The sequence below is a fragment of the Photobacterium sp. SP02 genome (genome assembly GCF_038519165.1).
Lineage (GTDB): Bacteria > Pseudomonadota > Gammaproteobacteria > Enterobacterales > Vibrionaceae > Photobacterium > Photobacterium halotolerans.
In genome coordinates, this window is sequence record NZ_JASJOJ010000015.1 from 1 (window position 1) to 57,671 (window position 57,671).

35 protein-coding genes and 3 pseudogenes (1 of these 38 running past the window's edge) are annotated in these 57,671 nt (G+C 48.7%); 10 read left to right on the forward strand and 28 right to left on the reverse strand.

Going from position 1 to position 57,671, the window contains the following annotated elements; genetic code table 11:
• Positions 1 to 81 precede the first annotated feature (81 nt).
• The 7 genes from P0Y67_RS08785 to ftnA all read right to left on the reverse strand — a co-directional run bounded on the left by P0Y67_RS08785 (position 82) and on the right by ftnA (position 10,183).
• On the reverse strand, positions 82 to 378 hold the full coding sequence (locus P0Y67_RS08785) for a contact-dependent growth inhibition system immunity protein (RefSeq protein ID WP_342391578.1): 297 nt from the start codon (positions 376 to 378) through the stop codon (positions 82 to 84).
• Positions 379 to 387: 9 nt separating this feature from the next.
• Positions 388 to 5,094, reverse strand: coding sequence for a hemagglutinin repeat-containing protein (locus tag P0Y67_RS08790; RefSeq protein WP_342391579.1), 4,707 nt, complete (start codon positions 5,092 to 5,094; stop codon positions 388 to 390).
• Complete coding sequence (locus P0Y67_RS08795; protein ID WP_342391580.1) at positions 5,021 to 5,947, reverse strand: hypothetical protein; 927 nt, start codon at positions 5,945 to 5,947, stop codon at positions 5,021 to 5,023. Before P0Y67_RS08795 ends, P0Y67_RS08790 begins: the two co-directional genes overlap by 74 nt.
• A 548-nt stretch (positions 5,948 to 6,495) precedes the next feature.
• On the reverse strand, positions 6,496 to 7,620 hold the full coding sequence (locus P0Y67_RS08800) for an ISAs1 family transposase (RefSeq protein ID WP_342391581.1): 1,125 nt from the start codon (positions 7,618 to 7,620) through the stop codon (positions 6,496 to 6,498).
• A gap of 262 nt (positions 7,621 to 7,882) precedes the next feature.
• Positions 7,883 to 9,070 (reverse strand): NAD(P)/FAD-dependent oxidoreductase, encoded by a 1,188-nt coding sequence (locus P0Y67_RS08805; RefSeq protein WP_342391582.1) that lies wholly within the window; start codon positions 9,068 to 9,070, stop codon positions 7,883 to 7,885.
• 134 nt (positions 9,071 to 9,204) lie between these two features.
• Positions 9,205 to 9,543 carry a universal stress protein UspB gene (uspB, locus tag P0Y67_RS08810; protein WP_046220460.1) on the reverse strand — a complete coding sequence of 113 codons (339 nt, stop codon included), beginning with the start codon at positions 9,541 to 9,543 and terminating at the stop codon, positions 9,205 to 9,207.
• 112 nt (positions 9,544 to 9,655) lie between these two features.
• A complete protein-coding gene (gene ftnA / locus P0Y67_RS08815) occupies positions 9,656 to 10,183 on the reverse strand; it encodes a non-heme ferritin (RefSeq protein WP_027250494.1) in 528 nt (175 codons plus the stop codon).
• 241 nt (positions 10,184 to 10,424) lie between these two features.
• Between ftnA and P0Y67_RS08820 the strand changes: the two genes are divergently transcribed.
• Together P0Y67_RS08820 and P0Y67_RS08825 are read left to right on the forward strand one after the other, a co-directional pair.
• Positions 10,425 to 10,847 (forward strand): universal stress protein, encoded by a 423-nt coding sequence (locus tag P0Y67_RS08820; protein ID WP_027250492.1) that lies wholly within the window; start codon positions 10,425 to 10,427, stop codon positions 10,845 to 10,847.
• A gap of 138 nt (positions 10,848 to 10,985) precedes the next feature.
• On the forward strand, positions 10,986 to 11,858 hold the full coding sequence (locus P0Y67_RS08825) for a carboxylate/amino acid/amine transporter (RefSeq protein WP_342391583.1): 873 nt from the start codon (positions 10,986 to 10,988) through the stop codon (positions 11,856 to 11,858).
• 73 nt (positions 11,859 to 11,931) lie between these two features.
• Here P0Y67_RS08825 and fre read toward each other — a convergent pair whose 3' ends face one another.
• From fre to trxA, 6 genes and pseudogenes are all read right to left on the reverse strand, one after another.
• Positions 11,932 to 12,642: an NAD(P)H-flavin reductase gene (gene fre / locus P0Y67_RS08830; RefSeq protein ID WP_303455132.1), complete on the reverse strand. Its 711-nt coding sequence runs from the start codon at positions 12,640 to 12,642 to the stop codon at positions 11,932 to 11,934.
• A gap of 9 nt (positions 12,643 to 12,651) precedes the next feature.
• On the reverse strand, positions 12,652 to 12,915 hold the full coding sequence (locus P0Y67_RS08835) for a 2Fe-2S iron-sulfur cluster-binding protein (protein ID WP_342391584.1): 264 nt from the start codon (positions 12,913 to 12,915) through the stop codon (positions 12,652 to 12,654).
• A 53-nt stretch (positions 12,916 to 12,968) separates the two neighbouring features.
• Positions 12,969 to 14,420: pseudogene (gene ubiD, locus P0Y67_RS08840) on the reverse strand (4-hydroxy-3-polyprenylbenzoate decarboxylase); the annotation flags it as partial.
• Between the two features lie 169 nt (positions 14,421 to 14,589).
• Complete coding sequence (locus P0Y67_RS08845; RefSeq protein WP_342391586.1) at positions 14,590 to 15,585, reverse strand: hypothetical protein; 996 nt, start codon at positions 15,583 to 15,585, stop codon at positions 14,590 to 14,592.
• Positions 15,586 to 15,809: 224 nt separating this feature from the next.
• On the reverse strand, positions 15,810 to 17,075 hold the full coding sequence (gene rho / locus P0Y67_RS08850; RefSeq protein ID WP_027250486.1) for a transcription termination factor Rho: 1,266 nt from the start codon (positions 17,073 to 17,075) through the stop codon (positions 15,810 to 15,812).
• 203 nt (positions 17,076 to 17,278) lie between these two features.
• Positions 17,279 to 17,605, reverse strand: coding sequence for a thioredoxin TrxA (gene trxA / locus P0Y67_RS08855; protein ID WP_046220469.1), 327 nt, complete (start codon positions 17,603 to 17,605; stop codon positions 17,279 to 17,281).
• A 113-nt stretch (positions 17,606 to 17,718) separates the two neighbouring features.
• Here trxA and rhlB point away from each other — a divergent pair, with 113 nt between their 5' ends.
• Both rhlB and gppA read left to right on the forward strand, forming a co-directional pair.
• Entirely contained in the window at positions 17,719 to 19,029 is a 1,311-nt protein-coding gene (rhlB, locus tag P0Y67_RS08860) for an ATP-dependent RNA helicase RhlB (protein ID WP_342391587.1), read from the forward strand.
• A 14-nt stretch (positions 19,030 to 19,043) separates the two neighbouring features.
• On the forward strand, positions 19,044 to 20,537 hold the full coding sequence (gene gppA / locus P0Y67_RS08865) for a guanosine-5'-triphosphate,3'-diphosphate diphosphatase (protein WP_342391588.1): 1,494 nt from the start codon (positions 19,044 to 19,046) through the stop codon (positions 20,535 to 20,537).
• A gap of 78 nt (positions 20,538 to 20,615) precedes the next feature.
• On the opposite strand, the gene prlC is transcribed toward gppA, so the two are convergent.
• Entirely contained in the window at positions 20,616 to 22,658 is a 2,043-nt protein-coding gene (gene prlC, locus P0Y67_RS08870) for an oligopeptidase A (RefSeq protein ID WP_342391589.1), read from the reverse strand.
• A gap of 191 nt (positions 22,659 to 22,849) precedes the next feature.
• Here prlC and P0Y67_RS08875 point away from each other — a divergent pair, with 191 nt between their 5' ends.
• The 6 genes from P0Y67_RS08875 (at position 22,850) to P0Y67_RS08900 (ending at position 34,411) form a co-directional block, all read left to right on the forward strand.
• Positions 22,850 to 23,689 (forward strand): 23S rRNA (adenine(2030)-N(6))-methyltransferase RlmJ, encoded by an 840-nt coding sequence (locus P0Y67_RS08875; RefSeq protein ID WP_342391590.1) that lies wholly within the window; start codon positions 22,850 to 22,852, stop codon positions 23,687 to 23,689.
• A 198-nt stretch (positions 23,690 to 23,887) separates the two neighbouring features.
• Entirely contained in the window at positions 23,888 to 25,246 is a 1,359-nt protein-coding gene (gorA, locus tag P0Y67_RS08880) for a glutathione-disulfide reductase (RefSeq protein ID WP_342391591.1), read from the forward strand.
• A gap of 261 nt (positions 25,247 to 25,507) precedes the next feature.
• Entirely contained in the window at positions 25,508 to 29,332 is a 3,825-nt protein-coding gene (locus P0Y67_RS08885; protein WP_342391592.1) for a hypothetical protein, read from the forward strand.
• 409 nt (positions 29,333 to 29,741) lie between these two features.
• Positions 29,742 to 31,109, forward strand: a complete 1,368-nt coding sequence (locus tag P0Y67_RS08890; RefSeq protein ID WP_342391593.1) for a site-specific integrase — start codon at positions 29,742 to 29,744, stop codon at positions 31,107 to 31,109.
• Positions 31,072 to 32,814: a hypothetical protein gene (locus P0Y67_RS08895; protein WP_342391594.1), complete on the forward strand. Its 1,743-nt coding sequence runs from the start codon at positions 31,072 to 31,074 to the stop codon at positions 32,812 to 32,814. The genes P0Y67_RS08890 and P0Y67_RS08895 overlap by 38 nt, the downstream gene beginning before the upstream one ends.
• Positions 32,815 to 32,821: 7 nt before the next feature.
• Positions 32,822 to 34,411 carry a hypothetical protein gene (locus tag P0Y67_RS08900; RefSeq protein WP_342391595.1) on the forward strand — a complete coding sequence of 530 codons (1,590 nt, stop codon included), beginning with the start codon at positions 32,822 to 32,824 and terminating at the stop codon, positions 34,409 to 34,411.
• 29 nt (positions 34,412 to 34,440) lie between these two features.
• Here P0Y67_RS08900 and istB read toward each other — a convergent pair whose 3' ends face one another.
• The 14 genes and pseudogenes from istB to P0Y67_RS08970 all read right to left on the reverse strand — a co-directional run.
• Positions 34,441 to 35,196, reverse strand: coding sequence for an IS21-like element helper ATPase IstB (gene istB, locus P0Y67_RS08905; RefSeq protein WP_342391596.1), 756 nt, complete (start codon positions 35,194 to 35,196; stop codon positions 34,441 to 34,443).
• 9 nt (positions 35,197 to 35,205) lie between these two features.
• Positions 35,206 to 36,747: an IS21 family transposase gene (istA, locus tag P0Y67_RS08910; protein ID WP_342391597.1), complete on the reverse strand. Its 1,542-nt coding sequence runs from the start codon at positions 36,745 to 36,747 to the stop codon at positions 35,206 to 35,208.
• Between the two features lie 272 nt (positions 36,748 to 37,019).
• On the reverse strand, positions 37,020 to 37,292 hold the full coding sequence (locus P0Y67_RS08915; protein WP_342391598.1) for a hypothetical protein: 273 nt from the start codon (positions 37,290 to 37,292) through the stop codon (positions 37,020 to 37,022).
• A gap of 145 nt (positions 37,293 to 37,437) precedes the next feature.
• Positions 37,438 to 43,713: a DEAD/DEAH box helicase gene (locus tag P0Y67_RS08920; RefSeq protein WP_342391599.1), complete on the reverse strand. Its 6,276-nt coding sequence runs from the start codon at positions 43,711 to 43,713 to the stop codon at positions 37,438 to 37,440.
• Position 43,714: 1 nt separating this feature from the next.
• Entirely contained in the window at positions 43,715 to 47,050 is a 3,336-nt protein-coding gene (locus P0Y67_RS08925; RefSeq protein ID WP_342391600.1) for an STY4851/ECs_5259 family protein, read from the reverse strand.
• 265 nt (positions 47,051 to 47,315) lie between these two features.
• Positions 47,316 to 48,680 carry an McrC family protein gene (locus P0Y67_RS08930; RefSeq protein ID WP_342391601.1) on the reverse strand — a complete coding sequence of 455 codons (1,365 nt, stop codon included), beginning with the start codon at positions 48,678 to 48,680 and terminating at the stop codon, positions 47,316 to 47,318.
• Positions 48,681 to 48,683: 3 nt separating this feature from the next.
• Positions 48,684 to 51,002, reverse strand: a complete 2,319-nt coding sequence (locus P0Y67_RS08935; RefSeq protein ID WP_342391602.1) for an AAA family ATPase — start codon at positions 51,000 to 51,002, stop codon at positions 48,684 to 48,686.
• A pseudogene (locus P0Y67_RS08940) lies at positions 50,992 to 51,207 on the reverse strand (hypothetical protein); the annotation flags it as partial. The gene P0Y67_RS08935 and the pseudogene P0Y67_RS08940, both read right to left, overlap by 11 nt.
• Positions 51,208 to 51,591 (reverse strand): annotated as a pseudogene (locus P0Y67_RS08945) (DEAD/DEAH box helicase family protein); the annotation flags it as partial.
• A gap of 156 nt (positions 51,592 to 51,747) precedes the next feature.
• The gene (locus tag P0Y67_RS08950) at positions 51,748 to 53,502 is read right to left on the reverse strand and encodes an EH signature domain-containing protein (RefSeq protein ID WP_342391603.1); all 1,755 of its coding nucleotides are present in this window, start codon (positions 53,500 to 53,502) and stop codon (positions 51,748 to 51,750) included.
• Positions 53,492 to 54,151: an OmpA family protein gene (locus P0Y67_RS08955; RefSeq protein ID WP_342391604.1), complete on the reverse strand. Its 660-nt coding sequence runs from the start codon at positions 54,149 to 54,151 to the stop codon at positions 53,492 to 53,494. Before P0Y67_RS08955 ends, P0Y67_RS08950 begins: the two co-directional genes overlap by 11 nt.
• Positions 54,151 to 56,391, reverse strand: coding sequence for a hypothetical protein (locus P0Y67_RS08960; RefSeq protein ID WP_342391605.1), 2,241 nt, complete (start codon positions 56,389 to 56,391; stop codon positions 54,151 to 54,153). Before P0Y67_RS08960 ends, P0Y67_RS08955 begins: the two co-directional genes overlap by 1 nt.
• Before the next feature lie 12 nt (positions 56,392 to 56,403).
• Positions 56,404 to 56,742: a hypothetical protein gene (locus P0Y67_RS08965; protein WP_342391606.1), complete on the reverse strand. Its 339-nt coding sequence runs from the start codon at positions 56,740 to 56,742 to the stop codon at positions 56,404 to 56,406.
• Between the two features lie 4 nt (positions 56,743 to 56,746).
• A protein-coding gene (locus P0Y67_RS08970; protein ID WP_342391608.1) for an HNH endonuclease crosses the window boundary here: on the reverse strand, positions 56,747 to 57,671 show its 3' portion. The gene runs 221 nt beyond the window's last position; only the last 925 of its 1,146 coding nucleotides appear in the window; its start codon lies beyond the right edge, outside the window — the gene reads right to left on this strand; the stop codon is at positions 56,747 to 56,749.

Sequence of the window (57,671 nt, forward strand, 5' to 3'; positions counted from 1 at the left end):
GAGCGTACCACTTTCAGCAGTTGGCTTCCTCTTCTACACCTTCCCATGAATGTCGCACTTATTATCTGAAATCGGGGGTGATTATCCGGAAATATCACTCCTTGTATTTCTTTGTAAAATAGTTAACGCCATACTTATCCACTCTATGGCAGACATCTCTTCACTCTCAGGATTAAAATTACCATCACATTCATTTACTCTATCCTGTAAAACATCGGGGCATTCCATTAACTCCTTAAATGCACCAGCAAGGTCATGAACTGTACTCTCAGATTCCATCCTAATAAAGTCCTCAAGTAACTCTCTGGATGAACTATACTCATATCGCCAATCTTGATGAAAATACGCTTCAAAAAAGTACTTGATAATATCGTTCATACGAACATCCTAATTATTTGGTTTTGGGAAAGAGGTATGTACTCGGTATCCATTCGGCGCTAGAGGGTCTCTAACAAGCAAAACGAAAGCCCTTTTTGAAGGCATCGAATCCGTTGAACCTTGTAAGACGACACGACCAATCTCATAATCAAAACTTTCATTTAAGGTCAACCTTTCTTTAGAACCATTTGATAACCAATCACGAATCTTGTCTCTATTATTATTTAGCACTTCGCCTACGACCTTTTGCGCTGTATCAATATTTGGATATGTAGACGAACCCAAAATATCTGGTTCATTATCTAATCTTGAGACCAATTCAGAATCAGATTTACCAACATGCCTTCTTATTGTATGACCATCTAAATTTTCATGAAAAATTAATGTACCACCGCTCTCTGATTTTATTTGAGGAATAGTACTTACGATATCCTCACCCACCACTCTACCATCATCCAGCGCCCCGGCACTACCCTGAACATGAGTCTCTGTCTGTGGTTTTGTCCCCGGCTTGCCGGGCCACTTCAACTTGCCTACGTTGATTTTTCCTGATGCCAGCCCCGCTGCAACGCCCAGTGAGGCGACCAGTGTTGCGGCCTGTGCTTCAGACAGATTCAGGTTTTCCGCCATCGACGCAATCAAATTGTTCATCGCCAGCGTTTCTGAATCGCTCAGTCGATCAATTGCCCCATAACCAAACTGGTCTTTGATGACAACAGTCTCTGCAACCGGGTAACTGTTTCCCTGCTGCACATAGCTCTCGTGGTAGTTTTTCAGAACCGTTTGGGCATCGGTGTTCTGGGCTCCCTCCGCTTCCAGTGCCTGATAGTAAGCCCGCTCATCACTCCCAAAAGCAAACTCTGCCGAACACTTGATCATCGCGCAGGCGGCGCTCAGCAGTTCCCTTTGTTTCGCCGGATCATCCCCGGCCAGTTTGTTCAGGGCATGCTGCTCTTTTTCATTCGGCAAGCGGAAATCCATCTGCCCGCTTTGCCTGTCGTGGTCAAAACGGCTTTGGTTTTGCGAAATCAGCTCGCTGCTCTGAGTGCCGTTCTGGGTATTCCAGCTGCCAAACTCGCCATGACCGGCATTGCTGTAGTTGAAGCTCAGGTAATCTTCTGTGGCTTCTCCCATCACTTCGGCATACTGCTCGCGGTTCTGTTCGTAAGTCTCACCGTCACCCTGATGCCCGCGCTGCGCGTCTATATAGTGCTGGGTTTCATGGCCGACTGTGTTGACCGCATCTTCAAGGCGATAGTGTTCACTGTCGTTGATGTACAGGGTGCCGTTCGCGTAAGCCCCTCTGGTAGCTTGGTCGCCATAGGTTTCAACCACGGCCAGTAGGGCTTCTGCCGGAGTAATGCCCAGTTCATCTGAGATGTATCCCGACAACGCACCGTAGGCTGCCTGTTTTTGCGCCGGGGTGGTGTGGCTGTCGTTCAGCACAGCGACCAGTGCCGCATTCTCTGGCCCGGTGACGAAGTTTTTGGTGGCGGTGAAGAATTTCTGCTTGTTGTCCTGATGGGCAAAGAAATTCTCTACGCCGTTTTCGGCATCACCCAGCAGGCCGATGCTTTCTTTCTGTGCCACATCCATGACGGCATCGACAAAGATGCCATTCCGCTTCACATCCTCGGCAATGTTATTGCGGCCTTCTTCCGTCAGCAGGCGGTGGTCGAGGGTGACATCCACGTTGCCCTGCTGGCGGTCGACTTCGAACAGGTCGCGGCTGGTAGTGCTGGTATCGCGGTTCAGCGCCGTGATGTCGCTGTCGTCGGCAAGGGTGATCTCGCCCTGCCCCAAGGTTGCGAGCGTTTTGTCTTTGCTGTAGGACGAAGTGCTGGTGTATTGCAGGTTGGTGCTGTTGTAGGTGGAATCGATACCCCCTTGCTGCACACCGACACTGGTGGTGATGCCTGCCGACTGGTGCTGACGGTAGTTGGTGTTGTTGAGATCGCTGTAGCTCAGGCTGCCGGTATTGAGCGTCAGGTTACCGAGATCCTTGCCGTCTTCATCGACGGTGGCAATGAGCGCGCCGGTAATGTCGGTGTTGCCCGCGACCTTGATATCCGCCGTGCCGCCCGAGGTGAGGGTGGTGAGCTGGGTTTCCGAGCTGATAACACGGCCGCTGCTGGCGTTCAGGCCGCCATTACTGCCGGTGGTTTCTCCCTTGCCGCTCAGACTGACACCACCGCTGATCCCGGCCCCCTGATTACTTGAGCTGTGGCGATCCTGCACTGAGGCGACATTGAGATCGCCGCCGATATCCAGGTTCAGCGACTCAGCGGCATCGACATTGGCACCTTGAATATGGGTATCACCACGGGAGTTGATGGTGATGTTATTACCCGACACCCCGCTGTTGACATAAGTGGTCGACTGGCTGCGCTGCTCCGACTGATTCAGGCTGGCATTGAGACTGCCGCCGGTGCTGCTGCCGTGCACCGTCATCGACGCGCTGATGGTCCCGCTTTCCGTCTGAGACTGGCTCTGCTGTGTTTGTTCAGCGGCCAGTACACTGACCGTACCGCCATCCAGCGTCACACCCTCTTTGGCGGTGAGCGAGCTGCCCTGCACCAGAATCTGCTGATCGGTCTGGGTACCTGACTTCACAACGATATTCTGGCCCGCGAGTGACGAGCCTCGTGCGGTTGAGCTGGTGCTCTTGCTGTCGGTCTGGGTAACTGACATATCAAGATGGAGACCCGCATCGACCCCAAGTGTACTGGTGCTTTGCGCTGCGGCGGCTCCCTGCTTCATCAACAAGGTGGTTTTCGACGCCACATCCACTGTCGCCAATGTAATGCTGGCAAGATAGAACGCTTCATCACTTTTGACATCACTGATGATGCCTTTCAGCTCAGCAATATCCGCCGCGTTCACACCCGGTTCATTATGCGCCAATGCCTGTTCCAGCTCAGACAGCGTATTCTCAAGGCTGTCGAGTTGTTTCTGGTACTGTCGGTAATCCTTTTCCGCCTGTTTGAGCTTTTCAGCAGACTCTTTCAGTGCGATCGCCGCTTTGCCCGTTTCCACGGCCTGATGCTGCACCACCAGGCTCAGCTCGGCTTCACCCTGCATGCTGGAAGAGGTGGTCGATTCCGTGTCGAGTACTTCGCGGATCAGGACACTGTTCGCCGCGGTCAGTTCAATGTTACCGTTGCCATCATCATCGGCGTCGGCCAGTACATCAGATCCTTGGATCACAATATCTTCGGCGGCGTCCATCAGCACCGTGCCTTTGCCAATGATGGACGCACCGCGATGGGTGGTGGCATCGGTCTTGTTGTCAGCTTTACTGTACTCGGCTTTTGCCAGTGTCAGCTTGGCCTGACCGCCGTCAAAATTTACCGATTCATACGGGTTCACCACTGATTTCAGAGCATCTTCCACGTTAACCGACAGGGATTCCGTGGACGACCAGGTGCTATGGTTTTCTTCCGCCGCCAGCACGGTGACACTGCCAGTATCTGCCGTGAAATTGGCGTCGGCTTCTGCGCTGACATCAGAGCCGATCACAGTCACACTGCCACCGTTGATATTCATAGTGCCGCCGGACGACAGAGCGCTGCCTTTAGCAGTGTTGTGGATTTCGCCCTGGCGTTCAGAATCCATAGAGAACAGGTCACCGCCTCTGAATGCGCCGTATTCCTGCTCAAATGTTTCGTGCTGACGGCTTTCCTGTCCGGCCGCGATAATCACCTCATCGACGGCGGTGGCCGTAATATCGCCGTCTGCGTCGACATCACTGGCCACCAGCCTGATTGACTTACCGGAGGTGATATCAATGTTGTCGCTGCTCATCATGCCGCTGGCATCAAGCAGGGTGGCGGAATCCATCTCAGATTTATGTGAGCCGGAAAGGCCGCCAAAGCCTTGTTTAATGGTCTCGTCGCGGCTGTAGCTCTGGTACTGCTGCGCGGTGACGGTCACATCACCATCAGCCGAGGCTTCAATGCCCCCGCCCGCGGTAAAGTTAGAACCGATAATCGTGATATCGCTGTCCCCACCCGCGGTCTGAACACTGTCAATCTTCTGGGCTTTGACAATGATTTTGCCGCCCGCCGAGACATCGGCACCGACCACAGTTTCGGTCAGCGATTCCTGAATGGCCGTTTCTTTGCGGCCAAAGGATTTCTTTTGAGTGGTTTGGTCGTAATGGTATTCGCTGTCGTTGACGGCCTGAAAAGTGATATCGCCCTTCGCCTGCACAACCACATCACCTTGCGTCGACATCTGGCTGCCGGTTGCGGTGAAATCGTTGCCGGACTGAATAAACACGCCATCATTGGCCGCCAGCTGCGTCCCCTGATGCTGCCTGGTGTGGCTGACCGACTGACTGTTGTGCGTTTCTTCACGGCTGAATGCTTCATTCACCAGGGTATTGAGCGCAACGTCCCAGCCGGCAACCATTGCCAGCTGGCCGGCTGCGTCCAAATCCGATGCTGTCACAGCAATATTTTCCCCGGCATCAAAGCTCAGGTTACCACCGGCAGATAAACCGGAACCCAGCACAGCCACGTTCAGGTGTTCCTGATCACGGGTTTTGATGACATCGCGCTGGGTTTCCGCGGTCACTATGATGTCTTTTTCGGCTTTGACGCTGAGATCGCCACCGGCAGTGACATTGGCAGCGGTATTTTCAATCGAGCCACCGGCATTCATGGTGACCGTACCGCGTCCGTGAATGCTGGCCGCTGATATTCTGAATATCATTCACAGCATTCATCTCAATATCGCCGCCCGCGGTGATGTTGCCGCCCAGGTTGCTGATACTGTCATCACTGACCAGATGCAGTTTGCCCTTGCTGTCCATCTGGCCGCTGTTGACGATATTGCCGGCTTCTGCATAGACCTCGCTGCCGCTGATCAACGCGCCGCCGCTGATATTGTCCTGCGTCACTTTCGACAGATAGAGCTTGGGTGCCAGCACCTGCTGGCCATTCACTTCAACCGGTTCCCACCAGACAATATCCTGCGTCAGTCCGGCGACCTGCTCTGGTGTCAGTGCCACCCCGGCCTGCAGGTTCAGGCTGTCTTTCTGCTGGCCTGCGCTGTCGAGCAGTTGCTGCATCTGGTCAAGATCCGTGCCGACATCGTCATTCAGATAACGCTGACCCGTTTGTTCGAAAATGGCTGAGGTGATGGTGCGGGTGTCATAGAAGGCATCCCCCAGCACCTTGAGATCCTTTTGCGGATCGAAGCCTATGCTGTCGAAGAAGTAATCCGATCCCAGAAACTGATCCAGATCGGTCAGCGCCGGATTGGTTTCAATCAGATACTGACTGTCCGGGCCATTGTTATACACGAACAGGCCGTTCGGGCTGGTCGGCAGGCGGAAATCGGGGAACGGAATATTAATAGTTGATGTATTCAGTGCAAGGTCAAGCTGATTACTCGCAGCGGTTTGTAAACCCGCTTGCTGTGCCTGTTGTGATGGCTTACCGCTACTCTTGACGCCTGTGTTTGATTTAATTTCTGAGTTGTTCAGCTTGTTTTTAACATTGAGAACAGTGTTACCACCGGATGAGATGGTAGAATTGATAAAATCTTGGTCGAACTTTTGCACATCATGACTTGTGCGTTTGAAAACAAATTCACTTGGACCTGAAGAATATGAAAAACGATTCCATGCTGGTAATTCATATTCATAGGTTGAAGTTTCTTTGATCCCTCCCGTTTCATAGCCAATGTTCTTTAGCTCGTTAAGCGTTACATTAGAGTCTTTAATTGCAGTGATTAGACTGGCATTCTTTTCAAGTTTAACCCCTGTAATAAATAAATTTTCACCCGATAAAATTTGACCTGAAACCGATGATTTTTTTAGTTTAACAACTTCGTTTTTAGTCACAAAATCAAGCTGTGTTCCACCTGTGAAAGTTAGCTTATATTTGATATTACTATTGCCATTTGCTCCACCACTTCCTCTTACTTCGTTTGCAGTAAAAGTGGGAACATACTCAGAGCCGTGTTTGACAGTAAATTCAGCCTGGTTATAGTGCGGAGCCAGCTGTACCCCTTCGCCTGATGATTTTTCAATCTCCAGCACTTTCCGCTTATTCACGATGTTTTGAGCTTTCATATCCAGATCAGCACCCAGGGCGAGAGCACGTATGCTCATTTCTTATCCAAACCTTGGATTCCCGCCAATATTACTTGCTCCAAATAGGCAACATTCATGGCAGCTATTTTCTGCTTCCGCCTGATACTCGCCTTTTTGCTTGTTTCTAATCGAAGCATGTTAAGAGCCATGTGACGCACACCAGCCAGGAGTTCGGCGGCATTGCCACGATAGATTTGGCAAGCATCTTCATTCATCGTGACATCAAGCACCCAGTGCAACCGATTTTCGATTTCCCAGTGACCTCGGACTGCATCGGCAAAACGCTCGGGGGTGAGCACCGCAGAGCTAATGTAGTAGCGGTACTCCAGCGACTCTTTCCCAGCTGAGTCAATACGATAGCCAATAGCAACACCGACGCTTTGAAGCCCTTTCCAATCAGGGAAATCTGTCGTCAACTCCTGCGCTGACATGACGTGGTATTCGCGCGCTTCAATACGCCCATGTCCGCGCTCGATGTCACACGCTGGGCTTTTTTCGAGCAATGGCGCCAATGCTTTTTGTGCCGCTTTAGCCAGACTTTTTTGGTTGCCTTTGACTGCCAATAGGTAATCGCCACCTTGCTCAACTATCTGCTTGGCGATATCGGTTTGACAGCCCATCGCATCAATAGAGACAAGACAACCTTTGATATCTAACAGCTTGAGCAGCTCAGGGATGGCGGTGATTTCATTGGACTTATCTTGGGTTTTAACTTGTCCCATGACAACGCCGTTGGCTGTCGCAAAAGCACTGACCATGTGGAGCGTTGATTGCCGATCTTCTCGGTTGTAGGAGCTGCGTAACACCTTGCCGTCAATAGCAATAAGCTCGCCATTCGAATGGACGTTGGCTGCCTGCATCCATTTTAAAAAGCAGTCTTGAAACTGGTTAGGTTCAATGGAAGAAACAACCCTGGCAATAGTGTCATGAACAGGGATGCCCTGGCGAAAAAGTCCTTTGTCCTGTAGCCAATCGAGGTGAGCTTCGCCAAAGTCTTCGATATCTTCCCAGCCCTCCATGCCTGCAATGGTGGCGCATACGGTCAGAAACAAAATGTCGAACAGTGGGTACGATATTTTTGCTGACTGCCGTGGGTCTTGAATAACTGAAAAGAATTGAGAAAAAGCATCGATATGCATTAGGAACTCCCGTAAAAAGGGGAGTATATGATCACAGCCAGCCCTGATCGTCAAACTGATCTATTTTGTTCAAAAAACGTTCGTGATCTTGCCCTGCACTGCTTACGGCAATTACTGCCAATAAAAAAGTATTCCCTGCCCTTGCTGGTTGTGATGATTGGGGACGCCCGGTGTTAACAGGCTTAAGAATTAAAGCCGGTATCTAAAAAACAGCCCCGCGATGCGGGGCTTAGTTCGTTAAAAACACTCAGGACAACTCAGATTACACATGCTGGCCGGCGACAAAGCCGGAGCTCCAGGCCCACTGGAAGTTGTAGCCGCCGAGCCAGCCACTGACGTCCATCACTTCGCCGATGAAATACAGGCCGGGCACGGTTTTGGCTTCCAGGGTTTTCGATGACAGGCCGTCGGTGTCGACGCCGCCCAGGGTGACTTCGGCGGTGCGATAGCCTTCGGTGCCGTTGGGGGCGATCTGCCACTGGTGAAAATAGTCGTGCAGCGCCTGAACCTCTTTCAGGTTGAGCTGCCTGAGCGGCTTGTCTTCGAGATCACCGCGCGCAATCATGGCTTCCACCAGACGTTTGGGCAGCAAACGGGACAGCGAGTTTTTCAGGCTCAGGTTCGGGTGTTTGTCGCGCATTGCCTGCAGGGTGTCGTCGAGGCTGAGGGTCGGCAGCAAATCGATAGAGACCGCCTGCCCCGGCTTCCAGTACGAGGAGATCTGCAAAATTGCCGGGCCGGACAAGCCGCGGTGGGTGAACAGAATATTTTCTTTGAAACTGGTGCCGTCGGCGGCTATCACCACAGCGGGAACGGCGATCCCGGACAGATCGGCAAAGGCGTCTTTGTCTTCGACATGCAGGGTAAAAGGCACCAGGCCGGCCGTGGTCGGCACCATTTTCAGGCCGAACTGCTCGGCAACCTGATAGCCAAACGGGGTGGCGCCGAGCTTGGGCATCGACAGGCCGCCGGTGGCAATCACCAAAGATTCACAGGATACTGTGTCTGCGTTGATTTTCAGGTGAAAGCCGCTGTCGGTTTTGCTGATATCCAGGACATCACTGCGATAACGCTGTTGTACCGTCGGCAAGTCGCATTCTTTAAGCAGCATCTCGACGATGTCTTTGGCCGAATCAAGGCAGAACAGCTGGCCGTGATCCCGCTCTTCGTAGGCAATCTCGTGCTTGGCGATCATGGCGATGAAGTCCCACTGGGTGTACTGCGCCAGCGCCGATTTGGCAAAGTGCGGGTTGCGGCAGACATAGTTGCTGGCCGTCACATCATAGTTGGTAAAGTTACAGCGACCGCCGCCGGAGATCAGAATTTTCCGTCCCGGCTTTTTGCCGTGTTCAACCACCAGCACAGAGCGGCCGCGTTTCCCGGCCTCGGCGGCACACATCAGCCCGGCGGCACCCGCACCGATAATCACTACATCAAACTTTTCTGCCATTCTCTTATCCGCAATCCGACTCAGCGACAAAATAAAAAGGATGCGGTAATGACATGCATTACCTGGCATCCTTTTCAAGTGCGCGTATTTTACCCGTCTGCGGGCGGATTACCAAATCTGTCGACAATAATCGATCAAATCCCCAGATAAGCGACGACAAAGATAGAGACCAGGAACACCATCAGGCTGGTACTGGCGAGGACAAACAGCTTACGTACCTTGTCGCACTTGGCCATGAAAAGCTCGTCGTGGTGCTTATGGTACTGCTGGCTGCGGATGTAATGGAAAAGCCGGATTTGCTTGTTCACATTCCCCTGGGAGGAGAAAAAGCCCCGGCCGTCAACCTGCTGGTAAAGCAGCGGGTCACAGTCACGCATCACCACCAGTAAGGTTTTCAGCGTGCTGACATAACGAGAGATATTAACTACAGCCACCAGAAACAGGGCCATCAGAATTGCATCACCACTAAACATAACACCCTCCGAACAACGACCATGGTTCTTTGCTGGCCGGGAAGGGTTGGGGGTGCAAACAGCAGCGACGCACTTTCGGAAAGGGGCGCCGCCGTGCATTTCCCAGAGCCTGTTAGCCGGCCTGCTGACCCATGACAGAGCTGGATTCCTGCTTCGCCATGGCGGCAAGATCTTTGTCAATGAAGAACAAGGCTTTGCCGTCTTCACCCACCAGTTCGATCTTGTCCAGAATACCTTTAAACAATTTCTCTTCTTCGTGTTGCTCTGAAACATACCACTGTAAGAAGTTGAACGTTGAGTAGTCCTGCGTAGTAAACGCCACATGCGCCAGCTTGTTAATGCGCTCAGTGATCAGGCGCTCATGTTCGTAAGTGGCGCGGAACACTTCACCCAGTGAACTGAACTCATGCTGCGGTGCTTCAATCGTACCCAGAATCGGCAATGCACCCGTCTCGCTGACATAGGTAAACAGACGTTGCATGTGCTGCATCTCTTCTGCTGCATGAATGCGCAGGAACTCTGCCGCTCCTTCAAAGCCCTTATCTTCGCACCATGCACTCATCTGCAGGTACAGGTTGGATGAAAAGAACTCCAAGTTGATTTGTTCATTCAGTTTCTCAACCATTGCTTGAGCAAGCATCGAACTACTCCTTCCTAATCAAGTGTAATAAACACATTGTCACTATGCATAACTGAGTTTGCAACTCATACGACAAGGTATCATGCTTAACCTGCCGGTAAGCAATAAAAATCCCAAAACGATCCAACTGCTTACCTAACGTGTCACAGAATTTTCCGTTAGCGTAAGCAATGCGATCAGCACGGCATTTTTTACCCATACGCCATGCTAGCATATAAAAAACCTTACAGGAGAGCGGGTTATGACCTATCAACATATTCTGGTTGCGGTTGATTTATCTGAAGACAGTCACATTCTGGTCAGCAAAGGGGCTGCGCTGGCAGAGAAACTGGGGGCCAAGCTGTCTCTGATCCATATAGATACCAACTATGCCGAGCTGTATACCGGCCTGATTGATATCAACATGGCCGAGGCCCAGTACCGCATGGCGGATAACGCCCAGGAGCAGCTGCAGGATCTGGCTAAAAAAGCGAACTATCCTGTGACTCATACTTTTGTCGGCAGCGGCGATCTGAGCGATGAAATCTGCAATACCATTAAACAATCGGATGTTGATTTGATGATCTGCGGTCACCACCAGGATTTCTGGAGCAAAATTCTGTCTTCGACCAAACAGTTAATTAATCACACACCGGTTGATTTGCTGATGGTGCCGCTGCACTGATTTTCCCTCAGCGCCCATAGCGATTCTGGCTGGCGACTGTGAACGCCAGCCAGTCTCTGCTCAGGACAGACCAGCCTCCCATTGGCTCGGACAGAATTTCGGTTACACTAGGCGGCCAAAATTCAAAGGACATGTCACATGGGATACTTAACTGCGATTACGCTGCTCTGGGCGTTTTCCTTCAGCCTGATTGGGGTTTATCTGGCCGGGCAGGTGGACGCCTGGTTCTCGGTACTGACCCGGGTAGCACTGGCCGCCCTGGTCTTTTTGCCGTTTCTGCGCCGTCAGCACCTGACGATCAAACTGGCACTCAAGCTGATGGTGGTGGGTGCTTTTCAGCTCGGCATCATGTACTGCTTTTACTACCAGTCTTTCCTGTACCTGTCGGTCCCGGAAGTGCTGCTGTTCACCATCTTTACCCCCATTTATGTCACCCTCATCTATGACTTGCTGCAGCGCCGTTTTTCGGCCTGGTATCTGATCACCGCCGTCATTGCGGTATTAGGCGCCGCCGTCATCAAATTTGAAGGCATCAATGAAGACTTTGTGCTCGGTTTCCTGATTGTGCAGGGGGCTAACCTGTGCTTTGCCATCGGCCAGGTGGGGTATAAAGTCATCATGGAAAAAGAGCAGGCCGATCTGCCTCAGCACACGGTATTTTGCCTGTTCTATCTCGGCGCCGTCTGCGTGGCCCTGCCAATGTTTTTACTGTTCGGCAACACAGAAAAACTGCCGACCACCGACACCCAATGGGGCATTCTGGTGTATCTGGGTATTGTTGCTTCCGGTCTGGGCTATTTCATCTGGAACAAAGGCGCAACCCTGGTGAACGCCGGGGCGCTGGCTATCATGAACAACGCCCTGGTACCGGCGGGTCTTATCGTTAACCTCGTGATCTGGAACCGGGATGTCGATTACCCGCGCCTGATCGTGGGCGGGGCTATTATCCTGCTGTCGCTGTGGGTCAATGAAATCTGGGTCAAGCGCCGCGTCGCGGCCGCCCACGCCTGATAACTTTTCCCGCCTGTATAAAAAAGCCCCTGACATCCACGATGCCAGGGGCTTTTCTTTTTACCAGCAACAATCAAATAAAGGCGTAAGCGTCGGCATACATCCGCTCGCGATCGGCCCCTTTCTCAGCCGTAAACTGTTCACGGGCCGCACCCGCCATCTCAAAACGGCCACAGATATAAATGTCATAGGAAGACAGGCTGACAAAATCGTCATTCACCGCTTCAAGTACGTTACCCACTTTGCCCTGCCAGGCTGGTGGCGCACTTTCTACCACAGGGACATAAGTCAGGTTAGCGTGCTTGGCAGCCAGTGCAACGAGCTCGTCATGGGCATACAGCTGGCATTCATCGCGGCCGCCCCAGTAGACAAAAATCGGCTGTTTCATGCCGCGGCTCAGGCAGTTATCCAGCAGGCTGCGCACGTAGGAAAAGCCCGTGCCGCCGGCAATCAGCAGCAAAGGCTGATTACTGTCTTCACGCAACCAGGCATCTCCCAGCGGGGCTTCGACATCAAATGCCCTCCCGTCTTCCATGGCCTGACGCATGGCTTCCACCACTTCCATGGCATAGGGATTGTGGTCAGCCGCACCGATGTGCAGTTCCAGCTCGCCACTGCGGCAAGGGCTGCTGGCAATGGAAAATGCACGCTTGTCTTTTTCACCCATCACCGCCAGCAAATACTGCCCGGCTTTAAAATCAACCTGTTGCTTGGGTTGCAGCAGGATACGGTACGTATTACACGCCAGTGACTCGACTGACTTCACTTCACACTGAATCGACATTCTGTTCCTCTATTCCAAAGTCAGTACCAGATCGCTGCGGGCCATAGCCAGGCAGGGAAATATCCATCCCTCAGCCTGCTCTTTCTCCGTCAGCACCGGTGCCAGCCGGTAAGTGACCTCACCCGCCAGCTTGCGGCATAAACAAGTGGCACACGCCCCGACCTGACAGCGGTGGGGAAAAGCCAGTCCTGCCCGGCGTGCTGCACTCAACAGGGTTTCCTCTTCCCCGGCGCTGAACATGACGTCCTGCGGCAACACACGAACCTGATACATTGCGGTAAACCTTCTTGCTGGGTATGCCGGCGTTATTGCGCCAGAATCCCCAGTTCATCCCAAATGGCGTCCACCTTAGCAACCACTTCCGGGTCTTTAATGATAGGTGTCCCCCACTCGCGCTGTGTTTCACCCTGCCATTTATTGGTGGCATCCAGACCCATCTTTGACCCCAGGCCAACCACAGGCGAGGCAAAATCCAGCGAATCGATCGGGGTGTTTTCTATCATCACAGTATCCCGCGCCGGATCCATCCGGGTGGTGATCGCCCAGATCACGTCATTCCAGTCACGGGCATTGACGTCATCGTCACAGACTATCACGAACTTGGTGTACATGAACTGGCGAAGGAAAGACCACACCCCCATCATCACCCGCTTGGCATGGCCCGGATACTGTTTCTTCATTGTCACTACAGCCATACGGTAGGAGCACCCTTCCGGCGGCAGGTAAAAATCGACAATTTCCGGAAACTGCTTTTGCAGAATCGGCACAAACACTTCATTGAGCGCCACGCCCAGCACAGCCGGTTCATCCGGCGGACGGCCGGTATAAGTGCTGTGGTAAATCGGGTCTTTGCGCATGGTCACATGCGTGACGGTAAAAACGTGGTGGCTTTCCACTTCGTTGTAATAACCGGTATGGTCGCCGTACGGGCCTTCGTCTGCGTATTCATTGGGATCAATATAGCCTTCCAGCACGATTTCTGCGCTGGCCGGCACATCCAGATCATTGCTGATGCTTTTGACCACCTCGGTCTTGCTGCCGCGTAGCAGACCGGCAAAGGCATACTCAGACAAGGTATCAGGCACAGGCGTTACCGCTCCGAGAATCGTTGCCGGATCGGCCCCAAAAGCAACAGAAACCGGAAATTTCTCGCCAGGATGGGCCTGCATGAACTCGCGCATGTCCAGCGCGCCGCCGCGGTGAGCCAGCCAGCGCATGATCACTTTGTTCTTGCTCAGCTTCTGCTGACGGTAAATGCCCAGGTTCTGGCGTTTCTTTTCCGGGCCGCGGGTAATGGTCAGCCCCCAGGTCAGCAGCGGCGCCACATCGCCCGGCCAGCAACTCATGACCGGAATCTTATCGAGATCGACCTCATCGCCCTGCCAGACGATCTGCTGGCACGGCGCTTTGCTCAGGCGCTTGGCAGGCATATTAAGGACTTGCTTGAAGACCGGCAGCTTGTCGATGGCATCACGGAAGCCTTTCGGCGGCTCCGGCTCTTTGAGGTACGCCAGCAGTTTGCCGACTTCCCGCAGCTCCAGCACATCCTCACGCCCCATGCCCATGGCCACCCGCTCGGTAGTGCCAAACAGGTTCGCCAGCACAGGGATATCGTAACCCACCGGATTTTCGAACAATAATGCCGGTCCGCCTGCCCGCAGGGTGCGGTCGCAGATTTCGGTCATTTCATACCGGGGATCGATTGGCTGCTTGATGCGCTTAAGTTGCCCACGCTCTTCCAGGTAGGCGATAAAGTCGCGCAGATCGTTGAATTTCATTCCTGCACCCTATCTGTTTGCTCGACCCGGCTCACGGTCAGCCGGGATGAAAATAGGACACATTATATACTGAATCCCTGACAAGATGCTTGTTAAGCACGTATTTATTGGTGGTAAAACAAGGTGCTGAAAAGAAATTTCCCGCCCCGGCAGCGCGCTTTACCCGGCATCAGGGCATGGATGCCGATAAAGCCGTTTCCAGATTACGCTTTAACGTGTAACTGCGCGTGCCTGCTGCCAGTGTGGTGAGCCAGTTAGCATGGCCCTGATTGACCAGTTTACTGGCCACCAGCTCGCCGTCTTCCGGCTCGGACAGCTTGCCTAACAGAAAAATTTCCACCTCGTCCGGCAGTGGCTTGAGGGTAGCCAGCGCCTGGTAAGCCTGGGCTTTGAGGGAGGGATTACGGGTCGCGGCCATCAGTTGGCTCACAGCCAGTTGGGCCGGCAGCTCATCTGCCAGCCGGTTCAGCTCGGCCCGGCTGTACTGATCGGTGCGGCGACGCCACAATTGCTGGTACAGACCTTCATCCCCGGTTATCGCGGCCAGTTTGGCCAGTAAACCGTTATCAGACAGCCAAAGCAGCTGCCTGTCAGACAGAAACTGATCGGCGAGATACCGCACGCCTGTGCCGGACAGCGCAGCAAGCTGCGCCAGGGCAATATCGCGCCGGGTGCGCTGGGTATTGAGATCACCGGCCAGCCAGTCTGCCAGCACCAAATCACCGGCATCGACCTGACGGACAAAGGATTCCGCCAGCTGCTCACGCTGCCAGCGCTGCAACAGCTGGTGCGCCCGGGTGCCGTAGGTAAATGCTGCCCGGGTCACCCGGTAGCCATCGCCCTGCTCTGTCAGGGTGAAACGTGATTGTCGGGTCGCTTGTGTTTCAAGCCAGGCGACCTTTTCTTCATCCAGCTTTTTGAAGGTATGGGCGTAGTCCACCAGTACCGAACGCAGGGCTTCCTGCTCCAGCACCGAGAAATCAGCCAGCTGATAATTGAGCTGGGCAATATCACTTTCCCGGTACAGGGTTTTGAGCGCTTTTAATGCCGGTGTGATGTCCTGCGTGACCTGCTGGTATTCCTGCTGACTGATTTCATCCGCTCTCAGGGGGAGCGCGACCAGCAGTAACCACAACCAGACCCACATGCCTCTTCCATGTTGCATGTTGCATACTCCGTGTCATTGCTGACTTGATTCATTGTTGGTTCCCGAGCCGCTGGGCATCAGGTCCATTTCGGCCCGCCTTCCTGGCAGACCGGCACAGTCTGAAAGAGGATACCCTCAGTCGTCAATTGAATGCTGTTTCAAACAGCAGCCGATATTATCAGCAATAAAAAAACGCCACACAAGGTGGCGTTTATACAATCTGTGACATCAAGCCAGTGGAATCAGGACTTCTGACGACGCATCGCTTCGAAGAACTCGTCGTTGGTCTTGGTCATGCCCAGTTTGTCGATCAGGAATTCCATGCTGTCGGTTTCATTCATTGGGTGAACGATCTTACGCAGGATCCACATCTTCTGCAGCTCATCCGGCTTGGCCAGCAGCTCTTCGCGACGGGTACCGGAGCGGTTGAAGTCAATCGCAGGGAATACGCGCTTCTCGGCAATCTTACGCGACAGGTGCAGTTCCATGTTACCTGTACCTTTAAATTCTTCGTAGATCACTTCGTCCATCTTAGAACCGGTATCAACCAGTGCCGTCGCGATAATGGTCAGGCTACCGCCTTCTTCCACATTACGGGCCGCACCGAAGAAACGCTTCGGACGGTGCAGGGCGTTGGCGTCGACACCACCGGTCAGTACTTTACCGGAAGATGGCACCACTGTGTTGTACGCACGGGCCAGACGGGTAATAGAATCCAGCAGGATAACCACATCTTTTTTATGCTCAACCAGGCGCTTGGCTTTTTCGATCACCATTTCGGCAACCTGAACGTGGCGCGATGCCGGCTCGTCAAAGGTAGACGCGATCACTTCGCCTTTTACCAGACGCTGCATCTCGGTCACTTCTTCAGGACGCTCGTCAATCAGCAGCACCATCAGCTCGCACTCTGGATGGTTGTGAGCAATGCTCTGTGCAATGTTCTGCAGCAGCATAGTCTTACCCGCTTTTGGCGGTGCAACAATCAAACCACGCTGACCCTTACCGATAGGTGAGGCCAGATCCAGTACACGGGCAGTAATGTCTTCGGTCGAGCCGTTACCACGTTCCATACGCATGCGATCATTGGCGTGCAGCGGGGTAAGGTTTTCAAACAGGATCTTGTTGCGGGCGTTGTCTGGTTTGTCGTGGTTAACTTCGTTGACTTTCAGCAGGGCAAAGTAGCGTTCACCGTCTTTTGGTGGCCGGATTTTACCTGAAATGGTATCACCGGTACGCAGGTTGAAGCGGCGAATCTGGCTTGGTGAGACATAAATATCATCCGGGCCTGCCAGGTATGAACTGTCTGCGCTACGAAGGAAGCCAAAGCCGTCCTGCAGAATTTCCAAAACCCCGTCGCCAAAAATGTCCTCACCACTTTTCGCGTGCTGTTTGAGAATGGCAAAGATGATGTCCTGTTTTCTCAAACGCGCTAGGTTTTCGAGTCCTAAGCTTTCGCCGAGCGCAACCAACTTTGAGATAGGCTGGTTCTTCAGTTCTGTAAGATTCATAGTGGTGGGTTTCTTGTCAGTCAAATTAGGGGTTCTATGGTTAATTGAGAAAAGCTTCGACCAATGGGGCTGGTCAAGAAATGAACTGTCGTATAATTTACGTGCAATAACTTAGCACTAAAGCCAGCATCCGTCTAGTGGCCTGAAAATGACACCGCGTACAAAAGGATCATTGTACGCGGTTTCGCGTTACTGTAGGCCAATTACAGGTTGGCGTCCAGAAACTCTTTCAGTTGTGACTTAGACAGTGCGCCGACTTTGGTCGCAGCCACATTGCCGTCTTTGAACAGCAACAGAGTCGGAATACCACGGATACCAAATTTTGGTGGTGTCGCGGCATTGTGATCTATGTTCAGCTTTCCGATAGTCAGCTTGTCTTGGTACTCGTCTGCGATTTCGTCAAGAATTGGCGCGATCATTTTACACGGTCCGCACCACTCAGCCCAAAAATCGACTAAAACTGGGCCTGCAGCGTTAATCACATCGTTATCAAAACTTGCGTCTGTCAGCTGCACAATCTTGTCGCTCATCTTCCACTCCAATGGTTGATTTTCAACGCTGATTCTATTTTAACCAGCAAATCGATGCCCTATTTGAATTGAATACGTTTCGTATTGCAACCCTAAGCTGATATTCTATACGAATGAAGACGACTCATATCACAGAGCAGAAATTTGCCGACCTGGGACTAAACCCCCTGGTTTTACAAGGACTGGAAGACAAAGGGTTTCATAATTGTACCCCTATCCAGGCCCTGGCATTGCCGGTATTGCTCTCCGGCCGTGACATTGCTGGTCAGGCACAAACAGGGACTGGTAAGACCCTGGCTTTCCTGACAGCGACCTTTAACTATTTGATGCTGAACCCAGCATCCGAGGAGCGAAAAACCAATCAGCCCCGTGCAATTATTATGGCACCTACACGGGAACTGGCAATTCAGATTTACAATGATGCCGCACCATTACTGGCAAGCACTGGCCTGAAAGCCGGTCTGGCTTACGGTGGCGAAGCGTACGAAAAACAGAAACAGCACCTGGAGAATGGTGTAGATATTCTGATCGGCACCTGTGGCCGTATCATCGATTTCTACAAACAGCGTGTCATCGATCTGCACAGCATTCAGGTTGTGGTACTGGATGAAGCCGACCGTATGTTCGATCTGGGCTTTATCAAGGATATCCGTTTCCTGTTCCGTCGTATGCCAAGCCCGAAAGCGCGCCTGAACATGCTGTTCTCTGCCACCCTGTCCTACCGGGTTAAAGAGCTGGCGTTCGAGCACATGAATAACCCGGAAAGCGTGGTGGTTGAGCCTGAGCAAAAAACCGGTCACCGTATCCAGGAAGAGCTGTTCTACCCGTCCAATCAGGACAAGATGCGTTTGCTGCAGACCCTGATCGAAGAAGACTGGCCGGATCGCGCGATCATTTTTGCCAACACCAAACACCGTTGTGAAGACATCTGGGCGCACCTGGAAGCCGATAACCACCGTGTTGGCCTGCTGACCGGCGATGTGCCGCAGAAAAAGCGCGTACGCATTCTGGAGCAGTTCACCCAAGGTGAAGTTGATATCCTGGTGGCGACCGACGTCGCAGCGCGCGGTCTGCACATTCCTCAGGTTACTCACGTTTTTAACTACGATCTGCCTGACGATGCCGAAGACTATGTTCACCGTATTGGCCGTACCGGTCGTGCCGGCGAAAGCGGTCATTCCATCAGCTTTGCCTGTGAAGAATACGCCATTAATCTGACCGCGATTGAAACCTACATCGAGCACACGATTCCGCAATCGAAATACGATGCCGAAGCGCTGCTGGATGATCTGCCGCCACCGGTAAAATTCCAGCGGGCACCTCGCCAGAGCGGTGGTCGTCGCAACAGTGGTTCCCGTCAGGGACAAGGACAGGGACGCCAGCGCAGTAATAACCGCCGTCGCTCACCACAGAAAACACAGTAACTGAAGAAGACGCTATGGAAAGTTGTGTCGTATCCCCGCTGTATGCAGCCATTGATCTTGGCTCTAACAGCTTTCACATGTGGATCGTGCGTGAAGTCGCAGGCAGTGTGCATACGCTGGCTAAAATCAAGCGCAAAGTACGGCTGGCTGCCGGCCTTAACGGCCAGAATGAACTGAGTCAGGAAGCCATGCAGCGCGGCTGGGAATGTCTGGCAATGTTTGCAGAACGATTGCAGGATATTCCGGCTGAACGGGTCCGTATTGTCGGTACCGCGGCACTGCGAACCGCCGTGAATGCCGAAGACTTTCTTTCCAGAGCCATCAGTATACTGGGTCACCCCATCGACATTATTCCTGGTGAAGAGGAAGCACGCATTATCTACCAGGGCGTTGCACACACCTCTGGCGGTCAGGGAAAACGCCTGGTCGTCGATATCGGTGGGGCCAGTACTGAAGTCATTATCGGTGAAGGGTTTGATGCCAAGGCACTGACCAGCCTGAAAATTGGTTGTGTCACCTGGCTGGAACGCTACTTCAAAGACAGATACCTATCCGCCGAGAATTTCAACGCGGCCATCCTGGCGGCAAAGCAAGCCATTGCGCCTATCGTCGCTCCCTACCGCGAACTGGGCTGGGAGCACTGTGTCGGTGCCAGCGGCACCGTACAGGCGCTGCAGGAAATCATGGTTGCCCAGGGTATGGATGAGCTGATCACCCTGACGAAACTCAAGCGTCTGCAGCGTCAGGCCATGCAGTATGAACGCCTGGAAGACCTGGATATCGAAGGGCTGACCTTAGAGCGGGCTCTGGTATTTCCGAGTGGTTTGTCCATTCTGATCGCCTTGTTTGAATCGCTGGACATCCAGACCATGACACTGGCCGGCGGCGCCCTGCGCGAAGGCATGGTGTATGACATGATGAGCCAGATGCGTCACGACGATGTGCGGGCCAGAACCCTCAACAGCCTGCAATACCGTTTTCAGGTGGATACCGAACACGCCCGAACCGTGGCCGATACCGCCCAGGCCTTACTGGCGGACTGTCAGCCCGTCTGGCAGACCGATGAGCAAACCCGCGCTTTGCTCCAGTCCAGCGCCATCTTGCACGAAATCGGCACCGGGATCGGCTTCAAACAAAGCGGCGATCATGCCGCGTACCTGATCCAGCATCTGGACTTGCCCGGTTTTACCCGCGCGCAGAAACACCTGCTGGGCGAGTTGCTGCGCAGGCACAGGGACACCCTGACCAGCCTGCCGGAACAGCATGCAATCCCCGCACTCAACGCTGTGCGTATCTTGCGCCTGCTGCGTCTGGCGGTCATTCTCTGCCACCGGCGAGACGGCCAGCACCAGCCACCGGCGCACCTGACGGTCGATGACAATCAGCTCACCCTGATCCTGCCGAAGGCCTGGCTGGCAGCCAATCCGCTGACCGAGGCAGAGCTGCAGCAGGAAGCCCATCGCCAGAGCGATCTCGGCTGGCCACTGCATCTCAGCAGCGAAGGATAGTCAAACCGGCCGCCTCGCAACAGCGCACAATAAAAAAGGCTCCCAATGGGAGCCTTTTCTGATCGGATGCAGAGATGATTAACCGGTAATGCCGCTGTGGCGCAGCAGGGCATCAATCTTCGGTTCACGGCCGCGGAAGCGCTTGAACAAATCCATCGGCTCTTCGCTGCCGCCGCGCTCCAGAATACAGGCCAGGAAGTCGGCTCCGGTTTGCGGGTTAAAAATGCCTTCTTCCTCGAAACGGGAGTAAGCATCGGATGACAGCACTTCGGCCCACAGATAACTGTAGTAACCCGCGCTGTACCCTCCGGCAAAGATATGGCTGAAACTGTGCGGGAAGCGACCCCATTCCGGGCTTGGCAGCACAGACACCTGACGCTTAATCGCTGCCAGCGTATCGAGCACTTGCGCGCCTGTTTCCGGATCGTAATTGGTGTAGAGTGAGAAATCGAACAAGCCAAACTCCAGCTGGCGCAGCATACCCAGTGCAGAATGGAAATTCTTCGCCGCCAGCATTTTCTCCAGCAACTCGGCCGGCAATGGCTCACCGGTTTCGTAATGACCGGAGATAAAGGCCAGTGCTTCTTCTTCCCAGCACCAGTTTTCCAGGAACTGGCTTGGCAGTTCGACCGCATCCCAGGGCACGCCATTGATGCCAGAGACCGAAGACTCATCAACCTTGGTCAGCATATGGTGAATCCCATGCCCGGTTTCGTGGAACAGGGTCACCACTTCATCGTGGGTAAACAGCGCCGGCTTGCCGCCGACCGGCTTGTTGAAATTACAGGTCAGGTAGGCCACCGGATGTTGCAGACTGCCGTCCTGACGCACGCGGCGCACGATACACTCGTCCATCCAGGCACCGCCGCGCTTGTGCTCGCGGGCATACAGATCCAGATAGAAACTGCCGCGCAGATCGCCGCTGGCATCAAAAATATCGTAGAAACGGACACTCGGATCCCAGACATCCACGCCTTCACGCTCAGTCACCGTCATGCCAAAGACCCGCTTGAGCACCTCAAACAAGCCGGACACCACTTTCTGCTCCGGGAAATACGGCCGCAGCTGCTCATCGGAAATGCTGTATCTGTGCTGTTTCAGTTTCTCGGCATAGTAAGGAACATCCCAGGGCTCCAGTGCATCGGCACCAAATTCACTGCGGGCAAACTCACGCAGCTCGGCCACTTCCTGTTCGCCCTGCGGCTTGGCGCGGGCGGCCAGATCATTGAGGAACCCCAGCACCTGCTCGGTGGATTCCGCCATCTTGGTGGCCAGCGACTTCTCGCTGTAGGTATTAAAGCCCAGCAAACGGGCCAGTTCATGACTGAGTTTGAGTTTTTCAGCGATAATTTCACTGTTATCCCATTTTCCCGCGTTCGGGCCGCGATCCGAGGCGCGGGTCACGAAGGCTTCGTACATTTCGCGGCGCAGTTCGCGATTATCACAGTAGCTCATGACCGGCAGATAGGAGGGAATTTCCAGCGTGAACAGATAGCCCTGCTCACCTTTGTCTTCCGCCGCCGCCGCCGCCGCTTGCAAGGCCGACTCCGGCAGGCCCGACAACTCGCCGGCATCGGCAATCAGCTTGCTCCAGCCCATAGTGGCATCGAGCACATTATTGCTGAAAGATGACGACAGCTCAGACAAACGCTTGCTGATTTCACCATAGCGGTGCTGCTCGCTCGCGGGCAGGCCGATGCCCGACAGCTCGAAATCTTTCAGCGCATCGGTAATGGATTTTTTCTGCGCCTGAGACAGGGTCGTAAACGCATCGCTGTGGCGGATACTTTTGTAGGCTTCATACAGCCCCTTGTGCTGGCCCAGCCAGGTGCTGTAGTCCGACAGCATTGGCAGACAGCTTTCATAGGCCTCGCGCAGTTCCGGGCTGTTTTTCACCCCGTTAAGGTGCCCCACCGGTGACCAGATGCGGCCCAGGCGATCATCGGTTTCCGCCAGCGGCGCACAAATGCTGTCCCAGCTGGGTGTCTCGCCGCTGGCCAGGACGTCTTCTACCTTGGCCCGGCAGTCTTTAATGGCCTGCTCAACCGCAGGAAAGATGTGTTCGGGTTTGATTTGTGAAAACGGGGGCAGATCTGTCATGGTCAGTAATGGGTTCGACATCAGCGTATCCTTTTTAAGTAGGTTCCTGAAGAAATGCGTCTGCATAAGGCGATTTTCAATCCCTTCGCGCAATTTAGGCTCGCAGTTCACTCTATTTTAGTGGCCGCGAGGATGACAGACCACAATCCCGCTGCATAATCGGCCGGATTACGCCATAATAACGCCCTTCGTCGACCACCACAGAGTAACCCATGCTGAGTTATCGCCACAGTTTTCACGCCGGCAACCATGCTGACGTGATCAAACACATAGTCCAAAGCCTGATCCTTGATGCGCTCAAGCAAAAGGACAAACCTTTTGTGTATCACGACACCCACTCGGGTGTGGGGCGTTATGATCTGCAGGATGAACGCAGTGAAAAAACCGGCGAATACCTGCAAGGCATTGCGCGCCTGTGGCAGCGCGACGATCTGCCGGAAGCACTGGCCTCTTATCTGGATGCCATCCGGGGGCTGAACCAGGGCGACACCCTGCGCTACTACCCGGGTTCACCCAAGGTAGCCCGCGCTCAGATCCGTGAACAAGACCGCATGATCCTGACCGAACTGCACCCAACCGATTTCCCGCTGCTGCTGCAGGAATTTCGCGGCGATCGTCAGGTTCGTATCTACAAAGAAGACGGTTTTGCCCGTCTCAAAGCCAGCTTGCCGCCCAAAGAACGGCGCGGTCTGGTGCTGATTGACCCCTCCTATGAGCTGAAACACGAGTACATGGACGTGGTGAAAGTCATAGGTCAGAGCGTCAGACGCTGGGCAACCGGCACCTATGCCATCTGGTACCCGGTAGTGTACCGCAGCAATATTGACGCCATGCTGGAAGAGCTGGAGAACCTGGGGATCCGCAACATTCTGCAGATTGAACTGGGTGTCGAGCCGGATACCGAAGAGCGCGGCATGACGGCTTCCGGCATGATTGTGATCAACCCGCCGTGGAAGCTGGAAAGCCAGATGGCAACCCTGCTGCCCTGGCTGCAGTCTGTGATTGCACCCACCCGCGGCCACACCACACTGCGCTGGGTGGTGCCGGAATAATCCCCGCCGTTTCATGATATCCGGTGTAAAGCCAGGCATGGCCTGCACCGGAATGATTGGCCCTTCCCTTACTTCCCGGTATCAAGATCACCACAGATTCCACGGCAAAGACGTCAGTTTCGCCGAACCTAGCATCTGCAGGCGACTTAGGTATACACTGTCGTCCAGCTAAGATTTCACAGCATAGAGAGAACAGTCATGGCAACGCATTTTGATTACATCTGTATTGGTGGCGGCAGCGGCGGGATTGCATCAGCTAACCGCGCAGCTATGTACGGCGCAAAAGTGGCGCTGATTGAAGCCAAAGCCCTGGGCGGCACCTGTGTCAACGTCGGTTGTGTACCGAAAAAAGTGATGTGGCACGGCGCTCAGATTGCAGAAGCCATGCATCTGTATGCCAAAGATTACGGCTTTGACGTAGACGTGAAAAACTTCAACTGGGCAACCCTGGTTGAAAGCCGTGAAGCCTACATCGGCCGTATCCATCAGGCCTACGATAACGTACTGGGCAAGAACAAGATTGAAGTGATCAACGGCTTTGCCAAATTCGTGGATGCCAAAACCGTGGAAGTGAACGGCCAGCATTTCACTGCCGATCATATCCTGATTGCCGTCGGCGGTGAGCCGACCATTCCGGACATTCCGGGTGCAGAGCACGGTATCGACTCAAACGGTTTCTTCGAGCTGACCGAGCAGCCTAAGCGTACTGCTGTTATCGGCGCCGGTTACATCGCAGTAGAAATCGCCGGTGTGCTGAGCGCGCTGGGTACAGATACTCACCTGTTCGTGCGTAAAGAATCGCCGCTGCGCAGCTTCGATCCGCTGATTGTCGACACCCTGGTTGAAGTGATGAACAGCGAAGGCCCGACCCTGCACACCCATTCAGTACCAAAAGAAGTGGTCAAAGAAGCCGATGGCACTGTGACGCTGCATTTTGAAAACGGCGACTCACACAATACCGACCTGCTGATCTGGGCCATAGGCCGCAACCCGGTGACACACAAAATCAATCTGGAAGCGACCGGTGTGGAAACCACAGGCAAAGGCTACATCAAGGTCGATGAATATCAGCAGACCAATGTGCCTGGCATCTACTGTGTCGGTGACATCATGGACGGCGGCATCGAGCTGACCCCTGTGGCCGTCAAAGCCGGCCGTCAGTTGTCTGAGCGCCTGTTCAACAACAAGCCAGACGCCAAGATGGACTACAAACTGGTGCCAACCGTGGTGTTCAGCCATCCGCCAATCGGCACGATTGGCCTGACGGAGCAGGAAGCCATCGCCCAGTACGGCGAAGAGAACGTGAAAGTGTACCAGTCCGGCTTTACGGCCATGTACACAGCCGTCACCAGCCACCGCCAGCCCTGTAAGATGAAGCTGGTTTGCGCCGGCCCGGAAGAAACTGTCGTCGGCCTGCACGGCATCGGCTATACCGTGGACGAAATGATCCAGGGCTTCGGCGTTGCCATGAAGATGGGCGCCACCAAAGCCGATTTCGACAGCGTGGTTGCCATCCACCCAACCGGCTCGGAAGAGTTTGTTACTATGAGGGGTTAATGTAGAAAACCCACCTACACACGTTCGTACTGTAGAAAAACTGAGAGGCCAGAGCATCGTTCTCTGGCCTTCATTTATCGACTCATCGATACACAGCCTCTTCTAACACATTTATGCCACATTCGGTGTTACAGACGTTGGAACCTGTCCAATTTAAGCAATCCAGTTGACCAAATTTTAGTAATAATACAGAGTGACTAGTGTAATGGTGGCGATTTAGTTACCGATATCAATTGGCAAAATAGGGACTATTGAAACCTAATGATATTTTTTGAACTTGAACCTTCTGATATTTCAAATCTCAATGATGCTGATCTAAGAGAATTGGTCGCTAGGTTGTGTGAAGCGGAATTGATTCGCCAAGAAATTCAGACATCTTGTGTTCTGTGGGGTGGAGCGCAGGAAGCTGCTGACGGTGGTCTCGATGTTCGAGTTGTCGATGCTATCCCTTTATTAAAGCCAGGCTTTGTAAGTCGTGAAAATACTGGTTTTCAAGTAAAGAAAAACAGTATGAGTAAAGCGGCCTGCAAAAATGAAATGCTTGATAAAGGAACGATAAAAACGGTTATAGGGGACCTCTTAGCAAAAAAAGGCGCTTATATAATTGTTAGTGGCAAAGATGATTGTTCTGACAAAATGCTATCAGAACGTCTTATGGGAATGAAATCTGCGCTCGAAGGTTTACCAGATAGCGAAGATCTTCTCCTTGACTTTTATGGTAGGGATCGGCTCAGCGCATGGTTGAGACAATTTCCTGGGGTTGCCTTGTGGGTTCGCTCTAGACTAGGCAAGCCATTATCCGGATGGCGACCGTTTGGGAGATGGACTTCCACCCCTGTCGATAAAGATGATGAGTTTTTGCTTGACGAACACCCTTGCGTCATCGATATGAATTCACATCATAAGAAGCCTATAGCCATTTCGGATGGAATCAGGCTTGTGCGTGAAAGATTACAAAGATCTGGCTCGGTGGTACGAATAACTGGCCTGTCAGGAGTCGGAAAAACACGCTTTGCTCAGGCACTTTTTGAAAGTGATGTATGCGATAACTCTCTGCCGAGAGCGAATGTAATATATGCAGATCTTGGTGATGACTTAACTCCAACAGCATCTGAGCTTGTCTCATACTTGATAGCTAATGATTTTTCAAGTTATTTGGTATTGGATAACTGCCCACCGGATGTTCATAGAAAACTGCAAAAGCAGGTTTCGTCAAATCAAGCAAAGTTGAGTCTTCTTACTATCGAATATGATATTTCGGATGACCGCCCAGAAGAAACAGAAGTAATACACATCGAACCATCAAGCGAGGAGACTGTCTCTAAACTTATTCAAAAGAGGTTTCCGTCTCTAGGGCGTGTTAATGCCGATAAAGTTGCAGAGTTTTCCGGAGGGAATGCACGTGTTGCGATCGCATTGGCGAGTCGAGTGGGTGCAGATGAGACCTTGGCAAATTTTACTGATGAAGACTTGTTCCAGAGGCTCTTCAATCAAAGAAAAGGGACAACCGAAAGTTTGCTTGAAAGCGCAGAGGTTCTATCCCTGGTTTATTCGTTCAATGTTTCCCCGAATGAGTTTAATGATGAATTGAGCGCTCTTTCTAGAATTGGCGGATTTGAACGTGACAGGTTGAATCGCAATCATGCAGAGCTATTGCGGAGGCAGTTATCGCAAAAGCGGGGAAACTGGCGAGCAGTGCTCCCGCATGCTGTAGCTAACCGTCTCGCACGGCGAGCTCTTCAGAACATCGATCCTGATAAAATTAATGCTGAGTTGTTAAAGGCTGAAAATTTTCGTTTGTTCAAGTCATGCGCTCATCGACTAGGATATATGCATGACTTTGAAGCTGCTAGAAATCTCGCTCATACGTGGATGAAGGTTGATGGGCCATTTCACAACATTGCACAGTGCAATGCTGACCTGCTTACGGCATTAACTCACATCGCGCCAGTGTTTCCAGATGTAGTTTTAACTGCTATAGAGAATGCTTCGGAAGTTCAAGATTTCTGCTCACGAAACAATCAAAACTTTTCTACGTTCGTTCGGTTACTTAGGAAAATAGCATATGACGACCAGTACTTCGACCGTGCTGCCGGACTAATTCTACGTTTTGCGGAAACAGAAAAAGCTGGCGAGAACAACAATAGTATCGCTAATCAATTGGCGAGCCTCTTTTCATTATACCTCTCTGGGACACAGGCTACTCCAGCGCGAAGACATTCTTTTGTGAATAGAATGCTAAATTCTGGCAGCTTGAGGTACCTTGAGATTGCGCAGGAAATTCTTCGGTCTGCGTTTGAGGCTTCTCATTGGAGCTCATTTGGAGGGTTTGATTTTGGCGCTCGCAGCAGGGACTTTGGGTGGGAGCCTACAACGAATAAAGAGAAATTAGACTGGTACGTAGGTTATATTGAGTTGTTAGTGCCGTTTTTAGACTCGGAAAATGAACCCATTTGTAATTGGGCAAAGGCGATACTAGCAAACCATTTTGTAGGACTATGGAGCTATGCTGGCTGCTTTGACATTCTCGAAAACATAGTTCGCAAATATGGCGCTGGCGGTAAATGGCCAGATATGTGGATGGCCATTAAGCGGACAATCCATTACAACGGGAAAGAACACACACCTGAACTATTCAAAAGGATTGAAGCGCTTGAGCATTTAACCGCACCAGCTGACCCCTATTTCGAAATCGAGGCATATGCTCTGACTAACACATGGGAGCACGTAGAAATTAGAGGTGGGGATTATACTGAAAATTCTGAAAAAATTCGTCAGAAGATAGAAAAACTTGGTGAGCTTGCGTCATCTGAACCTGATTACCTTGAAAGATTGGCGCCAAGGTTATGGGAAAAACATATTGATGCGCTTTGGTCATTCGGCAAAGGGTTGGCCAAAGGTTCATCAGACCAAGCTTTAACGTTTGATACGCTTGTCCGTCTGATGCAAAAGCAAGAGCTAGAAGTAGTACAACCTATCCTCTTTCGCGGTTTTATTGCTGGCGTTCATGTCGGTGATCCTGGCTTGTCTCGGAAGCTCCAAGAGTCTGTATTAAATGTGCCGGAGCTTAAACAGTATTTTGTTGATATTTTGTCTGCAACGCCGATAGCCCCTTGGGGTACAAAAAAGCTTATTGAGCTGGCGAAATCTGGTGAACTAGAAGCATGGAGGTTTCAACAGATAAGTTACGGTCGAGTTCATGAATCCATTTCTGATGATGATTTATCAGAATTACTTGCTGCACTTAATGATTTAGCTGATGGGATATTTTCAACCATTGAAATTTTGAGCATGCGATTCTTTACTGAAAAGGTGAGCAACTACAGTCCTAGCGATGACCTACGATCTGTTGGAAGGCAGGCTATTTTGAAACTGTTATCAATGCACAGGGATGAGATTAACAGGCGACAGCTGCATGGAATTGACCGTGTTATTGAAGAGTGTTTATCAGAGCCAGCAACGGAGAATGAAATTCGCGATATTATCAACTTGCTTTGCAATGGCGTTGAGACTTATCGCTTATATGGCTTCGAATTAGAAACTTTCATAGCCTATCTAGTGCAAAATTATCCTGAATTTGTATTAGATAGAGTGTTAATAGATAGTGATAATAGCGAACAGCTCATATATTTGCTTTTTAAAGATAGGGTCCATCGAAGTAGCTCGCCATTAAATTTAGCGCCTATAGAGCGCGTGCTGGATTGGTGTAATGGAAATCAAGATAGGATTCATAAAGTAGCAGGCGCAGTTTCGGCATACACGCCCTTAGACAAGGAATCACAGCTACTAGACAATCCAAAGAAAGTAGTCCTCAGTCATCACATTGCATCGCTTTTAGATGCAGCAGAGAACAAAGCCGCGATAGTTGAAACTATTTTCTCTAGGTCTTTTCCTAATGGGTGGTCAGGATCACTTGCCGATATTCTTGAAGTTCGCGCGGAGGCATTCGCAGAGTTATTAAATCATGACTCTCCTGAGGTGCGAGAGATGGCTAAGACCAAGCTTTCTCATCTAAACAGGTCTATCAGAGAGAATAGAGAGCGTGAGGCCGAGCAGTACAACCGCCGGGAGCAAAGATTTGAGTAATCATTTTGCTTCTGGTTAGGGTACGTATATCAAATCGCTGTTGTCGGACAATTTTTCCGCTGTGTTCCAAATTTTTGCAGAGCGCGGCGTTAATCCATAGTAATTTTTATCCGAAACTTACGAGATAGAGTTAAGACTTTAACTCGGAAATTGTCCAAACCTGAGCGACGGCTAGAATGATACTTTAGTACTCAGCTGTGACCAGGCTCAGATAGGATGTCTGCGGCCAGTGTGAACCTATATATCTTTCCTACATATATTCCAAAAACTTTCACATGTGAAAGTGCTAGCAACTTTCATTATTCTATGAAAGCGCTCAAACGGCCCGAATTGGTACATTACAGGCCTTAGGATCTTGATAGCAGTAGCAGATACTGGATGAACCAACAGTTATTACAAAGTTCATCCCGTGGCTTACTTGATCAAATCAGACGACGTACATATAGGTGGTGAAATCATCACTGAAACGGACCCTATAGAGTTTCTGAATGGCCGAAATCTAGGGTCATTGCCTACTATTTATGACCAAAACTGGGGATATGTTGCACCAGTAAACCACTGGTTCATTCATCTTAAAGCGAACAAACGACTTGAAAATCTAAGTTCCTACGCAAGAGCGCTTTTGCATTATTGGAATTTTCTAGAATCAGAAAATTTAATCTGGGATGTCTTCCCATTAGCAAAAGGTTTAAAGCCTACATATCGATATAGAAATGACAAACTTCTCAAGAGTGTTAAAGCTGGTGAGCTCGCATACTCAACTGCCAACACGTATATGACACATATCGTCCAGTTTTATTTATGGGCAGCACATGAACGTTATTACCACATCAGCGAGAAACACAAACCCTTCGAAATCGAATTTGTAAGAATACAGAGAAGCGACATGCTGGCTCATATGATGCCTAAATTTCTGGTCCAAACTACAGATTTGCGCATCAGAACGCCAAGGGATGCAACCAGCAATAATATTCGAGGGTTAAAGCCCTTAACTCAAATTGCGCTCACTCATTTAGCTTTGCATTTACGTAATGCGCCTTGCGAATTTAGGCTGATCTGTTTGCTCGCGGCTCAATGCGGCTTACGTATCCAAGAAGCGTCAGGGTTGACTTTGGCCGCACTAGAGCAATCGGTTCAACGCTCAGATTCTATAACTCATTTCGAGTTAACAATAGGACCAAGTAATGGTGTACCTACAAAATACAATAAAACTCGAACTATTGAGATAACAAGTCGTCTTTTATCAGATTTGAAAACTTATGCCATTAGTGAGCGACGAATGTGCCGACTTGACAAACTTCTTAGCAGAATTGAGTTACACAAAGGCATCAATGACATAAAAAAATCCCACTCTGTTCATCTCTCAAAGGAAAAACTCGACGCCCTGACCACAGCCCAGCGATACGAACCATTATTTATTAGCCAACAAGGTAATCCATACGACCCAAACACAATAGGCTCTCGCTTTGGAGAAGTTCGCCGCTCAATAATTAAGTCAGGAATACAATTTGAGCATAAGTTTCATGATCTTAGATGTAGTTATGCAACCTACCGACTACATAGCCTACTTGAAGCAGGTATTGAGCCTGCGAATGCACTGAGCTTACTGATGGGGTGGATGGGACATAAGAATGAATCCACGACATGGAAGTACTTGCAGTACCTCAAAAGAAAAGAAGCGTTAAAAGAGAAGATATCTGTACTAGACAGCATTATGCACCAAGCATTAGAGGAAGCTAATGAGCAAGACGTTGAAATTAATAGCCCCCTGGGTTGAACATCTTTGTATTCCCATACGAAACGGGGCAAACGCACATACACTCTTAGACTTTAATCGATTCAGGTATCGGGGGGTTCCTAAAACACATGAAATAAAGCAGGGAAATGTTCAGCTATTAGACCGTGATGATATAGCACAGAGAATGTTCATCGCCATTACAGGCAAAGAAGATGCATCACCAGCGACTAAAGGCAACATATTTCTAGCCGCGAGAAGGCACTTTGCATTTTGTGATTCACAAACGCCACCACTTTCGCCGCTATCGGAAATGGCATATGTCAAAGAGTTAGAATATAACTCCATCCGTCAGCGACGAGGAGAAATAAAGGATAGTACTGAAAGCAGACTGCGCTCTGACTTATCTTCCTTATATCAGTGGCAACATCTATCAGTTAAAAATATCGAGCCTTTAAAACCACGACGTTCTAGATGCTCCCAAACAGAGCCGACTCGCGGATATAGTGATGCAGATTTGAAGCAGTTACTTCCTTTGCTAAGAAGTATTTTTAAGCAGTTGTATCAGCAATTTATTATCGATCCTGAGCTTCATATTCAAGCAAGTTCCAACGCTCAGACAATGGTATTCTCCTGGAAGGGAAAAGATTACCCAGTAGCCGGTGGCGCATCAAAAATTTTTTATGCTGCCACATTCCTCTTAAGTTATTACACATGGAGCAATAGCACCATTTTGTACAGCTTAAGACGTCCACAAACTAAAACCAATGCCATATCAAGTAATTGGTATCAAATGCCTGCATTTAAACGAAGGGCATTTAAAACTATTACTGTAGAGCTAGGGGATCATAACAAGCTAGAAATTCCTAAGTATGCAACCCAATTTTTTGACCAGTTAATGACCGCCTCAAAACTGGTCGATCCTAAACCTGATGGTTTGCTGTTACCAGCTTACAGCTACAGAAAAAGAAAAGTTCAGATGATGAGCGGATGTCTACTTAATGACTTCAAAGCTAAATGGTTAGCTAGGTACTTTCCGATGACCGATGAACAAGGAGAAATACTATGGCCTGTACCAAGACGCTTCCGCGCCACAGGCAGTCATTTAACTTTGGCACTAAAAGGTACACTGGAAGCTGCAATTCTTCTGGATAACACTCCTCAGACGGTTGCTCATGCATACTCAAGTGGAAACAAGTATGAAAACGATCTGATGAACCGAGATACAAGCCAAACTTTAGAACAGATCGTGCGTGACAGACAAAGTGTGGAGTCAGCGAAACAAAAGGTTAGAGAAGCACAAAAAGTGGAAGTACTTGCCTATGAAGCATACATCCGACGAGCATCTCCTCCCACTCGTAGCGCTCACGGCAGTTATTGCAAAGAGCCGATGGGAGCAATGGCTGAGAAGTTTACATCAAGAGCACGAGCACATGGGCTCATAACTGAAAGTGAAAATCTAGCATGTGCCGATTTAATCAAATGTTGGAGCTGCGGACATCAAGTGCTTGTCGAATCGGTAACTGATTTATGGTGTGCTCTTAGTTTTCGCGAATGCATTGAAGAATCAGCATGCCTGCATATAGATAATGCTCATTATCAGAAAAATTTTGGCGAAGCCTTAGCAAAGATTGACCTCCGATTAAAACAATTAAGTCCCAAAGTTGTACAGCAAGCCAGAAGAAAATTAGCAGATGAAGGTCGTCATCCCCTGTGGATGGATATAGATAGTGTCAATATTAGCTGAGGACAAAATGAAACCACTATTACATTTGCCAATTGAAACGCCTAGTTCACTCAATCTTTACACCCAAGATGTGGAACGATTAGTCAAAGAGCGTAACTGGGACAAATTGAACCAAGTACCTGTATGCATAGATCAACATCAAATATTAAGAGCGCACTTCGGCCAAAACCGCTGGGATTGTAGCCCATATGCCTCGGATAAAGGCAGTGATAAAAACCAAAGAGAATTTGATTTCTCTTATTTAGTTGACTCGCCTAACTTGCTTCTTGAAGCAAAACTTATAGCCTATGGCTGGCTATACGAACAAGGGCATTGTTTTGGACAAAAATGCAAACTATCCACTTTGACATCTAGGTTTAATATTGGTTTAAAAAGAGCGTTAGTCAGCTTAAAAAATAACGGAGCCAATAGTTTTAGTGAATTAAACAACCATGATATCTGGCAAAAATTTGAAATAGATTTGCAAAATGAGTCATTAAGCAAACGCACTCTTGAACTCGCTTTCACCGCTCTTCAAGCTGTGGAAAGGTTGAATCCGTGGCTACCTTTTCAATTAACATTACCGAGCATCAACTATAGACAGTTGGCAAAAAAGCTTGCAGATCAAGAGAAATTAGAACATAAGCAATCACTTGCTATACCACAAGCATTGGTTAACGTATTGTACGGGCAAGCTGTCAGCTACGTGGAAAAAGCATGGCCACATAGAGAAAAACTCGCCCAACTCGAACGTGATTTACAATCAAACTATGATATTGGCCGTGCAGCCGTAGACTATAAGCTAGCCATCGGTAGATGGAAGTGGCTTTATGATGTGGAAGGCAGGCTTAATAGCAAAAAATACGTTGAGGAAATCAACAAAGCAACTCCTCGTTCTCAATCTGAGATCATCACGCAACATCTTAGGGGAACAGGCTTACTACCCAACCATAATGTTGACGGAAATTGGTTATTTACATGGAGAGCGAATCTTCAAGCCGCTTGTTTTATATGTTGCGGCGCATTCAGCGGAATGAGAGTCAGCGAACTGTTTGAACTTCATGAGGATAGTTTTCGCACTTACACTATCAACGGACAATTATTTCACTCTGTATCAGCGGCAACACATAAGCTTGCAGCTGGTAGAAAAAAAGAAGAGTGGCTCACCAGCCCTATAGTAGAAAAAGCCATATCGCTCGCAATTTCATTGAGCGCATGTGCCCGTGAACAATTGGTAAAACTAGCAGCACATAGTAACGATCCTGGACAAGTAGATAAGCTAATGGAAACATCCAGTAACTTGTGGCTTAGCCAAGCGCAAAGGAAAAACTTACCAATTCTCATATCTCGTGCCAAATGGAATGATCGGCTGAAAAACTTCGCGAAAAGTATTGGTGCAATCGTTGATGAAAAAGCATTGTCTGAATGTCGTCAGCTTAATCCAAGGAATGGGGGAGCAATAGAGGACAAAGTTAAGTTAGGAGAACCTTGGCCTTTTCTCACCCACCAATTTCGACGCACTTTTGCCTGTTTTGCCGTCCGCAATGGACTGGGCCACCCTATATCTGCGTATTCCGACGAAGTTGAACACTTATTCCGGCTGAACATGAACACTTAACTTTTTCAACGTATCACGACAGTTGTTTTTTAGCTTAAGTGTTCACCTTCCGTCAACGTTCCTAACTTTTTCCGCATTGATTCTCCCTTCAGTTGCAGCCTGTGAGCATTGTGCATCAGGCGATCTAAGATGGCATCTGCCAATGTGTTGTCACCGATTTGTGCGTACCACTGATCAGTCGGTAACTGACTGATTAACACTGTTGAAGCCTGACCATAGCGATCATCCATGATTTCCATCAGGTCGTTGCGCTGCCCGACTTTCAACGGTTCAAGTCCCCAGTCATCCAGGATCAACAAGTGCACCTTGGCAAGCTGGGTCAGTAGCTTATGGTAGGTGCCGTCTGCTTTTGACTGGGTCAGGGCCAGCAACAGCCTTGAAGTCCGGTAGTAACGAACGCTGAACCCTTGCTGGCAGGCGTTATGGCCAAGAGCACAGCCGAGATAAGTCTTACCACTGCCGCATGGTCCGGTGATCAACAGGTTCTGCCTTCGGTCAAGCCAGTCCCGTTGCGCTAGCCGAGCGATGCGTGAACGTTCGATATTGCGAGGGTGCTGGTAGTCTATCTCCTGAACAGTAGCATTAAGTTTGAACTTGGCTTGCCGGATCAGCCGCTCATGCTGGCGTTGCTGCCGAACTGACTGCTCTTGTTCGACCAACAAGCTCAGCCGCTCGGTGAACGCGAGAGCTTCATAAGTGCCTGGCTGTTCTTGCTGCCGCTCCAGTGCTTCGGCCATCCCGCTGAGCTTTAGCTCCCGTAACCGGTTGAGTGTTTGCTGTGTCATTGCTTTCTCCTAGTGGAAGGTATGGGGCCCGCGGATATTCTCGTGATCTTGGGGCAAGCATGAGTTGCCATCTCCCTGCTCGGGGAGCTGATCACGGTTGCTTGCCAGGATTGACTTGATTTGCCGAAGCTTGACCAGGCCTTTCTGGTTGGCAAGTTTACAGCTGGTATTCAGCCTTTGGGCTGGATACTGCCGGCTTAAATTCAGTAGCCCGAGACACAGACGGTAGGCTTGTTCCGGGTGGGCTTTTTCTTCCATACGTTCGCTGACCCATTGCAGGGTATCTGGCCCGATGGCGCTGGCCCATTGTTTGAGGCGACCGGGCGTCCATTGCTGATGCTTCTGATGGCGTTTTGGCATATGACTTTCATCGGTTGTTATCCCGGGATAGCGTTTTCGGGGATGGGAGGCGACGAGCTGTTGACGATAATAGAGCTGGACTAACCGGTCTCCGGCATGCAGCTCCAACTTCTCACCAACATACTGATGCGGAACTGAGTAGTGGTGATGTTCATACTGGATGTGATAGTCGATATTTACCTTTACCTGCTTGATAGCTACATAGCGGTAAGGCATGCACGGCAAGGGCTTGAGTGCTGGCTGGTCTAACTTTTCGAAGGCTTCCTTGCGGTTGCCCGGCAACTGTTTGAACGGCTTCTGGTTCAACTCTTCAAGCAACACCATGATGCACTGGTTTAACTCAGCCAGTGAGAAGAAGCTGTGGTGGCGCAGGCGAGCCAGGATCCAGCGTTCGACGACTTGCACACCCACTTCAGCCTTGGCTTTATCCTTGGGCTTATAAGGGCGAGCTGGCATGACGGCGATTTGGTAGTGTTCAGCAAGCTGCTGATAGCTTGGGTTGAGTTCCGGATCATAACGACATGCCTTGCTGACGCCACTGCGCAGGTTGTCGGGGATCAACATCTCCGGTGTACCACCGAAGAACTCGAATGCCCGAACATGGCTTTGCAGCCAGTCCGGTAATGACTGGGACTCTGTGGCTTCCGCATAGGTATAGTTGGATGCACCGAGAACCGCTACGAACACCTGGGCATGCCGGACTTCACCGGTGCTCTGGCAGATAATGGGAACCGTCTGGCCGCAGTAGTCGATAAAGCACTTTTCCCCGGCTTTATGCAGCTGTCTCATGGTGCGTCTTTGCTGCTTATTCCAGTGAAGGTAACGGTCACAGAACTGTGAGTAGCTGTAGCAGCGGTTGGGGTATTGCTGGGTATATTCTTCCCACAGCAGTTGCTTGGTGATCCCCTTGTGTTTCAGCTCTTGATGGACAGCAGACCAGTCGGGAACCTGATATCGGCACGAGGCCCGCGTATCGGCTGCGGGATAAAATAGTTGGGCCAGTTGCTCATCTGTCAGTGAGTCGGGAAGCGGCCAAGTCAGGTTCAGAGTTTGCGCTTTCTGGAGCAGTTTCTGGATAGCACCAACGCTGACTTTTGTGCTCGCGCTGATTTGCCGAATCGACAACCTGGCATCCAGTTTCAGCCTGAGTACGTCTCGAATTTTACGCATTGCAATCCTCTTTGCTGGCATAGTCCTGCTCCAAATAGGAAACAGGTTACCAAATAAGTTGAAGATCAATACGTTGAAAGGGATTCCGGCGGAACGTGAACAGTGATTCCGGAAAGGTGAGCAAAAGCGTTCATCTTGAGTCCGGAATGGGTGTTCACGTTAAACCAGAATAGGTGTTCACATTGGACCGGAATGCGTGTTCAGCATGGACCGGAATACGCAACCACTCCACCTCTGCACAGAATCGACCGCGGTCGGTAAACAGGCGACGAACCACCGCCCCTGCACCGTTTTCAGGCTGGTACGCAATGTCGATGTTGATTTTGGCCATAGACGTTCTCGTTGAAGTTTTTGACCAGGTCATCGAACATTTGCTGGGTCAGTTCGAATTCGCTGTAACGCGGATCGTAAAATTTGCCGGTTCGGGTAATGGTGACAACACTGCGTTTACTGCTGCTGTGGGTATCCACCTTCACAGCATCCGCCAGAAGATGAATGGCCCTGCTGGCCGATGCTGCACTGAGTGCTAGCACAACACTGACGGAAAGAAAGGATTGTTTGCTCATGTTTCAGCCCTAAAACGGAAAAGCCCCTGAGGGTAAACTCAGGGGCTTGGGGACTTCAAATTTTCTTGTTAACTATCCCAACAAAAATGAGAGAGCCGAAGCTTATCGATCCTCTCACTGTTAATTCAGTAAAAATTAAGTAGACTCAAATTACCCGATAGCTAATATATGTCGACCAATGCTCACTGTTGAATACCTCCAACTGCTGAGCATACTCCTCAATAATTTCCACCTGTTCTGTCCAGTGAGCATTGAAGCTGAATGGAAGTGGCTTGTTTTGCCAGCTTGACATTTTTAACCGCCAATAGCCAAAACCCTGATCAAGTCTAATATGAACTTTCTTACCCGATTTAAGTTGAAGTGCCAGCATTCGACGGTGAGCAATATCACTGCGACGTGCAAAAAGGACGACCTCAGGAGTAATCCCCGTCGCCTGATCAATAACTCTTGTCATAACCATCTCTTGATCATCCTGGTTATACCAATCTTGATGAAGAAACTTCACTTGTCGCTCTTTCTCAGTAAACAGCGTTTCAATCGTAATTGCCGGAGTTGTCGCAACCACTTTCGTCAGTGAAGAAAACACCTGACACAAGAACAGCAACGCTGCTGGTGACTGTAGGTAGCGATCTGAATAGTGAATAGCTTCAATAACATCGCTCTTTAATACGGCTTTTAGTCCTGGATTGTTTACTAAGAGATATTGCCAGAAGTTAATCCCAAATGTGTCTAACTTTCCATTCAGTTCACTAACGATTTCTGATTCGCCATATTGGATGGATGTATGGAACTCTTCCAGCACCAAAACAACAGGAGCAGTCTCAACCAGAGCAATACTTTGACTGATGGAGGAAGCCCCAGATGACACCATCCAATATTGACCAGGGGTACATAGAATATCCGTACCACGACCGGCGAATGAAATAACACCAGCTTCCAACACGGTTTGCGCTACAAGGTTGTTGGGAATCGCATCAGCAGCTTCTATTTCGACGCCCATCGCTTGATAGGAAATTAATTCTGCTTTGGTTTCATCATCCAAATCTGCTTCTTTGGGTAATACGAACTTAACGATTAAGTTTTCACCTAATAAGAAGCTGGCTATCTGCTTTTTAAATACTGGGTGGCAAAGATCCCATTCATTGACACTATCACTGAATATAAACGACGCTTCTTTACAACCTTGTTTGACAAAGTAATCGACGTTTTCAGCAACAGAAAACGGGCTATATACTCCCCCCTCAATGAGTTCATCACTGTAACTTGAAAGATCCAGCCCCTCAATCCAATCCAAAGCAACAAGCCTGTCGAGTTTATCAATATCATGTCTCGAATCAGTTTCAAGCAAACAGTCACCGCATGCCGATTGGCACTTAGGACAATTCAGTTTTGATACCGCTTTCACTAACAAGGCTTCAATATGTTTTGGCGCAGAAGAAGCAAAACCTGCACCGCCACTGATAATGTCAAAGAGCTGCATCGCTAATCCGGCATCCCCGTTTGGCATAATTACCGGCCGCACCGCATAACCAAGCTCGTTAGCAGAAACACCTAATATTTCTGCTAAGCCCGCACGTAATGACACGACTAGTGTTGTCGCGACGATCCTTCCATCTTCGTTATCTCCTATAAACTCATTACGAAGTGGGTGCTTTAATACGAGTTCAAATACATCCGTTTTAATATAACTACCTAAGTGAATCTCCTTCATTAATGTAGCGCTGCCGCCACATGTTGCTCTCGGGTCCTCTCCATCCTTTTTACCTGCTTGCAACGGAATATGGGGAACCGATGGAGAGAAGTGTTTTGGATACTCACCATTCGCAGTCAAAGATTCGGCTCTTCCACAGGACATACAAAGCGCATAGCCTTTCCCCGATGCTCCTGCCGTATGATTAAACACCCTTCCATCAGGGCTCGCGACCATGAAGCCCATTTCAGAGTTAGGCAAGCTCATTTGAGTGCCAGATACAGAAATCCATGGCGTTTCAACGGGGATGAATGCTTGCTGAGAAATATCATTTGAAGGACTTACGTAAAAGTCCGTAACAAAGCCAGTCGGCAGCAGTACTTTACGCTGATTACTAGGATCAATCTTCTCGCCACACTTTTCGTTGTCACAATAGATTTCGTCCTGTGAGATAGCAACACCATCAAAGTAACCAGTCTGCCCGCAATGTTTACAACGCCAGGCTAGGTCAAATTTTTGCGCTTCAACAGAGTCTGAATTAGCAATGTTGTGCCAGTTAAGTGACACCCCGCCAGAACGGAATACACGACCATCCAAAACAACTTCAGCGCCAGGAGCATATTCACGAATGGCTACCGCAAGATTGCGGCTAGGCAGACCACGGGTGCGTGAAACGTTATCTTCTCTGTCATCCTCTTTTTTCTTACCTTCCAGCTTATCCCGCTTGAAGTCCTCGATATTCGTATTGTTAAAGGTAACAACATCTGTCGGGAAGCCATATCCCGGCAAAAAGGACTTAGCCGCGAGTTCGCGCAATAGATACTCTTTACTCAAGCGACTGAGCTCTTGTTTCAGTCGGAAAGCATAAGGGCTACCCTCTGCCGCGTTTACTTTTTCAGTCTCTAACCGCTGATATTCTTCAAGCCATCGTTTTGAGAGTAATGACATCATCAACGACGTTTGCTCCAATAAACCAACAGCAGAGCTCGATGAAAGCACAGTACCTGCAACCAGAACATGCAAATTATCTTCAAGCGATATTGCATCATTTTTAAGCCAAGATAAGAACCTATCACACACAGAAGGCGAGCCATCCATCGCGAGATAAAACCACTCTAAATTGAGCGATGTCCGCTCCGTTTTTGTATTACCGATCTGCTCTCGCAAAAACACAGACAGCAGCATCGAATTGACATGACGCTGAACCAACCTTGATGAGTTAAACGCAACATAGGGAGCTGGGATCGACGCTTCAAAAGGCCACTTAGGATTATTGAAGGCCTGCTGATCATGAGGATTTCCTTTACACAAGGTGTAGGAAATTGCGCGTGACTCTTTGCTCCGGCCTGCACGTCCCGCTCGCTGCAAATAGTTAGCTGGGTGAGGAGGCACGTTATTCATGACGACCGCAGAAATACCGCCGATATCTACCCCCATTTCCATAGTGGTAGAGCAGTTAAGCACATTGATTTTGCCCGACTTGAACATCTCCTCGTATTTTTCTAAACGTTCAGCCGACTGTTGCGCGGAGTGCTCAGCGGTACGGTAGTAGAAACCGCCTTCAACAACTCTGTCGTTGATATCAGTCCATAAGTTTTGCTCTCTTAAAGCCCGGACTTTTGATTCCTCTGCGACTTGCTTGCGTGTAATTGTTAACCCCTTACCGAAGTCAGCTTGCTCGTCTCCAAACTTCCATATTTGAGGATATTCTACCGCAAGGCACTGATAGTTTTCGTTCCCAAGCTTTACGGGAAGATAGGGAGTTAAACCCTTAAACGTTGTGTCGAGCAGTTTGTGTGTACGTGAACAAATATACACTGTATCGGTAAACGAGAAGGTAAGTTGCTCTCTGTTTAAACAGAATTTATTCCCATCACTTTTTAGAATACCAACAGTTTTCGAAGTTAGGTCACTCCATGCGGCACGCAGCCAGCTGTCGATAAGATCAATGCCAATGGATGAATCTTTATCTACCCCACTTCCCAATGCCAATAATTTAACCAAGCGATTCATATTGTTGCGGCTTGCAAGCGGCCACTTCTTAACACTGTTTTCATCCTGCTCTTCCGAGTCAGGGTTTCTCAATCGTTTGGCGGAAAAGCGATTACCAATCCATTTTCGCCAATCTTCCTCCAACAGCATGAAAGTGTTTTCGCGGATATAAAAATCCAAGGCAACTTTGAGGAAATCCAGCCAGTCTTGAAGAGTTAAACCATGCTGCCCCCATTTTTCAGGCATACGTTTTATAACCTTGAGGCCGGCGTATCCAACTTTTATTAGGCCTTGTGTTTCAGAACTGTTCTGTCGTTTCGGGCGACGAGCAAATTCTCGGAATAACAGCATTTCAGCAAGTTTCAACGCACCATCAGATTGCTTGAATGTTTCCGGTGATAAGTACTTACTGTATTCCAGCATGCTTTCAGCCACATCACTCTTTTTCGATAGCCGTGAAGCCATATCAGGCCATTCCATCTCTACGATAGGAATTGCTTGATGATCTTGAGACAAAGCATTAGCTTTCGTTTCTAAGTCATTTGCCGTATCGACCAATCCCATTGCACGAAGTGTTTGAGCTTGAGCTAACAAAGCTTCCGCCGAAACGTTTGAGTTTACTTGTTCAGGTACAGGTTGAGATAGCTGAGCATCTCTCAAAATATCGAACACTAGCCCTCTTAGCTTTGAGCGCTCCGCTTCTTGCTGCATGCGCACTGCCATACGAGCAGTGCCTTGACGACTATCAGTGAACGTGATTAAACGTCGGCCTCGGCCAGGTCGTGATTGAGGTCCAAGCTTAGTGTCTTTATCGACGTCGATATCTGGGCAATATTCCAGCAAGGTAGGGACAGCGTTCGCAACATAGAATGGCGAACCGAGCATTGCCCTGCGAAACGGCATCGAGCCACGATAGCCCTCAAAGCCACATTCGACACAGCAAGGCTGGCCACCTTTGTCCTCCCCCCCAAAATATTCCGACAAACCAATGCGTTCGCCTTCCAGTGCACCATAAACGCCAGACTTCCCTACATGTACGCCATAGTAACCATTTTTATCTGCTAATGACCGTGCAAACACATTTGGTCTGTTTGTTGTTTCACAATCTTGAACCTCATAGTCACCTTCGTCACCAGCGGTCTCATTGAGAAGCGAAAACTCATCCCCCGCACTGGCGTTCCATTGGCGAAGTTGATTTTTACGGGAGACTTTGCCGAGAAGGTGAGGTTCATTACAGTCTTGGCAAAAGGTCAACTCAAGAACTGGTGCGCCGCAATCACATTTCTGCCGTTGTGTTGCGTACACAAAACCGAATGGCCAGTTGCCTTCAAGCGGCGTATTGCTCTTGCACGTACAATTTGAATCAATACACGACCAAAGCCCCTGCGTCATGCGTTGGAAGAAATGCGCACGCAACTTCAAAAATGCTTCACCGCTGCTACTTGCTTTCGTACCCGACGCAAGATCCAGCCACTCAAGAAGCTGTTGCTGTGTAAAGAGTGGACGATTGAGGCGAATCAACAGCTGTGTGTTGATGTCATTCAGATCCAGTGGCTTTTTCGCTTCCACCAATGTACTTCGTAGAGCAAGCGCCGTTGTATTTCCACACAGTGCTTCAAAACGCCGCTTAGACACATCGGACGTTTGTGTAGCTTTACCTGCTGTCAGTTCACCGTCAGGCTCAATAGAAAGCAGTTCTTCAATCGAATAATCGTTACTCGCATACTCTGGAAGTTCAGGGACACTTCGCTTACCGCCAACAACTTCAATCTGGTTCGGTTCAACACCCGCTAAATTAGACAGGTAACTCTTAAGCTGATTTTCCGCATCCTCGTCAGCAATGGTCGCTGACGTTGCAACAAACCGAACATCCTTTGCTTCTACGCCAAAGGTTTGAAGTACACGACGTAATTGCAAAGCCAGCTCTGCGGCTTGTGAGCCGACATAGGTGTGCGCTTCATCCAGCACTATCCAGCGTAGAGACTTCTCTTCACGCGAACGTTGAATGATCGGAGAATCAATTTGGCGAACCATCATGTATTCAAGCATGGTGCCGTTCGTTACCAAAATTGGTGCAGGCGCCTCTCGCATTAGTTCGCGTGAAAGCACTTCATTCGGACGGTCTTTTTGCTTTCCACGCATCTTGTTCTTGGAATTCTCAGTGTTGCCGTTGTATAGGCAATAGCGAATACCATCATCAAAGTGTTTCGTCCAAGCATCCAAACGCTCTTTTTGGGAGTTAATTAACGCATTGAGGGGATACAAAAACAGCGCTCTCACCCCTACCAGAGGCTCCCCTTTTGCTTCGTATTCACGATGTAAATCATTAATGATTGGCACCATGAAACATTCTGTTTTTCCTGAACCCGTGCCTGATGTCACGACTAGTGATTTGTGCTCATTTAAGAGATGATCCCAACTACGGAGCTGATGGCGGAATGGCTGAAAATCCGCACCAAATCGATAGCGTCCGTTCTCTTGGCTATCCAATGCGGCAACAACGGCTTTAGATAGAAGATCGCCAGCCAGCTCGCTCATCTTCGGGTCTGCAAACTCCCAACCGAACGTATGCTCGAACACCGGTGGTGCTAAAAATGCACTCTCCTGACCACAGTCTGAAGACATAATGTCGCCGAGGTGCTTGCGAAGATTAGGGTTAGTCACGCCCAAGATGCTCAACGTCGACTCTTTAGTACGACTAATAGCTTGCTCAACGAGAGAAGAAAAATAGCGGGTCATTCTACTTACCTGTTTGGTTTAGCAAAAAATAAGATACAAAACAGCGGAATACGGGCTCAAACCACGCACAATCGAAGTCACGTAATTTTCTTAGATGGAACAAATCGTAGTCATGGAAGGTTGAAGATACTTCCTTAGGCACAAGCCCTGTCACCACAGCAGCAGCATAGACAGGCAAGTAAACAACGCCATCATGGAACCCTGCATTGGTTTTTATTTCAAACGGCATTAAACCAGACTGTGTACACCAACGTTTCAGATAAGCGCCAAACTCGGTTGGCCAGCTGGTGTTTTCCGCATTCTGGCGCAACAAGTCTTGGTACCACTCATTGTGAACAAGAATCTCCATCAAAGCGCTAGGACAAATTTGAGGTAATTTGCCTGTTCCTAAGAAAGTAACCACTTCATCTGACAAAGCAGGAATGGCGTCAACCAACTTCGTGATTTGTTTAGCCATCAACTCATCTACGGTTTCGGATGGCAAGCGCATACCTTGCAACATTGCTCTTTGAAGCTGAATCGCATGCTGCCAATCAGCTAGTGGCACAAACTGCCAAAACACAGGCAACTCACTTTCCAACCTAGCGATCAGTTCTGGGTTCAATTCAAACTGAAATAATGCAACAGCCAACGCCTTGGTATCTCTCACCAAGTATTTGAAAACTTCAAACGTTGAAAGTGGCAGATGTCCATAATTTTTGTATGTGTCACGCAAGTACTGCCAACCACTGTGCGTCCAATCCGTTTTCATCTGTTGGAACACATCGGCAATCACATTGGGGTTGAATGCAGGGTGGAAAAGGCGAGACGCCTTTTGTAAGGTTTTCACATCACCGTCATTGATTTGCTCACCCAGGCATGGAATGAACTTGGCTCGAAACAGCACATCAGAATCCGGCGCTGGAACAACCAGCCAGGGACCGCCTTCTGACACGTAACCCGGCAATGCAAACTCCCCTATTGAAACTCCCTCACTGGTTAGGCTTTCGAGATAAATCGGTGCCTGCTCTGGCGCTGTAAGCCTCATCAACGCTGGGCGAAGAGACTGCGCATCAGCGATTTTGATTGAACGGGCATAAACCACATTTCTATCTTGGTCATTATCCATGACTGATGAGTAATGACTCACCGAAAAACGAAGTGTTTTCCCAGGACCAGTAATGACTAAATCAACAATGCTGTCCAAGTGGTTATTCAGCGACAACAACTCCAGTAGACTTGTTTTAAGCGCGTAAAGGCTCACTTCTACAGGTTTGTCACTCACCACATATTGCCAGCGGTAGTAAGGGGCATCCGTTTGCTTGACGCCATTAATATTGCTCGCCGCTTCAATTTGATAACGCGCTACTCGCCCATTCGTCGCAAACATAAGCAGGCGGCTGCCAAGTAAATCATCAACTGTTAACCTCTGTGCTAAAGGCTTACCATTGGCATCGAATGCGACCACACCTTTTGAGGGGAATGGAAGAATAAAAGTGATCGGTTCGCCAAGCATATTCAATGTAATATCAACCAGAACCATTGACGGTGGTGAACCCTTGGTCGAAAGGTGTAATACAATGTGCTTTTCGAACTTTTCGATAGTGTCTAGGGTCACACCTTCAGTCTTGACAGCACATACTTTTGGTGCGGCAGTTTTAACAATAATCATGCCTTGGTTTGGCGTTTCACCGCATTCAAAGCTGATATCAAAATCCGCCGGAAGCACCCCCACCTGCTTTCTGAGCAACACTTCACCATCGAATTTTTTGATAGTGAGGCGCTGCTTTCCAAGAAAATTTTCCCGAGTCAGATGCGATACCCTTTTTCCATCCAGACAGATATCTAAGCTGTCGTCATACAGGCGGTTCATCGCTTGATTAATCGCTCTCAGCCCACGAAATACCATAGTAGGCTTCGTTGGCCATGGTAATACATCGCTTTCAAGTGACACACCGACGCTCTCAGGTGTGTCACTACCGGAAGCAATACGATAAGCCTCTTCACCCGGCAATGAAATTTGGCACACACCAGACAAACGATAAACAGTCAAACCACAAAAGCGATGCTCTGTTTCCGTTAACTCACCTGATACCGACTCAACCTTGGCTTCATTCGGCATCAGAATGTATACATGCACTTTCTTTGTTGATAACGAAGCTTGCCCTAAGACGTGCCATTCATCATCTTGATTGCTCAAAGTAACGGGTACATCATCCCAATCTAACTCACTGTCAGAAATTGGCACTTGGGCAAGCTTTTTCCCTGATTGCATGGCCACCAAAGACAAACGTTGTTTTGCATCTACCCGCTTCACTTCGGCGCGAGTTTTTCGGATAACCACCTGACAGTGCTCGCCTTCAAATTGAGCATAACCTGTACCTAGATTGGCGAGTAACTTTTCACCTTCAAACACCACCAAATCAATTCTGCTTACACTGAGCTGTTCACGTGTAAACATGAACAGTTGTTTATGAGGTAAGGTGACTTCGGTGCGTACGGATTGGTTGTCCCATGAAAAATAGTGCGTGCAGCTGAGTTTGACTTCCTTCTTGGCTTTCTTTTTTACCTCGTTAGATGCAATCACCAACAAGTTGTTCAGAAAGCGTGTGCCAATGTCATCTTCAAGTGGAAGAGGGAACTGCGTTCGCCAGTTCGGACACTGCGCATCAAGGTAGTTTGCCGGTGCCGCTTGGCTATCTAACCCAAACTGGTAGACCAAACTGTCGAGCTTATCGAGCATATCAGCGAACAGCTCAACAGAGTCCTCGCCTTGCAGGGCTTCTGGCAAACGTTGAATGCGAGATTGAATGAGTTGACGAACTGTATGGTGCCCCAACTCTTTTGCTTCACTGTACCTAGTGAATATTTTAGAAAAAGAGTATTGGTAACCGTTGTCATCATGAGATAACAGCTTTGTCGGCAAACCACCTTCACGAAAAACAGAACCTAAATAATTATTCCCCTGCGAGTTCTCATATCGAGAAACAGATCGTCCCCATAACTTCAACCCACGGGATACAACCACTGACCTTTGTTGCGGAGATAATTCAAATTTCAAAGAATCGTGAATAGCGTTCCAACTCCACTCAAGGTTGTATTCCCGGCGAAACCACTCAGAGCAATAGAGTACGAACGCGCCACACCACTCAGGAGAAAATACCGTTTTATTCACCACCTCAAAGCTTTTCGACAGTATATCTTTTAGTGTGAGGTATTCATTGAGCGACAAGTGGTAACGATAAAGCGGCGAGCCAAGGGATATACCCGCTCGGCTTTTCTGAAATTGCAGAAGCCACGTTTTGTGATGTTCTTGATTCTCTCTATCAAACACGGAATTTAATTGTGGAGTATTCATATTTACCTGAGTGATTAGTTGATCCAGATTTGAGTTACACCACTATTAATGGGCATTTCCCAGATACTTGAAGCTACCATGAGTCTTCCGCCAAGTAGCTTTTGTAAGCTTACGTTCCATCCATTAGCCAAAAACATTTGGCAGTAAACCAAAAATATTACCGCGTGTTGCGAACAATTAATTAGACCTCACTCAATAAACGGAAAGCGCTTCCGTTCGATTGCAAAAAGCGAAAGCACTTTAGTTATAGAGTGTTGCTGCGCCACTAGGCGGCAGGGGGAGAGGCAAAAGCGGGAGTACAGAAAAATTCTTGGGACAGACAGGATACTTCTGGAAGAACAAGTTTACTGCTGCCGTTTCTGTCAACAGAAAAAGGCACTACCCAAAGTTTAAGATCTTTGGTGAACTCAAAGTGCCCTTGTATCGGAGACGTAAATTTATCCGTTTTCGGGTATATCAGAACAAGCTTGCCCTTCCCTTTCAGATATTTTTGCCCGTATGCAAACATCTGATAAAAATCTGCCTGGGATAAATCAAATTTATCGGTACTTTCCGGGTTGATGCGCTTCCACTTGGTGTCGAGCACGCAGGTTGGCGTACCGTCCTTTTCAATCATCAAATCGGGTTTCAGTGTGAAGAGATCACGATGCTTGTCAGATTCGAAATGATGAGTCACCAGCTTTTCTGCACAGGCTTGAGTCTGCAACGAAAAGCCGTTTTGAAGCTGGTTTCGAAGGGTTTTCGCCACAAATGCTTCAAACACAGATTCCATTGGAAACAGGAGCGAAGGGGCGTCCGCATCCCCTTTCATGCTGATCGGCGATGAACCACCCAGAATAAGTTTCGCCCACGCCAACGCCGGTTTGTAGTGCTGCATACCACGGTCAATATTTACGCTATCAAAATCCTGTTTGATGTTGTGACTTTTGGGCACCGCATCGAAGGCAAATAGCAGTTCCCTTAGCAACTTCTGATTGCTGTGGTTTCTGCAATATCCGTACACCGTGATCATGGCGGTTTTCAACAGGCGGTTAACGGGCCTATTTTCAACATATTCATCAAATTCACAGTAAAACCGGTGCTTCGCCACACTGTTGTGACGAAGCTGACCCGCCATATTGAGCTTGCCTTTCTTGACCAGCAGGTTGTCTTCCTGACCCAAATAATCTCGCTTCAGGCCTCGTTTCACGATGTGATTCACACATGCTAAAAACTGGGAAATAAACACCTCAAGAAGCGGCATTTTTAGCGATTTAAGTCCAGCGTTATCCAACTGAATATGGCGAAATTCACCCAAGGCTTGCAGCATGATGAGCAGCGTTGATCGGGCTTCTGGGTATGTCGCCTCCCCTGTTTCAGGGGCAAATCCGGTTTTAGGTAAAACCTCAATATGATTACCAGAGGGTAAGAAAATTACCCCGACAAAGTTTTGCACTTGGAGTAACCTGCAGCCACGCTTGATACGAGGCTGCATAAGCTGGTTAAAGCCTGAGTTATCCTCTGTCAAGCAGCGCTTCTCTAAATAAGAGAAATCAGCGTCAGGGATAACAGTGTATCCCTGAGCTTCACCATCATCCCTATCAGAACAGAGATAACCGAACTCAAACACAATAGGTGGCGTCACTGACATGGATTAATTAACCTCAGTGCTTGTTTCACCTTGAGCAATCACAATCTCTTCGTCTATAGACGGATGTGCATACATGCGGCGATAAACCTCGGCATTTTGCCAAACTGATTCGTCAAACTTTTTCAGCGAGTATTGTATGAATACCTCACCGTAAGAGCTCAAGTTATGGTTTTTACCAAACAGCGCATCAAGGTCATTGTTTTCAAACGCTTGAGTTCGAATAAGCTGCAAGTGCCCTTCACGCAGGTTATCGCCAAGTACCAGTCGGATTTTCTGCCAATCCTCAAAAAAGTATTCTTGGAGCAAAGGCACAACTTTGTTCTGGAATACGCTCACCAACTTGGCAAAAGCCTCTTCTTCCTTGTCTTCATCCAACAAGGTTTTTACCGGCATAAAGAACGCATGTCCGAGGGTATGTTCACGGTCGTAAAGGATCTCTATACGCTCGTTCAAGGTTTTCAGCAGAGTTTCAAGATCAATCCCCTTTACCACAGCGCCGCTTAAAACGCTTGGTTCCGGCATCATTTCGACAAAATCAAAACGGCGGCGCAGTGCGGTGTCCATCATCGCCAGTGAGCGGTCGGCGGTGTTCATGGTGCCGATAATGTAGAGGTTCTCTGGTACCGCGAAGGGTTTGTTAGAGTAAGGCAGCGTCAACGAAATATTCTCAACCCTGCCACCTCGTTTAGAGTCTTCGATTAATGTAATGAGCTCTCCAAAAATCTTAGAGATATTACCTCGGTTGATTTCATCGATAACCAAAACGTAGTTTTGGTTATCTCCTTTAACTGACGTTTCCTTTTTTTCGCCAATGTGAACATCGTGCGACTTTAAGTGACTTAGTACATCGCCTACGGACAAACGTCCAAGTGGATAGCAGGTTGGCAAACTGAATTGCTTGTTGTCATTGAGCGATTTGAAATCAACCGAAAAGCCTTTGGCTAACCACTTGATAGGCAGTTGATGACAGTAGTCCCTTCGGCCCGGTAAGCCATCTTCGACATATTGATAATCACCTATTACAACACCTACTGCTTCAATGGAGGTTTTACTATCGATGCACAAGACCAAATCACCAATAGTCATTTCGTTACAGAAATAGGTCAATGAGTTTTGGTTATTAGTCCCTTGGGTCTTGAAATAATCGTTTCGCTCTTCTTTCGAGAGATCGCCAGTATCGCCCCAACCGATAGCCCCTAAGTTATGCTCAAGGCAATACGTCTTCGTCGCATTCTTATGTGCACCTTCAATAGAAAGCTTCCAAACGCGGCCATTACTCTCTACTGTAGGATCAACGTGCATTTTCGAAACAGTCGCGTCATTGCATATCTGCTTAAAAATGCCATCCTTAATTCGATAAGTCACTTGCTTATCTTCGGTAGTTTCAGCAATTAAGCCCTCTACGAAGTCTTCATAGCCGTAACTTTGATGGAAAGTAACAAAGCGAATACGTTTGGCATCCACCAGCGCATCGTATTTAGCCTTAAGTTCTTCTCTGCTTTCCCATACATACGCTGGTTCAGCCGCTCTCACTGCCGCTTCTATAGAGTGATATGTTTTGCCAGTTCCTGGAGGGCCATAAAGGATTTGGTTGAGAGGGATTTGGACTTCGGGTGCCATGCTATTTTTCCCTTGCACTGAATAGCTGTTGGTATTTTCATTCACGCCTTGTTCTGTGGTGTTCTGGCTATCAATCCAGACAATGCCATCTATCAAGGCAAGTAGCGGATTGCTTGGCGAGCCGAGGCCATCGCGAAACAGCGCGAGCGCATGTAACGCGGTCAATAGCTCGCGCCAGTATTGCGCCGTGTCCTTCACTTGCTTTAATCCAAGCGCTTTGCATAACGGCTTTAATGCATCAGCGGCAGCAGACACAAAGTAGTCGGGGCGACTCACGGTTAAGATGCGGGTGAAAAAGACAAACGGATACTTGTTTCCGCCTGACGCTTTAACGCCTGTCCGGAAAAGTTCAACTAAATGCATATACTGCTGTTCAGTAATTTCGCCTTTTCGCGGTATCGCTGCAAAAAAATCATCTAAATGGTGAAACTGGGAGGCGATAATTCTGCCGACCTCGCCATTGCCGCCAGGCGCACCAAACAGATTAGGATCAATATCATGACTGTGGTGCTTTTGTGAGGTTACGCCCAAGAAAAGGCTTCGCTCATTCGGGGTCATTTCACTGAGTTTTGTCTCCGCTTGAAAAGCAGCTTGTGCTTTATCTAGCATCAACATTCTGTTTTCGTAATTTTTGTCGTGCTGTTGCAGTTGTTGGCAATACGCTGAAGTTTCACGCAGCGCTAAAATCGATTTAAGTTCCATGCAAATCCCTAGAAAAAAGCACGCCCGCAGGCGTGCTAAATAATGGACAGTGTAACGCCGTTAGCTTCTTCCACCCTGCCTTTTTCGCGGCTTTGGCTAAGGCTTCGGCCTCAATGCGGGCTGCCGCGATGCGCTCCAACAGTTTGTCGGCAGGTTCGTCGCTTGGGTCTTGCGGCACCAGTTCACCACGGAAGGCTTTAGCGAGTTTGAATCGTTGTGACTGGACAAGGCGATACATTAAAACGATTGCGGTACGGATCTTACCTGTACCCGTTGCCATTGCCATTGCCAGCAGGATATCTTGCTGCCCCTTGATGATGGCTTTCTCAAATTCTTGAACAGCTTCTTCATGATAGTAACAAAGACCAAGCTCGCTCATGCCTGGGTGTTGTTCGAACCATTTATTGAATTGCTGGTTGTCCCGCCCCAACATTTCCATCAACTCTTCAGGGCTGTGCCATTCTGGAAGTGCCTTGGGCATATTCTGGGGGCGGCGAACGTCACGGTACCAAATGCCACTCTTGGTTTTCATGGCTGCGCGATATTCGCGTCCATTGGTAGAAAAACAGAACGGAATTTTGAAAGTCATAGCGTAAAGCGTTTCAGTCAGTACTTGTGGATTCGCGCCAGTCGTCGCTAAGAGTATCTGCTTCATAACGTTATCAAAATTGGAGAATTGGGAAAGTTTAATTGTAAAATTTCCCAGACACTACGATTTAGATCACGTAAGGGGTGGTTTGGGCATTTATTTGAGTCGATAACGCTCAGCAGCACTTATAGCCTCTTTGTGTCCTTGCGCAGACGCTTGGCGGATCCAATTTTCTCCATCTAACACTCTTTGACGGTTTCCTTGACCTTGCTTGACCATTGACAACCCCAATTGCCACATCGCCTCAGGGTTGCCTTGATTTGCCGCCTTTTTGATGTAGATATCGTATTCATCTTGGTTACCAAGCTGTTTTGCCATTAGCGCTTTTGAGAGGTACAAATTGCTTTTCTTTTTAAGCCCGCTAAGCTCACCAAATTTCCCAGTTTCGACTTCACTAGCCCAAAAGCGTTCAACCCAAGATTCCAACTTATTTCTGCGTTGTTCGAGCATTTCTTGGTTTGGGGAAATCACCAACCCCCTTTCCTTTTGATACTCATTTATTCCTGGAGGGAGGCCTTTGAAGTAAGGAATGTTGTCATTTGCAACAATGCCGAACTTCGTTCGGAGTAATTTTTCGCAGAAGTATTGCCAAGACGGTAGGTGGTCGTGCACTTCTAACTGAGACAATGAACGAATGTCATTAGTTGTCAAAGCCTTGCTCTCAAAGAGTCTTTGAGCATACCAGTCATCGTTCTTAAAAAAGCGGGTCTCACTCAATTCCCCACGCAAAAACTCGACAGCTATGAGCTTTCCGATCTCAAAAATATATATTTCTGTTTCAAGTTGCCCTGCCTCGTCAATATCATCAACAAAAGTAGGTAAGCCATTGTTGCGTTCCGCTACAAATTGAAAACTTGAATTAGGCAAAAGTACACGAACACGCTCGAACCTTGAGCTGTAATTCGACCAGAACATTGAACGGCTGCGGATTTGACGGGTTTCATCTTCCGATAAGCCAAGCTCTTCTGCGGCTTGCTCTGAATACAACGCAGAAGAAATCGCCTTCAAATCAAAATAGTTAGACAGGTTGAACTTTTTTTTGAGTATTTGCTTGGATTCAATGCTGAGCCTATTCCAGAAGCTGTCTTCTTTCATGGGTAAGCAGCGTAACTCAATGAGCTCCTCACACAATTCTCCATAACTAAACTGATTCTGTTTGGCGATGAAGATTTCGCAGAAGTCCAACTGCTGTTTAGTTGTTTTTATGGACAGGAAATTTTTATATAGCCACGCATCATCTTGCTCACTTAGGTGCCCATCAGCGATACACAAAACAAGGTGACTATTTACTTTCGGCCCATAACTTATCGCCTGAGGAAGCCGCAGGTACTTGGTTGACTCAGCAACCGACATTCGATGTTGATAACAGTACTGAGCAAGTTGTTCAAAATCTTGTTGCTGTAGAGCTAACAACCAATCAATTTTCCTGGCTACAAGCTCACCGAGACCTTTGGCCGTCCTGGCAACGGCCATCGTTTCTATCAGGTTGTTGACTATACTGGTCGCTCTTCCATCGATAGATAGAGCTGCTTTAAAAAGCGCAATATCGCCCAACACATGGTTGGTTCCTATAGTGCGCCATGCAGCTATACAGGCTTCAATGTTGTCACTATCTGAAAGTGCGTCCCATTGTGTTTGGTCTTCAATCACATCCAGCCACTCGAAAATAGAAATTTCCGCACTTCTTCCTTCGTTCACTAAGCGAACCATCTCGCTCAGTCTTTTCGGTGGGAAGCTAGGCAAAGTAACATTTCCCAGTCCCATATCGAAAAAGTCATCAAATGAGAGTCGCTCAATACTGTTGCCATCGGGTAGCTTGGGAAATGAAAATGAGTAGCCGCTATTTTTCAACCTGTTGCACCTCAGAAAAATTCCCCAGGAACTCGTCGTCTTTGAATTGGAATCGGAACTTCACTTTCCGGTCTGATGCGACAGCAACTTCCTTATTGGCTTCAAGTGGTCCTCTTCCTGAGATCACTACCTTTTCAAAGAATCGTTGCTTGTTTTCAAACTTCATGTAGTTGATAAACGCAATCACACTGTTCGCTCGCATCACGCTGAGTTCCATATTTCGGTTAAATGAACCTTCCGAACTGGAGTGCCCTTCAATAACGATACGGCTGACTTCTTCTGCCGTTTCTTCTGACTGAAAAATCACATCCGAATAGATTGGGATAAATCTGTTCAGAAACTCTTTGCCCGAAGACTTCAGTGAGTAGTCATCCAAATCAAACAAAATAGAGTCAGTGATTGAAATGTCGCCGGTCTCTGAGTCAGCTTTTACCTCTATGCCTGCGGCATTGAGTGCATCGTTTATCCCTTTAATAATGACAACGCGGGTGTTCTTACTTTCCTCATAAACTTCAGAAATTTGTACCAATGCACTTATCAGTAACAAGGCAAAAATCATCAATAGTACGGACATCAAGTCGCCCACAGATAACCAAACACCGGTTTCCTCGGCATCAGCTGTCTTTGGGGCTACGCCAAAACCACGCATTACGCATTCACCTCATCCGCTTCAAATTCACGGCGCTGAACCTGAGAATTAATTAGATAGCCCGCTGCCTGTGAAAGCTTATTGTGAATAGCGCTTGCCGATTGATCGAAGTCCTTAAAGAAGGTCTCAAAGCTTTCATTTGCACGAGTGAAGTATTCATCCATCGCTTTTGGTAAGTTTTCAGTAACGTCGACAAATGTTGCAGATGCTTGAGCATACTCTTTCTTAAGCAGTGCAATCTCTCGACTCATCGTATGGGCTGCGTCTTGAAGCTCTGCCATCTTGGATGCTTCATTTAAGCCAATTGCTTTAGCTACGCGCTCTATAGTTCTCGCTGATGCTTCGAGCTTCTCATACTGTGCAGTGAGCTCTTGAAGTAGGTTGTGACGCGCCTTGTATTCGCTTTCAAAAACTTGACGGAAATTGTCGACCACTTCGTTAAGCCCATTACGCTGCTTACTCAAGCTGCCTTCTAGGATATTGTTCTGTTGTTCGAAGTAAGAAGTCAGGTTCTGTTGATACTGCAGACGGAAGGCTTCAAGCTCTCGTTGTACAGTTTCGGACATAGACTTAACTTTAGTGTCTATATCGCCAAGACCCAGTTGAAGTTCAGTTCGGGCAGTTTGCATGACACCACTCGCCTCATCACCAACTAGCTTGATGGCATCTGCTTGCTCTTTAAAAATCGCCTGAGCGTTGTTGACCAAACTTCCGATACGGCTTTCCATTACACTGAATAGCTTTGATTCTTCTTCACGGCGCTGCTGTACTGATGTTTCAAAGTCTATTTGTGCCTGATTCATCAAAGATGTGGCAGCCTGGCCTGTCTTCTCGATAACAGTTGTTTGGTTGTCGAATGAGGTTGAAATCTCGGAAAGTAGGCTGTTTATGCGGCCTGTGACATTTTCGAACAATGCTTTTTCAGCGCTTTGGCGCTCGTATAAAGCTGATTCAAGAGAATTTTTCATTTCAACAAAAGCGCCTGAAGCACGTTGCGCGCTATTTTCAAAAGCAGTTCGTTGCTGCTCCATTCCTTGTGAAGCATTTTGAAGCATACCTTGCACTTCTGTTGCGATAGTTGTCATCGCCCCTTGGGTATCTTGTTTAAAGCTATTGAGGATGTCCTTAAGTGATTCAGCAAAGGCTTGGAGCTTAGTCATCGTCTCTTTTTGGAACTCATTGATGGTAGCAACAGTCTGCGAAGTGCTCGTCACTACTTTCTCAATATTGCTATTTAGTTGCGTCGCAATCTCATTGCTGTTTGAAACGGCTTCACTGGTCTTATTTAGTTCAACAGCTACTGGTTCAATCAACTCAATTCTCATTTCACGGACAAGCAGCGCCACTAAATCCTTTTGAGACTGTTCTTTAATCTCTTTGAGCGTCGCAAGCTCTTTCTTTATTTCACCCAAGACTGGTGTCATTTGGTTTTGAATGGATTCGCTTAAAGCATGGGAGATTTTTTGAGCAATAACATCTCCATTGAAAGAAAAGCCTAACTGGGTAAGGGAGCTCATCGTCGCATCCATCTTCTCTCCCATAGACTCCATAACTTTCGCAGAACGGAGTTGGGCTTCAAGAACTTCTCGCTGCCCTTCATTCGATATATTTTTCAGATAGTAGATAGGACTCGCTTCAAAGTACTGTGATGAAAGGGTGTTGATGAGCTGTGTTTGAGCTTTTGCAAGTGAGCTAGATGAAAACTTCATCAATGCCATAAAGACCGCAGAGGAACTAAGGCCAGCGAGAGAAGTATAAAAAGCGGTTTTCATCCCTTCCAAAAGCTCAGCTGCTGATGTCAATAGCGCTTTGGAGTCGCCTGCCATGCTAAATTCACTCAATCCCAAAGTGATACCCAGGAATGTGCCTGTTATACCAATACTTGTCAGCAAGGCTGGGATTAGTTTGTATCTTGAGCTATCAAAGGAGGGCAGCATTTGCGAGATTGGCGACTTACTTAGCCATAGATCTCCCTTTGTTTCTACAACCAAGCCTTCAGTGGAGGGGGTGTAAACGAGATGATCGGTAACCCAAACCATCTCGTTCTTTCCGAGTTTTTTAACATCGACTGTATTAGATTGAGCGTTTGGTTTTATTTTGCCTATCTGCTTTAGTTGCTTTTTTGCCCTTCTTACTGCATATAGCTCGCGTATTGCGAAAAAGACGAACAGTAGAGTGGTAATTGATATGATTGCGTCAGTCACCCAATCCCCGGAGATAAAAGCCAAATGATCTAACATATGGAATAGTACCTATTGTTGTAGGAAGTTATTAATTTCTTGTTTTGTAAAAATTTCTTCTGCAATCCGAACGGGTAAATGCTCTGCATCACGCCTTTCTAAGCCATTAATGACAAAAACCTTTCTGAGGCGAACGCTATACATTTCCTCGTCTTGATCCTCGTTATCGGTAGCCGATATCAAATACGTATCGCCCGGAAATTCCCTGAGCAATGTTGCTTGCAGTGAAGACTTTGTATGCCTTAAAGACTTAGTCGCCCCAAAATCATTCCCAAACTCATCTCGAGACAACTTCCACGCATGATTCACTGTGATGATCCTCAAAATGACTTCATCGAGCTTAACGCTCATATCATTAGTACCTTAATTTGTGGGCTTGTGATTTATAGTTTTCTAAAAAGTCGTTGATGCTGACAACGTGCCAACCGGATTTGCAGCCGTCTTCGATATCATTGTGTGAAATTGCCACACCGAATTTATGTTTCGGCCAAGCAAGCTCAACTCTTGCCGCAATATCACCAAAAGTGTCTTGGACATAAAAATTAACTACAGGCAATTTGAGCATAGCTTTTCTACATGCGTGTAACACGCCATGAACGCCTGGGTCTGAGTAATCAAACAACTCTTTCCATTCTCCCAAACCGTCCAATATTCCTTGCTCTTTACGCATTTGGTTTATGAGTTGGCGCTCAGAGTGAGTCAATGCTATGTGACCATGCATAGGTTGCTTGCTGTGACAGTCGATACATAACGCTTTTAAGTTGCTTTTCTTATTGTCCGACTTAACGCCATTAATATGGTGTACATGAAGTAACCCTCTTTGAGATCGTAAATTCACACCACACTGCTCACATTCGAACTCTTTTTCCACTCTGTAGTGCGATGAAATTTTTGCCCAATCTTCACTGTAGTTTATTTCTGCCTTGTCTGCTTTTCTAGATGGCATGTGAGGAAAAAGTGAACTGTATGTGGAGAAAAACTCCTGCATATCAAACTCATTGAAAATTTTTTCTCGAATTTGGCCTGTTGCATAGCCTTTGTAATTCAGTTGTCCTAAGCAGAACTTACAGATCTTAAGTTTTGCTATACCTTCTTCCGCAAGCCCTTGAAAATACGAGCTGCCCGAAATGGGAAAGTCACCAGAAGTATCGTTAATGACCACATATCTCTCAAACCGCCCTTCCGACCTCATAGACTTAAGTTTGCTACAGTCTGCAACATGGAACCTATTACCGGTTTCAGGTCTGCTTACGACCGATTGCACGGCAGTGCCATGATCC

Coding starts and splice junctions, on each gene's coding strand:
- P0Y67_RS08785 (WP_342391578.1), bottom strand. CDS start 378: ATGAACGATATTATCAAGTACTTTTTTGAAGCGTATTTTCATCAAGAT.
- P0Y67_RS08790 (WP_342391579.1), bottom strand. CDS start 5,094: ATGATATTCAGAATATCAGCGGCCAGCATTCACGGACGCGGTACGGTC.
- P0Y67_RS08800 (WP_342391581.1), bottom strand. CDS start 7,620: ATGCATATCGATGCTTTTTCTCAATTCTTTTCAGTTATTCAAGACCCA.
- P0Y67_RS08805 (WP_342391582.1), bottom strand. CDS start 9,070: ATGGCAGAAAAGTTTGATGTAGTGATTATCGGTGCGGGTGCCGCCGGG.
- uspB (WP_046220460.1), bottom strand. CDS start 9,543: ATGTTTAGTGGTGATGCAATTCTGATGGCCCTGTTTCTGGTGGCTGTA.
- ftnA (WP_027250494.1), bottom strand. CDS start 10,183: ATGCTTGCTCAAGCAATGGTTGAGAAACTGAATGAACAAATCAACTTG.
- P0Y67_RS08820 (WP_027250492.1), top strand. CDS start 10,425: ATGACCTATCAACATATTCTGGTTGCGGTTGATTTATCTGAAGACAGT.
- P0Y67_RS08825 (WP_342391583.1), top strand. CDS start 10,986: ATGGGATACTTAACTGCGATTACGCTGCTCTGGGCGTTTTCCTTCAGC.
- fre (WP_303455132.1), bottom strand. CDS start 12,642: ATGTCGATTCAGTGTGAAGTGAAGTCAGTCGAGTCACTGGCGTGTAAT.
- P0Y67_RS08835 (WP_342391584.1), bottom strand. CDS start 12,915: ATGTATCAGGTTCGTGTGTTGCCGCAGGACGTCATGTTCAGCGCCGGG.
- P0Y67_RS08845 (WP_342391586.1), bottom strand. CDS start 15,585: ATGCAACATGGAAGAGGCATGTGGGTCTGGTTGTGGTTACTGCTGGTC.
- rho (WP_027250486.1), bottom strand. CDS start 17,075: ATGAATCTTACAGAACTGAAGAACCAGCCTATCTCAAAGTTGGTTGCG.
- trxA (WP_046220469.1), bottom strand. CDS start 17,605: ATGAGCGACAAGATTGTGCAGCTGACAGACGCAAGTTTTGATAACGAT.
- rhlB (WP_342391587.1), top strand. CDS start 17,719: ATGAAGACGACTCATATCACAGAGCAGAAATTTGCCGACCTGGGACTA.
- gppA (WP_342391588.1), top strand. CDS start 19,044: ATGGAAAGTTGTGTCGTATCCCCGCTGTATGCAGCCATTGATCTTGGC.
- prlC (WP_342391589.1), bottom strand. CDS start 22,658: ATGTCGAACCCATTACTGACCATGACAGATCTGCCCCCGTTTTCACAA.
- P0Y67_RS08875 (WP_342391590.1), top strand. CDS start 22,850: ATGCTGAGTTATCGCCACAGTTTTCACGCCGGCAACCATGCTGACGTG.
- gorA (WP_342391591.1), top strand. CDS start 23,888: ATGGCAACGCATTTTGATTACATCTGTATTGGTGGCGGCAGCGGCGGG.
- P0Y67_RS08885 (WP_342391592.1), top strand. CDS start 25,508: ATGATATTTTTTGAACTTGAACCTTCTGATATTTCAAATCTCAATGAT.
- P0Y67_RS08895 (WP_342391594.1), top strand. CDS start 31,072: ATGAGCAAGACGTTGAAATTAATAGCCCCCTGGGTTGAACATCTTTGT.
- P0Y67_RS08900 (WP_342391595.1), top strand. CDS start 32,822: ATGAAACCACTATTACATTTGCCAATTGAAACGCCTAGTTCACTCAAT.
- istB (WP_342391596.1), bottom strand. CDS start 35,196: ATGACACAGCAAACACTCAACCGGTTACGGGAGCTAAAGCTCAGCGGG.
- istA (WP_342391597.1), bottom strand. CDS start 36,747: ATGCCAGCAAAGAGGATTGCAATGCGTAAAATTCGAGACGTACTCAGG.
- P0Y67_RS08915 (WP_342391598.1), bottom strand. CDS start 37,292: ATGAGCAAACAATCCTTTCTTTCCGTCAGTGTTGTGCTAGCACTCAGT.
- P0Y67_RS08920 (WP_342391599.1), bottom strand. CDS start 43,713: ATGACCCGCTATTTTTCTTCTCTCGTTGAGCAAGCTATTAGTCGTACT.
- P0Y67_RS08925 (WP_342391600.1), bottom strand. CDS start 47,050: ATGAATACTCCACAATTAAATTCCGTGTTTGATAGAGAGAATCAAGAA.
- P0Y67_RS08930 (WP_342391601.1), bottom strand. CDS start 48,680: ATGTCAGTGACGCCACCTATTGTGTTTGAGTTCGGTTATCTCTGTTCT.
- P0Y67_RS08935 (WP_342391602.1), bottom strand. CDS start 51,002: ATGGAACTTAAATCGATTTTAGCGCTGCGTGAAACTTCAGCGTATTGC.
- P0Y67_RS08955 (WP_342391604.1), bottom strand. CDS start 54,151: ATGCGTGGTTTTGGCGTAGCCCCAAAGACAGCTGATGCCGAGGAAACC.
- P0Y67_RS08960 (WP_342391605.1), bottom strand. CDS start 56,391: ATGTTAGATCATTTGGCTTTTATCTCCGGGGATTGGGTGACTGACGCA.
- P0Y67_RS08965 (WP_342391606.1), bottom strand. CDS start 56,742: ATGAGCGTTAAGCTCGATGAAGTCATTTTGAGGATCATCACAGTGAAT.